Genomic DNA, 55,201 nt, shown 5'->3' on the forward strand with positions numbered 1-55,201 from the left:
GCGCAAGCAGGATGGCATTGGCGCCGGAATCGGTGATCTGCTGCGGCACCAGCTGCCGGTTGCGCACGTCGCGCTCCAGCGTCGCGCCATTGCCATGGAAGAACACCACGATCACGCCCGGCTTGCGCAGGTCGAAATGCTCGGGCACGTGCACCAGCACGCGGCTGTCGCTGTAGGTCTCGTCCTGCCAGTAGACACGCCCCGAATAGCTGCGGTGGCCGCGGCGGTCGCCCTTGGAGATGTTGAGGAACGGCGCGTCGGAGGCGGGGTTGTTGCCGAAATAGGGGAAGGCCGACGACTTCATGCTGACGAGCGTGGTCAGGTCTTCGCGCGGCGGACGCTGGTAGGGGACTTGCGGCGCGAGCGAGGCGACCTTGTAGGGCGCCTGCTCCGGCTGCTGCTGCACGGCACGCTTGGGCGAGAAGTCCGACATCTGCCGTTGCAGGAAACTCTCGCTCGCGGAGGGGAAGCGCTCCCTGAACTGCGGGGCGGGGAAGCGATCCTCGAACGTGTCGGCGCTGGCAATCTGTTGGGGATTGGTCTTGGCGACCACCTGGACGTTGGCCTGCGAGTTCGCCGCGAGCGCTGCCGGATCGGACGCCTTGCCGCATTGAACCAGCGCGAGCGACAGCGGCACCAAGGCTGAGATCAGGCCGACCCGGAGCGCACGACCGTGCCGACCGGACGAAGCCCGATCGGCACGAATGTCAGCTCTCATGCTCGGAACGGCCCCGACCATCCACCCATGACCCCAAAGTCACGTCCATCGGCAATCTCTAGACAATTGAACCGAGGGGCGTTTAGGCGACGTTAAGTGTCCGGAGAAACTTCCCCACATCCGGAATGCTCAAAAGGACCATGCAATCGTGTCGTGATTGTGGGGGCGGGGAACGGGATTTTCCGGTGTTTGAGCCGGTTTATTGCCCATGACCACGCGCAGGAGGTGCGAAAATACCGATTCGCTTTGCCTCATTTAGCCCTTGTTAACCCTGCTTGAATTGACTGGACCAAACTGCACGATGCTCCCCATGAGGCGTGACGCCTGAGGTTAAGGACCGATGACGGCATCAGATGCGGGTACCGCCCCCTGGACTGGCCGGCTGACCGGGAACGGTTCGGGGGTCTCCGTCCTGGTCGCAACCGCCATCGTCATTGCCGACATGATCGGCGTTGGCGTCTTCACCAGCCTCGGCTTCCAGGTCAAGGACATCCCGTCCGGCTTCTCGATCCTCCTGCTCTGGACCGTTGGCGGCATCGTCGCGCTGTGCGGGGTGTTCTCCTACAGCGAGCTCGGCGCGATGTTTCCGCGCTCGAGCGGCGAGTACAATTTCCTCGGCCGCGCCTATCATCCCGCCTTCGGCTTTCTCGCCGGCTGGGTCTCGGCGACGGTGGGCTTTGCAGCACCAGTCGCGCTCGCCGCGATGGCCTTCGGCGAATATGCCAAGTCGGTCATTCCCGATCTGCCGCCGATCCCGCTCGCCATCGGCGTGGTGTGGCTGGTCTCGATCGTGCAACTGACCGGCGTCAGGCATTCCTCGACCTTCCAGCTGATCTCGACCATTTTGAAGGTCGTGCTGATCGTCGCCTTCCTGGTCGCCGGCTTCATCATCGGCGCGCCGCAGCCGATCGCCTTCACGCCGCAGCCGGGCGACCTCGCGCATATCGTCAGCGCGCCCTTCGCGATCGGACTCGTCTTCGTGATGTACTCGTTCTCGGGCTGGAATGCCGCGACCTACATCATCGGCGAGATGAACATGCCGCAGCGGAACCTGCCGCGTGCGCTGCTCGCGGGCACGCTGATCGTGCTCGTGCTGTATGTCGCACTGAATGCGGTGTTCCTCTATTCCACGCCAGTCAGTGCGCTCGCCGGCCAGCTCGACGTCGCCAGTGTTGCCGGCACCGCCATCTTCGGCAGCCTCGGCGGCCGCATCGTCGGCGCCATGATCTGCGTCGGCCTGATCTCCTCGATCAGCGCGATGATGTGGATCGGCCCGCGCGTGATGATGACGATGGGGGAGGACATTCCAGCCTTGCGCGTCTTCTCGAAGCGGTCCGTAAGCGGTGCGCCGGCCTATGCCATCCTGTTCCAGCTCGCGGTCGCGACCCTGCTGCTGTTCACGCGCAGCTTCGAGGCCGTGCTCGATTTCATCCAGTTCGCGCTGTTGTTCTGCTCGTTCTTCACGGTCGCCGGCGTCATCAAGCTGCGCATCACCGATCCCGATCTGCCCAGGCCCTATCGCGCCTGGGGATACCCGTTCACGCCGCTGGTTTTCCTGCTCGTGACCGCGTTCATGATGTACTACCTCTTGACCGAGCGACCGGTGCAGTCGCTCTCGGGGATGCTCCTCATGCTCTCGGGCCTGTTGATCTATGCTGTTTTCCGCAGGCGGCCGGTCGCCGCTGGCAATTCATCACACCGCGGATAGACATGTTTCGACCCATGAGAATTGCGGCCGTCGCTCTTGCCATCCTGGCGGCGGCCTTCTCGTCCGCACGTGCCGCCGACGTCACCTTTGATGATACGGCGCGCTTCCTCGCGGGCATGCAGCCTGCGGCGGACTCGCCGCTGGTGCCGCTGACCAGAGACCCCAACTGGCAGCATCACGCAAAATTCTTCGACAACGCCTTCGCCCAGCTAGAGCAGCGGCAAATATCGAAGATCCGTGCCTGGGCCGACGTCAATCTGGCCGCGCCGCGGCCGGCCATGTTCTACATGTTCAGCGGCCCGGACTTCCTCTACGCCAATGCCTTCTATTCCAAGGCCAGCACCTACGTGCTCGGCGCGCTTGAGCCGGTCGGCGCCGTGCCCGACCTGACGCGGCTGCCGCGCGGTTCGGTCGGCGCCGCACTCTACAATGTCGAGCGCTCGCTCGGCTCGATCCTGAGCTTCTCCTTCTTCATCACCAAGCAGATGAAGGTCGACCTGCACACCAACCAGGTCAATGGCACCTTGCCGATCCTCTATGTCTTCCTGGCCCGCTCCGGCAAGACCATCCGCAACGTCGAGATGGTCGCGCTCGACAACAAGGGCGGGATGCATGTGGGGAACGACAATCCAGGACCGAACGCGACGCGCGGTGTTCGCATCACTTTCGTCGGCGGCGACGGCGAAGTGCGCACGCTGTATTATTTCTCGACCGATCTTTCGAATGCCGGCGCTCGCGCGACCGGTTTCCTGAAGTTCTGCGAGACGCTCGGCCCCGGCAACAGTCTGCTCAAGAGCGCGTCCTATCTCATGCACTCCGGTAACTTCACGGTCGTCCGCGACTGGCTGCTTGCCAACAGCGCCACCGTCGTCCAGGACGATTCAGGCATTCCGCTTGCCAACTACAATGCGAGGCAATGGCGCTTCTTCCCGTTTGGCCGTTACCTCGGACCGATCAGCGAATTCCCCGGACGCTACCAGGAGCGCTACGCCGAACTGTTTACGCGCGCCCAGCCGATCGACTTCGGCGTCGGCTATCGCTGGCGCATGCATGAGTCGAATTTGCTGTTGTCTGTGAAGGTACCGGGGACCGAGACTGCGCCGGCGGCGGAGACAACCTCGTCCGCCGAGCCGACGCCAAGGCCGCAGCGACCGAAGCGGCCGCGTCCGCCCGAGCCGATTCCGCCGCCGCCGGGGCGCTTCTTCTGGTTCCGCTGATTACCAGTGCACGCTCTGGCTCGGCACGATGAAAGCCGTTGTGCTGGGCGGCGTCGCAAGACTCGTGGCCAGATACCATCCTGAGCCGGCCGCGAGCACCAGCAGGGCGATGATGGCGAGCATGTCGAGGGTTCTGGGATCATGGCCGCGCGAGCCGACCCTGAGATTTGCCCCAGCCCTGAAGTGGAAAAGATGGCTGATTTTCCAGCGCATTGTTGTTTCCTCCCGTGGGAGCATCACAACAACGCGAAGGGAAAGTTCAGGTTCCCTCAGGCCGCGTTGACGCCGCGCCAGCGGGCATACCGCCAGGGGAGATACCAGCGCGCATTTTGCGGCGCGGCGAGCGGCACAGTGTCGATGCCCGACGTGCCGTACGGATTGCAGCGGAGCAGGCGCGCGAGCGTCATCCAGCCGCCGGCCCAGAGCCCGAAGCGCTCGATCGCCTCATCGCCATAGACGGAGCAGGTCGGCAGGTGCCGGCAATTGTATCCGACCAGCGGCGAGAGCGTGTGGCGATAGAGCCAGATCAGCGCACGACCAAATCTCCGTGGAAGGCGAAGGATGCCTTCGACGGGAGTGGAACAATGCTCGCAGGCTGAATGCTTCATGTGCGTGTGCTGCGACGTTAAGCGAAGGGTTGCTCGGTTCCGGAGCAGGGAACTGTAAGGTGTTGTTTGCGCGCCATATTTTGCCTGCTTTCTGGGAGCAGTGCAGCAAGTATCTGTGGACGATCTGTATTCGCCCGGATACCATTTTTATGACGCCGGTGTGTAGAAACATACGCCTGTATGATGGACTCAGAGGGCGCTACCGGGGATTGTTTGGCGACCTTGGGGCTTTGGGGAAGGAACCAGATTGAAACTTCTGAACTCCCTTGATCTTCGCAGCTGGTTGTTGGTGGGAACCGCCGTCTGTGGACTCGCGCTGGCCGGTGCCGTCGCGACATTCGGATCGTCGGCCCGAGCGGGTAGCGCTCTCGAAGAGCGCAAGCTGCCGATGAAATTCAGCTGGATCGCTTGCGAGCCGAACTGCCGCGGCTGGGTCAGCGCGGTCGGCATCATCACCGCCGATACGCCCAAGGAGTTCGAAGAGTTTGCGCGCGGACGCCAGCTCGGCGGTGCCACCGTGGTGCTCGATTCCAGCGGCGGTTCCGTCAACGACGCGATCACGCTCGGCCGGCGCTTCCGCAATCTCGGACTTTTGACAACCGTCGGCATCAGTATTCAGAACCGTGGCGGGCAATCGGCCCGTCCGGCGGTCGCGCCCGAGGCCTATTGCGAGTCCATGTGCGCGTTCCTGTTGCTGGCCGGCAAGAAGCGCTACGTGCCGGACGCGGCACATGTCCGCGTCCATCAGATCTGGATGGGCGACCGCGCCGACGATGCCAAGGCCGCGAGCTACAGTGCACAGGACCTGATGATCGTGGAACGCGACATCGGCCGCCTCGCCAAATACACCTTCGACATGGGCGGGGCCGGGGACCTGCTGTCGCTCGCGCTCAGCGTGCCGCCCTGGGAAGATCTGCATGAGCTCGATGCAGGCGAGCTGAAGCTCACCAATCTGGTGACGACGGATCTCGTCGCCGACGTGCTGCCGCATGTGGACGTCACAGCGCCGGCCATGGCGGAACTCGCACCAAAGACGCAGGCGAGGTTCGGTGCGGAACCGGAGCAGTCGACCAAGTCGACCAAAACGGCGGAAGCCGTGGTGCCCACGGGCAGCGCGGCGGCGCCGGCTACGGCGGCGCAGAAGTAAGATCATAAATCTTGGCAGTCATTCCGGGGCGCGCGTCAGCGCGAACCCGGAATCTCGATCGGCAATCTCTGGATTCCGGCTTCGATGCTACGCATCGCCCCGGAATGACGGGGGAGAGCTAGCCCTGTGCCGCGGCGGGCTGCTTGGCCCTGGCTTCGATCTGGCCGATCGCATCGACCACCGCATCGAAGGTCAGCAGCGTCGAGGCGTGGCGCGCCTTGTAATCGCGGACCGGCTCGAGGAACTTGATCTCCTCCCATTTGCCTTGAGGAGGGGCGCCATTCTCCTTGAGCATCTTGCGAACGGTTTCGCGTAACTCACGGAGTTCGCTTGCAGTCGAGCCGACCACGTGACTTGCCATGATGGATGAAGAGGCCTGTCCCAGTGCACAGGCCTTCACGTCATGGGCGAAGTCGGTGACGGTGTCGCCGCTCATCTTGAGATCGACCTTCACGGTCGAGCCGCACAGCTTGGAGTGGGCGGTCGCGCTGGCGTCGGGGGCCGACAGGCGCCCGAGGCGCGGAATATTCCCGGCCAGCTCGATGATCCGCTTGTTATAAATGTCGTTCAGCATGTGATGGGGTCCAACACGTCCACACCCACTTCCGGGCCGGATCGGCCTTGGCGGGCGCCGTCCAGGGTCCTATATAGGGGCGGAACTGGTGGAAAAACAGTCCAGCGGTGCGGCGGCGGTGATCCCGATCTGCGCTATCGACGTTGTGACCGAAGGGCCTTTTCGCCAAAACTGTTCTCTTCAGGCGTCCGGCGGCTTGCCGCCCCGTCTGCCGGTGACACTCCGGCCACAAGGCCGTCGAACGGAGTAGACATGGACGCTACAATCAAGCCGATCCGCCCCAACAAGCAGCTCGAGAGCCGCCCGGCCGAGCTTGACCCTGCCGAATTCCTCGCGGCCGCCGTCCGCGCCGACCAGCCGCGCCCCGCGCGCGCCGAGGCGGAAGCGGCGGTGAAGACACTGCTCGCCTATATCGGCGAGAACCCCCATCGCGAGGGCCTGCTCGACACGCCGCGCCGCGTGGTCGAGGCCTTCGACGAGCTCTATCAGGGCTACCACCAGTGCCCGGCCGAGGTGCTCGACCGCACCTTCGGCGAGACCGCGGGCTATGACGATTTCGTGCTGGTGCGCGACATCGAGTTCACCTCGCAGTGCGAGCATCACATGATGCCGTTCTACGGCAAGGCGCATATCGCCTACACGCCGGTGGAACGCGTCGTCGGCCTGTCCAAGCTTGCCCGCCTGACCGACATCTTCGCCCGGAGACTCCAGACCCAGGAACATCTGACGGCGCAGATCGCGGCGGCCATCGACGAGGTCCTGAAACCCCGCGGCGTTGCGGTGCTGATCGAGGCCGAGCATACCTGCATGTCGGTGCGCGGCGTCGCCAAGCATGGCGCCTCCACCTTCACCAGCCGCTTCACCGGCATGTTCCGCGACAATCCGGCAGAGCAGGCCCGTTTCCTGTCCTTGGTGCGAGGCCTGCAGCGCTGACCTCGCGAATAGATCGGCGAGGTCGTCGTGTCCGCTCACTCCCATGAGATCGAGGAAGGGCTTTCTTTCCAGCCGCGGTTCGACGCCAGCGGCCTCGTGACCTGCGTCGCGACCGACGTCGCCACCGGCGATGTGCTGATGGTCGCGCACATGAACGACGAGGCGCTGCGCAAGACCATCGCGACCGGCGAAGCCTGGTACTTCAGCCGCTCGCGCAATGCCTTGTGGCGAAAAGGTGAGACCTCAGGTCAGACCCAGCGCGTGGTCGAGATGCGCACAGATTGCGATCAGGACGCGGTCTGGATCCGCGTCGAGCAGATCGGCGCGGCCTGCCACACCGGGCGGCGGTCGTGCTTCTACCGCAAGGTCGAGGCCGAGGGCGGGGGAGCCAAGCTGGTCTTCACCGAGGCCGAGCGCCTGTTCGATCCGGACAAGGTCTATAAGAAGTAACCTGCTGTCATTCCGGGGCGCGCGCAGCGCGAGCCCGGAATCCATCGCAAGGCATCACACGCGGCCCAATGGATTCCGGGCTCGCACCTTCGGTGCGCCCCGGAATGACGCGGGGCGGCGGGTAGAGCCAAATTAACCCCGCATTAACCATACCTGTCCCACGGTGAGACGACAGGGCGCCGAATTGCCGGTGTCGCTCAACGCCGCGCGGGGCGGGCACTTCATCATGTCGGTCGACAATTCCAGTGCCTCACAGACGGCGGTTCTCGATCCGTCGCGGGCGCGCGTCGCCGGCGCGATCAAGCAGGCTTCCAACATCTCGGGCGTCAGCTTCCAGTACATGCTGACCACCGCCAAGATGGAATCGGATTTCGATCCGACCGCGGGTGCCACCACATCGTCCGCGCACGGCCTCTACCAGTTCATCGATCAGACCTGGCTCGGCACCGTGAAAGAGGCGGGGAGCCAGCTCGGCTATGGCAACTACGCCGACGCCATCACCAGGACGTCGTCGGGCACCTACACCGTCGACGACCCGTTCATGAAGCGGTCGATCATGAAGCTGCGCGACGATCCCGAGGCCGCATCCGCCATGGCGGCGGCGCTGACGCAGTCGAACAGCTTCAAGCTCACCGGTCTGCTCGGCCGCAGGCCGTCCGACAGCGAGCTCTATATGGCGCATTTCATGGGCATCGGCGGGGCCGCAAAACTGATCGCCAATGCCGAGGACAATCCGCAGGCCGTCGGCGCGCGGTTGTTTCCCAACGCGGCCGCCGCCAACCGCTCGATCTTCTACGCCAGGGACGGCCGCGCCCGCAGCGTCTCCGAGGTCTATTCGGTGCTGGATGCCCGCTATGCCAGTGCGGCCAATTCGAAACTCACGCGCAGTGCGATGGCGATGTATGCGGGCGCGCCCTCGACCACTGAGGTCGCCAGCGCCAACGGCGTGCAGCCCGCAGTCCCTGTGGTCGACAACGCCGCCTATCTCCAGACCTTCCCGAATTCACGCGCGGTGACGCCGGTCGGCGCGACCTCGTCAACGACGGTCGCGGATAACGCGCCGATCACGCCCGCATTCCGCTCGATCTATCAGCCCGGCGACACCACGCAGCCGGTCTCGGCGACGGTGCAGAAATTGTGGGGCAACAACGCCTCGCTCACGTCAGTCGCCTCGGCGACGCCGGACGTGCGGCCGCCACAGCCGCTCGATCTCTTCAGCGATCGCAGCGGCACGTTCAGCAGCTGATACTCGGCCTGACATTCTCGCTCCTGTCCCGGCGCGCGCAGCAGCGTGCAACGCTGCTGCGCAGGGCCGGGGGCGCGAGAGCAAAGCGGTTTTGTTCCCTTAACAAAACGTCAATAAAACCAGTCAGTTATGGTGAACGCTTTGTTAAGCGTCGTGGTTTATTTTGTGTTGCAGGTGACGAGCCGTCGCCATTTTCGTTTGTTGTGTAAGCCGGAAGCAGCATGATTGTTCGGCAGTTTATCAATTGGATCAGGACGGCGCCCGCCGGCGAGCGGGCCGAGGCAACGCGGGCGTTGGCCCGGGCCTGGCTGATCTCAGACCTCTCCCATGACGACCGCGTCGCCGCCGAAGGCGCGCTTCTGATGCTGCTCGACGATCCCTCGCCATTGGTGCGGCAGGCGATGGCCGAGGCGTTTGCGCGCAGCCCTGATGCGCCGCCGTCCATCGTGCGGGCGCTGTCGGCGGACCAGCCGACCGTCGCGCTGCCCGTGCTCGAACATTCTCCGCTGCTGATCGACGCCGATCTCGTCGACATCGTCGCCACCGGCAATGACGAGGTGCAGTGCGCGGTCGCCCGCCGCATCGCGCTGCCGGTGTCGGTCTGCGCCGCCATCGCCGAGGTCGGCTGCGCGGCGTCGGCGCTCGAGCTGATCGAAAATCCCCATGCCGAGCTCGCGCCGTTCTCCTGGAATCGAATCGTCGAGCGCCACGGCCATCTCGCCGCGATACGCGAGGCGATGCTGGTGCTGGACGATCTGCCTGCCGCAACGCGTGCCGCGCTGGTGGCAAAGCTTTCCGAGACCCTGGCGCAATTCGTCGTGGCGCGGAACTGGCTGAGCGCCGACCGCGCCGAGCGCGTGACGATCGAGGCGCGCGACCGCTCCACCATCAACATCGCGGCGCGCTCGCGCGGCGAGGACATGCAGGGCCTGGTGCATCACCTCCGTGTCACCGGCCAGCTGACCGCCGGCCTCATTCTGCGCGCGCTGCTATCGAGCAATCTCGACCTGTTCGACGCGGCCTTGGCCGAGCTCGCCGATGTGCCGCTGGCGCGCGTCACCGCGCTGCTGCACGACCGCGGCGGCAACGGCCTGCACGCGCTGCTGCGCCGCGCCGGCCTTCCCGAGGCGACATTTGCGGCGTTCCAGGTGGCGCTCGATGCCTGTCACGAGCAGGGCTTCGTCGATAGCGACGACGGTGCGGCGCGACTGCGCCGGCGCATGGTCGAGCGGGTGCTGACCCATTGCGAGACCGACCGTGGCGCCACCGAGCCGCTGATGGTCCTGCTCCGCCGCTTCGCCACCGAGTCCGCGCGCGAAGAGGCGCGGCTGTTCTGCGACGAGCTGGTCGCGGATGATGTGGTCGATCCCGTCTACGATGATCTGATCGCTGCCTAGCGAGATGCCGTAGGGTGGGCAAAGGCGCTCTTGCGCCGTGCCCACCATCCATCAACGATAGCGACAGATGGTGGGCACGCTCCGCTTGCCCACCCTACGATACTGATCGTGATGATAGAGAGAAGACCCCTCACTCCGCCGGCACAATGCTCGGCGCGAGGATTGCCTCGAGATGCTCGGGGCGGTCGCGGTTGACCTGGGTGAGATAGTCGTCGGCGACCTTGCGCAGGCGGCGGCTGAGCTCGGCGGAGACGCTGATGCGGTCGAGCCTCGTGTTCTCATGCACGATGGCCAGAATGGCATTGATGTGGTGCGTGAACAGCTCGGCCGGCACCTTTTCCAGATCAGGGGCGTGCTCGATGACGCGGCACAGGCTCTCGGCTACCCCCGCCGCCGCCGGGAAGCCGAATGTCGCGGCATCGCCCTTGATGTCGTGCGCGGCGCGGAACAGCTCGTCGCGCCGCTCCTTGGTGAAGCCGTCGTTGCGGATGGCGACGTAGGCGGCCGACAGGCGGTTGACCTCGGTTGCCATCCAGTCCTTGAACTCGCCGGAGAGACCCGCGAGCGCCTGCTCGGCACGGCTGACCGGATCGTCCAGGTCCTTCTCTTCGACGCGGCGCAGAACCTTGCGCAGCGGATTGGGCTGCGTGATGACCTGATGCGTGGCGAAGGCTTTGACCTCGATGTCCTTTGCGCTGTTCTTCGCCATGATGCCTGCCTCGTCTGAAGACGTTGCGCTAGATGGAAGAGCGGGCCTTGTCGAGCAGCGAGGGCTGCTGCAGCACCTCGTGCTTTTCGCCGACGCGGCGCTCGGGGCCCATATAGGCGGAGTTGGTGTTGCGGCGCCGGTCCGGGCCGAAATAGGTCTTGGTCTTGATGAAGGGCCGGGGATTGGCGACGACGTTGAGGATGCGCTGGTACAGCCCCTTGGCCGAGATCGGCTTGGCCAGAAATTCGGTGACGCCGGCATCGCGCGCCACCGTGACGCGGCGCTTCTCGGAATGGCCGGTCAGCATGATGATCGGTGCGTAAGGATTGCCCTTGGATTCCGGCTGCCGGATCATCTGCGCGAGCTCGAGCCCGTCGAAGATCGGCATCGCCCAGTCGGTGATGACGATGTCGGGGACGTAATGGCTGTACATTTCCAGCGCGGTGGCGCCGTCTTCGGCTTCATAGACTTCACGTGCGCCGAACGAATGCAGCAGCGTCCGCAGGATGCGGCGCATATGCGGATTGTCGTCGCAGACGAGGAAGCGCAGCTTGTTGAAATCGATGCGGAACATGACGCCCGGGCCAAAGCGGTCAACCTTCGTTAACCATATCGTGGCGGGGGTTAACGAAGGGTTGCCGCAGGCGGGGGTCAGTAGCCGAACTGCTCGCGCAAAATGCGCTCTTCCAGGCTGTGGCCGGGGTCGAACAGCATCCGCATCGAGATGCTCTTGTCCGAGAGCACCTCGACGCGCCGGACCCTGCGCACCTCCTCGTGGTCTGCGACCGCGGCGACGGGGCGCTTGTCGTCTTCCAGCACCTCGATCACGACATAGGCGGTGTTGGGCAGCAGGGCGCCGCGCCAACGCCGCGGCCGGAAGGCGCTGATCGGTGTCAGGGCCAGCAAGGCGGCGTTGATCGGCAGGATCGGGCCTTGGGCGGAGAGGTTGTAGGCTGTCGAGCCAGCCGGCGTCGCCACGATGATGCCGTCGGCGATCAGCTCGGGCATACGCTCGCGCTCGTCGATCAGGATCCGCAAGCGCGCCGCCTGCGAGGTCTGGCGGAACAGGTAGACCTCGTTGATGGCATGGTGCAGGTGGACGCGCTCGTTGACGTCGGTCGCGCGCATCAAGAGGGGATTGATCTCGGATTCCTGCGCCGTCTCGAGCCGTGCGCGGAGATCGTGTGTCGAGTACTCGTTCATCAGGAAGCCGACCGTGCCCCGGTGCATGCCGTAGATCGGCTTTCCCGTGCGCATGTGGTGATGCAGCGTCTGGAGCATCAACCCGTCGCCGCCGAGCGCGACCACCACATCGGCGTCCTTTGGGTCGCAATTGCCATATTGCGCGGCGAGCTGGCCGAAGGCGACCTGGGCCTCGCTGCTCGGGCTGGCGACGAAGGCGATCCGTTCGTATCGCGAGGGCTTGGTCATGGCTTTTCGGGCAGGCTCGCTGGCTCGAGAAAGTTCCGCCGGGCTCGTCTATACGAGGTGGGGCTCCATTGTCGAGGATGACCACCCTTCAAGGCAAACGGCCGACTGCCGGATCCGGGGCAAACCGGGTCGTTTCGAGCCCGATCGGCCTCTCAAAGGGGGCGCAGCGTCAATGATTCCCCAAACCGTCGCAATTTCGCGCTAGCCTTGGAGCCTCACCGGCTGTCACAGCCGGTCAGGGAGAACGACCATGGTCACGGGCTTGCGGGCGCTGCGTTGCACGGCCTTGGTGCTGGCGGTGTCGGCTTTCGCACTCGCAGGATTTGCGCGCGCTGATGATCCGCCGCAGCCGCGCTCGGAGACGGCGGCGCCAGCCGGACAGAAGGGCGGGCGCGGTGGTGGCGCGCAAAGCGCGTCGCAGAATTCACCGTCCGCCGAGCCGCACCGTCTCCCGCCGGACTCGACCACGAAGCAAACGCTCGATCTGCCCGGCCGTACCCTCAACTTCGCCGCGACGGCGGGCTCGATCCGCGTGTTCGACGGCAAGGGCGAGCCGTTGGCCGACATCGCCTATACATCCTACGAGCTCGACGGTGCCGACCGCGCGACGCGCCCGGTGACCTTCCTGTTCAACGGCGGACCCGGCGCGTCCTCGGCCTGGCTCCAGTTCGGCGCTGCGGGTCCGTGGCGGCTGCCGCTCGACGGCGAAGCGCTGTCGCCGTCGGCCTCGCCCGAGGTGAAGCCGAATGCGGAGACCTGGCTCGACTTCACCGATCTCGTCTTCATCGACCCCGTCAGCACCGGTTACAGCCGCCTCGTTGCGAGCGGCGAGGACGCTCGCAAGTCGTTCTACTCGGTTGACGGCGACGTCAATTCGATCGCGCTCGTGATCCGCCGCTGGCTCGAGAAACACGACCGGCTGATCTCGCCGAAATACGTCGGGGGTGAAAGCTATGGCGGCATTCGCGGGCCGAAGGTGGTGCGCCAGTTGCAGATCCAGCACGGCGTCGGCGTCAGGGGATTGATCCTGGTGTCGCCGCTGCTCGACTTCCGCGAGTTCACAGGCACGAGCCTTCTGCAATATGTCGCGACGCTGCCGAGCTATGTGGCGGTGGCGCGCGAAGCCAAAGGTCCCGTCAAGCGCGCCGATCTCGCCGACGTCGAGGCTTACGCGCGCGGCGAATTCCTGGCTGACCTCGTCAAGGGCGAGGCCGACAGGGAGGCAACCACCCGCCTGGCCGACAAGGTCGCCGAGCTCACCGGCATCGACCAGGCGGTGAGCCGCAGGCTTGCCGGCCGCTTCGACGTCGGCGAATTCCGCCGCGAGTTCGACCGCAAGAACGGCAGGGTGACGGGACGTTACGACGGCTCGGTGCGCGGCTACGATCCCTATCCGGATTCGGGCAGCTCCCGTTTCGGCGACCCTTCCGGCGATGCGCTCCAGGCGCCGCTGACGAGCGCGGCGGTCGATGTCCTCACGCGCAAGCTCAACTGGCGGCCCGACGGCTCCTACGAGGTCCTGAACGGCAGCGTCGAGGGCAACTGGGATTTCGGCCGCGGCATCAATCCGCCGCAATCGGTGTCGGACCTGCGTCAGATCCTCGCAACCGACGCGAAGCTGAATGTGCTGGTCGCGCACGGACTGTTCGATCTCGCCACACCCTATTTCGGGACGAAGCGGGTGCTCGACCAATTGCCGGCCTTCGCGACCCGGCGCATGAAATTCGCCGTCTATCCCGGCGGTCACATGTTCTATTCGCGCGACGGCTCGCGGCAGGCGCTTCGCGGCGAGGTCGAGGCGCTCATTCGGGAATAGAGCATGATCCGGAAAAGTGCGCAGCGGTTTTCCGACGAGATCATGCTTAACTAGACGGGCCGCCGCTTGCGCGGCGGATAACGGCGCGCGATCTCGCGTGCCACGACTTTTTCCGGCTTCACATTGGCGCCCGCAATCCAGATGTCGCTGATCCTCCCGCGCTTGTCGCGGACGCGGCGCACCGGCTCGCCGTGACTTGAATAGCCGGCGGCCCAGGCGAGCTTGCCGCTGTCGCGGCCGGTCACCTCGATCTCGCCGGCGTCCATGAACGGATTGTTGAACTGTGGGTTGGCGAGCAGCACGCGGTTGCCCATCGGGACAAAGTCTGTCGCGCCCCAGATCGTCCACCAGCGGCCGGTCCAGTCACGTACGCGGCGGTCGGGGGCGCCGCGGGTCTTGAAGGCGCGCAGGATCTGCATCGCGCCGTCCATCCAGAACGGCGCCGCGCCGTCGAGGGAGTTGCTGAGGATGCTGATCGCGAGCTCGCAGGCGGGAATCGAACAGGTGCGCGAGATGTAGCCCTGAAAACCGCCGCTATGGCCGAACCAGTCCCAGCCGTCGGTCTTGCCGGCGTTGACGCCGAGACCGTAATAGGCCTCGAAGCTCTGCGGGATGCGCCAATGATGCCGCGTCATTTCACGGCGGCTCGCGACCGAGAGCACGCTCCTTTTCGTGTTGGGTGCAAGCTGCGCGAAGAAGCGGGCGGTGTCGGCGGCGGTGGCGACGAAGCCGGCGGCCGAGGCCATCGCATATGCGGGATTGTCGCCGGGGATCACGCAGCGCTCGCCGAACGGCAGTTTGCGCGTATGGCCGCGTGCGAACAGCGCGCCCCGGGGCAGCGGCGCATTCGGCTCGGTCTCGCGCAGCCCCGCGGGCTCGATGATCTCGCGCTTGATCCAGACGGAGTAGGGCTCCTTCGTCACCGCTTCGATGACGAGACCGATCAGGGCAAAACCGTGATTGGAATATTTGAAGCGCGTGCCGGGCTCGATCGCCGTCGGCAGCTTCAGCTCCGCGAGCAGCTCTTTGGCGTCGAGATAGGAGCGGCTGTCGATGAACTGGCCGGAATCGGCGCCGTCGCGCGTCAGCCCGGCACTGTGCGAGAGCACCTGCGCAATCGTCGTTTCGGCGACGCGCTGGTGCAGGCCGCCGACATACTGGCCGACCGTGTCATCGAGCCGGAGCTTGCGCTGCTCGCGCAGCTTCATGATGCCGGCGGAGGTGAAGCTCTTGGAGTGCGAGGCGATGCGGAAGCGGTGACGCGGGGTGAGCTTCTCGCCGGTGTCGAGATTGGCGAGGCCGAATGCATGCTCGGCGACGATCTCCCCGCGATGGGCGAAGGCGACGATGACGCCGGGCTGCTGGATTGTCGTCTGCTGGAATTCAATCCAGGAGCCGATGTAGTCGATCGCGGATCGCAGCCACGTATCCATTGCGCACCAATCGTAAGGGAGGATTCGTGCGCGAAGGCTAGCCGAGAAAGCGGAACGGGCACAACCGGAAGGTTGTGCCCGTTCGCTTCGTTCGAAGATGCGGTATCTTCAGTAGACGAGCGTCGCGCCGGTCGGCTTGTCGAGCGCTGCGGCAAGCGAGCGATATTCGGAGCTCTCGGTGCCGGCGAGCGATGCGATCTTGTTGAGGTGATACTGCGCCTGCTCGCGGTTGCCCTGCTCGAGCTGCCAGAGGCCGTAATACTGCCAGGTGCGGACGTGGTTCGGATCGTCCTTCAGCGCCAGCTCGTAATAGACCTTCGACGACTGGTAGTCGCCGAGCTTGCGATAGGAGTAGCCGATCAGGTTGGCGACGTCGGCGACGTCGTCGCGCTTGAGCGACTTCAGCTGGCCGATCGCGCTGGTGTAGTCACGATTGTCGTAGATCGCGGTATAGGCGGTGCGATAGGCCGCAAGGAATTTCGGATCGCTGACGGAGGAGCTCTTCTTCTTGCCCTTCTTGGACGAGGAGTCCGATTTCGGCGGCGAGGACGGCTCGTCGCTGCCAGCGGCGTAGGCGCTGGACAGCACCGGCGCGGCCGCCAGCGTCATGGCGACGAGGCCCGGCAAAACAAGCATTGAGAGTTTGCGCATCTAAGTTCTCCCGTATGGAACGTGGCGATCCTACACGATTGCCCGAAGACCGGAACACCCGGGAGGGGAAAACATTCCCGCTTCGCACGATCTATTCGCCCCGGCGCAGATGACAAACTTGTCATCCAGATGAACGGAAGCCTGCGATCGGCTTCAGAATGGGTTCAGCGCACGGTGCCTAGGCTCCCACCTACGATCGAAGGGTCGGCGAGAGGGCGCCGCCTCAAGATCCTTCCAAGAGGAGACCACCATGTTGAAGACCATTTCCGCAGCCTTGCTTGCAGCCTCCGTGATCGCAGCTCCGGCCTTTGCCACTGAGCCCGCCAAGACCTCCACGACCGCGCCGGTGATCAAGGCGGACCAGAGCCAGACCAAGGCGTCGACCACCGCCGTGAAACCGGACGCCGGCATCAAGGCCGATGCCAAGACGTCGGACGTCAAGCCTTCGGGTACCAAGGCTTCCGACGCGAAGGCTCTCGATGCCAAGGCTCCCGATGCGAAGGCCGACGTCAAGGCGGACGCCAAGGTCGACAGCAAGTCGAAGGCGATGAATGCGAACGCCGCGGTCACGCCCGACGAGCACAAGACGGTGCGGAAGCATCGCCATCACCACAAGCATCTGTCGGCGAAGAAGTCGCTGAAGACGCAGCCGGACGTCACCAAGCCGGTGACGACCGAGAAGCGCAGCTAAGTCTGACCCTGCGCGGCGGCATCCCTGGCATTGCCCCGCTGCCGCGCGGACTTCAGGCCCGTCCTGCCGTCCGGCGCCTTGCGCGAAAGCGCGAGGTACCGGCGGCGGGCCGGTGCGCTTTGCAAGCGAATTCCCTTCGCGCGGCCTTGGGGCTAGAACGTCTTTCCGAGTCTGGGTGAGCGGAGAGCGTGACCTGTGGGGCGATTGGCGAAACGTGCGGTGCGCGCGGCATTGGTCCTGGCATTGCCGCTGGTGCTTGCGGCGTGTTTCGGCAGCGACGGCGACCGTCCATCCTTGATGGACGGGACCCAGGCCGGAGGACCGCAGCCCTTTCCCGACAATTTCCGCAGCGACACGCTGGCCTTGATGCGCACCTATCTCAACAATCCGGTCGGCGTGCGTGAAGCCAGCATGGCCGATCCGGTGCAACGGCCGGTCGGTGGCCGGCAGTTCTATGTCAGCTGCCTGCGCTTCAACCCGCGCGAGACTGACGGCAGCTACAAGGGCGCCCGCGAGCGCGCCGTGATTTTCGTCAACGGACGGGCCGATCGCGTCGTCGACAAAGCCAGCGAGCTCTGCGCCGGATCGGTTTACGCACCCTTTCCGGAACTGGAAAAGATGACGCGGTAGCGCAAAGCCCGCCTTCATCGCCTGGTGCTACAACGAGGGCGGCCGGAGCCGCTGGATCACATTTCGGCGAGCTTTGAACGGGGCGGATTTGCCATGCGACTAATCGTTACGGCAGGCCTTGCGCAAACGACAAAATCGGTCGGTGCAAGGCGGCGTGACGGAACAAAATCGCGATGTTGCCACCCCGTCACAGTTGCGAACGATCAACGTTCCGGCATCGCCGCGAAGCAACCAAATTCACGCCACGTTGTTTCCTGAGGGTCGATTTTGAAAGAACGGGGATGGATATGAAAACGATTTTGCTGGGAGCAGTCGCCTTGCTTGCGCTGGCCGCGCCGGCCGCAGCAGCCGACATCCAGCCGCGCCCCTACACCAAGGCGCCGGCCCCCACGCCGCCGCAGGTGATCTACAACTGGACCGGTTTCTACATCGGCGGCCATGTCGGCGGCGCGTTTGCCGGCGACAGCAGCTTCCAGTCGAGCGACGCCCGCTTCCTGGGCGGCGTGCAGGGCGGCTTCGATTACCAGTTCGCGCCCAACTGGGTCGTGGGTATCGAGGCCCAGTACTCCTGGCTGCCGACCAACAACAACGGTGTCACGTTCCCGGCGGGCACGCAGGTGACCTCCAACACCGACCAGCTCGGGTCGGTGACCGGCCGGATCGGCTACACCTGGGGCCCGACGCTGCTCTACGCCAAGGGCGGTTACGCTTGGCGCAATGGCGGCCTTGGCGTCAACGTCGCCGGCGTGCCGCAGACCTTCACCGCGACCGGCAACAGCAAGGACGGCTATACCGTCGGCGCCGGCCTCGAATACATGTTCGCGCCGAACTGGTCGGCCAAGGCCGAGTACCAGTACTACAACTTTGGCAGTACGACCTTCACCTCCGGGCCGGCCGACATCGTCGGCGTCCGCGGCCGGGAAGACGAGCATACGGTCAAGGTCGGCGTGAACTACCGCTTCGGCTGGGGCGGTCCGGCAGCCTCGCGCTACTGACCCGCCAGAGGCGATCCCAAGGGATCAAAGATCTGACAAAGGCCGGCTTCCCGCCGGCCTTTCGTTTGCCGGCTCCTGCGTGCCGGTCCGCTGTTTGCCTTGCGTGAACCATCTGGCGCGTCATTTGCAAGCAAACATTCCGGCACGCGCTTTCTCATGCGTGTCATGGGGCTGGCGTAAAGCAAAAATAATTTTTGCCGCTTACGGAACTCGCGCTCCGGAACGCGTTATTATGGGACTTCCCGGGCTGGTGGGACGACGGTCATGCGTATCTTGGTGTCGGCAATAGTGCTCTCGTGCTTCCTCGCTCTGCCGTGCTCTGCCCAAACAATCCTCAAATCCGAGCCTCTGATGCTGGCACCCTATGAGGTGGCCTTCGTCAAGGACGCCTCCTGTCCGTCCGGCAAGGTGCTGAAGGTCACCGGCGCGATCCGCGGGCTGCACCGCCGCAAGGCCTGCGTGGTCCTGGCTGGTGAACAGGCCTCCCTCGCGACCGCGACGCCCTGAGCTATCCGCCGACTTCCGGACCGGATCTCAGGAATTCAGCTCAAGCTCCATCCTGGACTGACGCTCGGCCTCGGCCTTGTTCCTGGCAGGATCCTCTCCTTGGGCTGCCCGGCAAGGCTTGATCTCGTAGTCGTTGTCGAGCACCCGGCGCGGACCGGCACGCTCTTCATCTGCGCCGACATCCACGACCAGGCCGCTCCGCAGCGCCAATTTCCAGACGTCGGACTCATCGGGATAGGCCTTGCTGATTTGGGCATCGTTGCAGAACAGGGCGTACGGCATTCTTTCCGCTCCGGGAAAGCGCATTAACGAATTGTCCGGCGAGGGGTTCCGGCCGGCAAGACGATCACGGCGCCGTGATCAGGGCCCCGGGGCCTTGAGTCGTAAACGAGTCCTGAATCCTCAAAAAAAGAATCCCTGGGACTCTCCGGCCGGAATCAGCGGATGTTTCGGGCATGACGAGCGACCTGAAAACCTCCTGCGGGCACATGCTCCTGCCGCTGACGCTGGCGTTGTTCGGCGCCTGCGCAGCCAATCTCTGGCTGGTGTGGTCCTGGCTGTAAGTCCGTGACGGACGGGCGTTGGCCTACTTTTTGGCCGGCGGAGGGGGGCCGACGTCGCGGAGGGCGGCGCGGAGCTTGGTCAGGGTCGCCGCGCAATATTCCTCGCGTTCGCGCTCGAACCGCTCCTGGTGCTTGCGGAAATTCGCGATCCTGGCCTGCATCTCGGTACGGAAATCACCGGGGCGAGACGGCGGGATCTGGACGGGCTGAGGTTGGGGCACGGACGGAGATACGGCCGGCGGCGGGTCGGTTTCGATCGCAACAGCCTGCACGGTCACGACCTCCGCGGTGACCGCGAACGCAACAGGCGGACGCTCCGGCGGATGGAGCTCATCCTTCTTGCCGGTTACGGATTGGACGAAGGCCAGTGTCTGCGCGATCAGTGCGTCGCGCTCGCTGATCCACTTCATGGGCCACCCCCGTTGGGGCCATTCCACCAAAGGTGGAGGGGCGAATCAAGGAGGTATCCTGCAAGGGATTGCATATTTTTCCCGGTCGCCTGACAGTAAGCGGATGAATGCCGGGAAAGAAGAACAGTCGGTCGAAGTGGAGGGCTTGAGACTTGTGCGCGCTTTCCTCTCGCTGCCGCCCGAGAAGCGGGCGGAGGTGATCGCGTTCGTCGAAGAGCTGGCCCGTGCTCATGCCCAGGCCGGAGAGGCCGAAGGCACGCCGGCACGGTGAGCGCTATCGCTCGCGCGGTTTGACGTTCGGCACGAAGGGTGCGCCGACCACCCGGACCGCCGCAGGCGCAGCGACATTGACAGGTTTGCTCTCGGCGACCTGCCTCTCCGGCGCCTGCCCAAAGACAGGCTCGAGCAGCGTAAGCGTGCCGGCCACGATGGCGCAGCAAAGCGTCACCGCTCCCAAAAGAAACATGTTTCGATTTTCTTCCCGGATTCGCATCGGGGCGAAAACGATCGACGCGGGCGATTGGTTCCGGACGGCCGGGCGCCACCAGATACCGTCGAAACGCGCCAAAGCTTACGCGAAGCTTACGGGTGCGCGGCAGAAGGTTATTTTTCCGTAAGACTACCCGGGCTATTTGGCATCAAATCTTAACGTCCGCCGGGTTCCAATGCATGTTGCTGGGATTACGCCCTGAAATCATTGGAACGGCTGAGATGAGCTTTTTGAACAATCTGAAGATCGTGTGGAAGGTTGCGCTGATCGTGGCCGTGATGGGCTGCGCGATGATCGCTGTCGCGGGCTTCGGCACGCGCGAACTCTCCGCGACTGTCGACGGATTCAGCGAGCTCGCTGCCGCGCAATCCTCCGCCCTCAACCTGACGCGCGCCCAGCGCCGCGCCGAGACCTATCACGCGGCGCTCTATGCGGTCTTTACCGAGGCGACGGAGGCGGGCAACGGCGCCCGCCTGAAGACCGCGAACCAGAACCGCAACGAGATCGGCCAATATCTCGACGCGGCGGAGAAGGACGATCCGTCCCGCGCGAGCCAGATCAAGAGCATCGCGGATCAGCTCAAGGCCGCGTTCACCAGCTGCGATCCGGTGCTCCAGGCCGGCGCGCAGGCGAGCAGCATGGAGGAGAACGCCAAGGCTGCCGAACGTGCGCACAAGGAGTGCGATCCGGTGCTGGACGCAGCCCTCGCACGCATCGTCCAGTTCGTGACCGATACTTCGCAGGCGACGCGCAAGCGCAAGGAAACCATCGAGCGTGATGCCAGGTCCGCGACCTGGACCGTGATGGGCGTCAGCGGCGGTGGCCTGATCCTCGGAATTGCAATCGCGCTGTTCATCGGCCTCAATGCGATGTCCCGGCCGATCGCCCGGCTCAAGCTCGCCATGGAGGGGCTTGCCCGCAACGATCTCAAGATCGAGGTGCCCGAGAAGGAGCGCCGCGACGAGATCGGCGACATGGCCAAGACCGTCGAAATCTTCAAGACCAACGGGCTCGAGGTCGAGCGGCTCAAGGCGGCGCAGGCCGAAGCCGAGGAGCAGGCGGCCGAGCAGCGTCGCCGCGACATGATCAACCTTGCCGATGGCTTCGAGCGGGCGGTCGGCGAGATCATCGAGACGGTTGGATCGGCGTCCACCGAGCTCGAGGCATCGTCCTCGACGCTGGCCACCACCGCGCATCGCGCGCAGGAGCTGACCTCGGTCGTCGTCGCCGCTTCGGGCGAAGCCACCGGCAACGTGCAGTCGGTTGCGACCGCGACGGAAGAGCTGTCGTCCTCGGTGAACGAGATCAGCCGCCAGGTGCAGGAATCGGCGCGGATGGCGGGCGAAGCCGTCACCCAGGCGCGCACCACGACCGAGCGCGTCAGCGAGCTCTCGGTCGCCGCCACCCGCATCGGCGACGTCGTCGAGCTGATCAACACCATTGCCGGCCAGACCAATCTTCTGGCGCTGAACGCCACGATCGAGGCGGCGCGCGCCGGCGAGGCCGGCCGCGGCTTCGCGGTCGTTGCCTCCGAAGTGAAGACGCTCGCCGAGCAGACCGCGAAGGCCACCGGCGAGATCAGCCAGCAGATTTCCAGCATCCAGACCGCGACCCAGGAATCGGTGAACGCCATCCGCGACATTTCCGCGACGATCGAGCGGCTCTCGGAAGTGTCCTCGACCATCGCTGCGGCCGTCGAGGAGCAGGGCGCGGCGACCCAGGAGATCTCGCGCAACGTGCAGCAGGCCGCCCACGGCACCCAGCAGGTCTCCTCGAACATCACCGACGTGCAGCGCGGAGCCGCCGAGACCGGCTCGGCCTCCTCGCAGGTGCTCTCGACCGCGAAGATGCTGGCGAGCGACAGCACCCGGCTGAAGGACGAAGTCGGAAAATTCCTGCGCACTGTGCGCGCGGCGTGAGGGCAGTGCGGCGGCGTCCGTCCCGCCGCGCCGACCACTCTATCGCGCCAGCAGAAATGCGAGCGCAATAACCAACAGGACGGCCGTCATGATGACGGCCGTCACGGCGCCGGCGATGATCCTGGCATTTTCTCGGGTGGTGGGACGCATGCGGCCTGCATGCTACCTGATGTTGAATTCTGATCCAATCTGTGATCAGTAGCCGTCCCCGCGGCGTTCCGCGTCCGCGCTCCTTCGAAGGCAGTCCATGACCGAAGATGTCGGCGACGGCTGGGCCGCGTCTGCGGCCGCCTGGATCATCGAGCAAGGTGAAGACGGCGACTACGGTCGCCGCTTCGTGCTGGATGCGCCGATGCGCGCGCGGATCGAGGGCCGCGGTTTCCGCAATGCGCTCGACGTCGGCTGCGGGGAGGGACGCTTCTGCCGCATCATGCAGCGCGCCGGCATCCGCACCACCGGCATTGATCCGACCGAGGCGCTGCTCGCGCGCGCCAGGGAACTCGACCCTGGCGGGGATTATCGGCTCGGCCGCGCCGAGACGATGGATTTCGATGCCTCCTTCGATCTGGTCGTCAGCTATCTCAGCCTGATCGACATGCCCGATCTCGGCGCGGCGATCGCGAAGATGGTGGGGGCGCTGCGGCCTGGCGGCACGTTGCTCATCGCCAATCTGACCAGCTTCAACACTGCGGGTCAGCCCGACGGCTGGACCCGCGATCGCGAGGGCGAGATGCGCTTCGCGATCGATCATTACATGGACGAGCGCCCGATCTGGGTGAGCTGGCACGGCATCCGGATCCAGAACTGGCATCGTCCGCTCAGCACTTACATGACGCTGCTGCTCGACCACGGGCTTCAGCTGCGCCTGTTCATCGAGCCGGAGCCCGAGGGCGGCGACCCCGGCAGAAACGCCATTCATCGCCGCGTGCCTTACTTCCACATCATGGAGTGGCTGAAGCCGGCTTGAGTGGCGAGGCCGGTGAGTTCTGACGCGACTTTCATGTGTAGACTGCGCTCGCGATGGAATCTGGATTTGGAATCCTCCCATGATCCCCGATCGTCCTCCCGTGCTGGCTCACGAACGCTTCGTCGCCGATCGCGACAATTTTGTCGGCCTTGATCTCGCCGCGCGCTTCGAGCGGATCGAGCGGACGAACCTGTGGGGCGCAGCCACCTCGGTCTCGGGCCTCGGCTCGGAGGACCCAGCGACTGCTGCAATCCGGGAGGCGCTTCCTCCACTGCTGCAACGGCTCGGCGTGCGCTCGCTGCTGGATGCGCCGTGCGGCGATGCGGGCTGGATCGGCCGCATGAAGCTCGGTCTCGACTACACCGGCATCGATATCGTGCCGTCGCTGATCGCGGCCAACAACGAGCGCGCCGCGCGCGGCGAGCTTTCCGGTCGCTTCTGCGTTCGGGATATCACGCGCGATGTGCTGCCGCCGGCCGACCTGATCCTGTGCCGCGACTGCCTGGTGCATTTGAGTTTCGACAACATCTCGCGGGCATTACGGAATTTTCGTGCGAGCGGCGCGCGCTTCCTGCTGGTCACGACGTTTCCCGAATGGGACGACAATCGCGATTGCGAGGACGGCGACTGGCGCGCGCTGAACATGATGAGGGCGCCGTTCAACTGGCCGTCGCCGCGCGAGCTGATCAACGAGCGCTGCGAGGAGGGAGGCGGCGGCTGGCGCGACAAGAGCCTCGGCCTCTGGCAGCTCGACCGACTGCCTGATCGTGTCCGCATTGCCACGGATGTGTGACAGGCGCGGGTCGATCGTCCATTGCGCCGGTGATCATCCCGGCGATAGACTTTCGGTTGTGCAGCGATCTCGTATCGCGATGACCCTGCCGGAGCTCACCCATGAGAGCAAGCGCCGTCCTCGCCGCGTTGTTGACCTGGTGCTGCGCTCCGGCCCTGGCGCAGCAGCAGGACGGCGGCGCGCTCTATGCCACGCATTGCGCGCAGTGCCACGATGGCGATGCGCAGAGCCGTGTGCCGGGCCGTACCGCCATGCAGGCGATGTCGTTCGATCATGTGCTGGGGGCTTTGACCTCCGGCAGCATGGCGGCGATGGCCAAGGATCGCAGCGACGCGGAACGCCGCGCGATTGCCGCCTTCGTCACCGGCAAGACCGCAGGTAGCGGCGTTGCAGCCGACGCGGAGGGCCGCTGCACGCAGCAGCTCAGCGGCTTTCCGCAGCCCCTCGATGGTCCGCGCTGGAACGGGTGGGGCGTGGACCTCAACAACAGCCGCTTCCAGCCCGCCGACATGGCGGGGCTGACGGCGGAGCAGGTGCCGCATCTGCGGCTGAAATGGGCTTATGCGTTTCCCGGCGCCTCGGTGTCCTTTGCGCCGCCGACCATCATGGGCGGAGTGCTGTTCATCGGCGGCACCGATCGCAAGGTGCATGCGCTCGACGCGCGAAGCGGCTGCACGTTGTGGACGTTCGCGACAGACGGGGCCGTGCGCGCTGCGATCAGCTTTGGACAGCTTCCAGGCTCCGATCAGTTCGCGGTCTTCTTCGGCGATTTGCGCGCCAACGCCTATGCCGTGAACGCGCTGACCGGCGCGCTGATCTGGAAGACGAAGGTCGAGGAGCATGCCGCCGCGCGCATCACCGGCGCGCCGACGTTGCATTCCGGCGTGCTCTACGTCCCGGTGTCCTCGCTCGAGGAAGCCGCCGGCTCGCAACCCAGTTACGAATGCTGCACCTTCCGCGGCAGTGTGGTGGCGCTGCAGGCCGCGACCGGCAAGCTGGTGTGGCAGGCCTATACGATTCCCGAGGTGCCGCATCCGACGAGCAAGAATGCGAGGGGCACGCAGCTGTTCGGTCCGTCCGGCGCCGCCATCTGGTCGGCGCCGACGATCGATCCGAAGCGCAACGCCGTCTATGTCGCTACCAGCAATTCCTATTCGAACCCGCCGGCCGCAACCGCAGATGCGATCCTGGCTTTCGAGCTCGGGACCGGGAAACTGCTCTGGAAGCAGCAGGCGACGCCCAAGGACGCCTATGTCGTGGCATGCTACGGCGCGGACAAGACCAATTGTCCCGACGATCACGGACCCGATCACGATTTCGGCCAGTCGCCGATCCTGGCGACCTTAGGCGACGGCAGCCGCGTGCTCGCCATCGCGCAGAAATCCGGGGTCGTGCACGCGCTCGATCCCGATGACGGTGGCAAGATCCTGTGGCAGACGCGGATCGGGAAGGGCGGAGCGCTCGGTGGCAGCGAGTGGGGCTCGGCCGCGGATGGTGAGCGCATCTATGTCGCCAACTCCGACGTACGCTTTACCCGTGACGGAACGCGGCAACTCGATTCCACGCAAGGAGGAGGCTTGTTCGGCCTCGACCTCGCTAGTGGGAAGATCGCAATGGAAGTGCCCCCGGTCCCCTGCGGCGACCGTCGTCAATGCAGTCCCGCGCTCTCGGCGGCGGTGAGCCTGATCCCGGGCGTGGTGTTCTCCGGTAGCGTCAGCGGCTTCCTGCGGGCCTACGCCACCGACGGCAAGCTGCTTTGGGAGTTCGACACCGCGCAGGATTTCAAGGCCGTGAACGGCGTCCCCGCCCACGGTGGCGCGATCGACGGTCCCGGGCCGGTCATCGCCGGCGGCATGCTCTACACCAATGCCGGCTACGGCCAGTGGAGCGGCGTCGCCGGCAACGTGCTGCTGGCGTTCGAGGTGGGGACGGAGTGAGGGCGTCACGGAGTCTTTCCCTGCACTGCGTCCGGGACCCGGCTTGAGGTTGCCTCATCGACGACGGAGGGTGAGTGGCGCTGCTCTTTCAATTTGCATGCGGCAATGGGAGGCAAATTCGATGATCGATGCCAGATGCAGTTGCGGCGCTGTTTCACTTTCGCTTCCGGGACCAACCAGGCTGGTCGCGGCCTGTCATTGCATCGACTGCCAGCGGCGAACCGGGGCACCGTTCGGTGTCGGTGCGTTTTACCCGGTCGAAGCCGTAACGATCTTCGGCGCGCCGAAGGAGTACGTTCGCGCCGCCGCAAGCGGGGGCGAGGTCCGCTTCTATTTTTGCTCCGACTGCGGCTCGACGGTCTGTTGGAAGGCCGACAATCTGCCTGACATGATCGGCGTTGCCGTCGGCGCCATCGCGGACCCGGATTTCCCGGCGCCCGCCAGATCGGTGTTCGAGCAATCGAAACATGCGTGGGTCGAGATCGGCGGCTCGGGTGTCGCGCACTTCGAAGGGAGCAGCGCGCGGAAGAGTTCAGGCTGAGGCACAGGCATCGAGCGCTGGTGCCGGCGCGGCCGGTATTCGGTCAGGGATGCTGCCGTGCGTTAGACGGCGCTCCTGTCGTCTGTATCGGCTCACCGGGAGCACGGTCCAGCGGCGGGTGAGGCCTGGCGAGTCCGACCGTTCCGGGAGGTGCGTCGTTGCTGGCCGTGCGGGTATTGACGCGCTCTAACGTGACTGTCGATGCAACCACAATGGCGATGGCCAAGGCGACAGCGGATAGGGCTAAGGCTGCTCGATCATTCGGGTCCATCGCTAGACCTCCACGAGACGGCTCTATGGTGCGAGGATAACGCCGAACTGATGATTTGGTTCTTGCGTCAGGCCACGACGCGGTGTCGGCTAAACCAATGGTGCCGGCTGAGGGGATTGAACCCCCGACCTTCGGTTTACAAAACCGCTGCTCTACCGCTGAGCTAAGCCGGCGACGCTGGGAAGCGGGGCCGGGTCGGCATGCGCCGGGGCTGTCCGCCTGTGCGCGCCGCAATACCAGACTTGATTGGAAAGTGCCAGAACCCGAAGGTGGCGTCTCGCCGGCATGAAACAGGCGGCCCGCTGGGCCGCCTGAAACCGTTCAACCCGATGGAAGCTTACTGGCAGAGGTGCCGCCGGCCGTCTTCGCCCTTGGTCCAGGTGCCGGGCCTACAGACGATGCCGTTGCGGGTCGCATAGGCGTCCCAGTTGCCGTACCAGCCCGGGCCGCCGCGGTCGTAGCTCGCGTAGGCATTGCCCCAGCCCTGGAACGGCGCAGCGGCGACCGCTGCTGCGGTTCCGACGGCCGCGCCAGCCACTGCGCCCGCCGTATCGAGCGGCCAGAAGCCCGATTGCCGTCCATCATTCGGATTCACCTGGTTGCGGGCCATGTGGCGGCGGCGATAGGCGCGGTCGGTGGTGGAATTGGCGGGACCGAGATTCTGGCAATTGGGATCCTGGAAGAGCCCCGTGCAGCGGCCCGAATTGTCGACCGTGGCTTGTGCGAAGGCCGGTGTTGCCAGCGTGGACGCGACGATCGCGGCCAAGCCAAGAAGCTTCAGGCTCGTCATGGCATTTTCTCCATGTTGTTGAGACCTGTGCTAAATGCCACCTCCGGCAGTCGTTCCGCGGATTCTCGCCTGCGGGGTCACATCGACGTGAGCCCGTCCAGGATGTGAAATTTGTGCCACGCAACCTTGCTCGCTCCGGCACCTGCCGTGAGTTCGCGCCGCGTTAACGCTTTGCTAGCGCGCCTTTCGGCATTTGAGCGGCTCGCGATCCTTACGCGTTAGGCTTACCGGAATTTGGTGAGCAGGCCTTAACCCTCTCCATGTTGCGATCGGATAGGTTGTGTTCCGGATAACCGGGGCCTTCTCATGCGCGCTGTGGCGCTCGCTGCCTTTCTGATCGGACTGCCCGCGACGGCGTTGGCCGGCGGCGGCTTCGACATCGTCGTGCCCGGCCGTCCCGGCGTGCCGATCATCATCAACAACATCGATGCGTCCTATAGCGTCGTCGAAGGTGTCTGGGGCCTGGGCAAGAACGTCCAGGTGCAGCCGACGATCTATGGCGGGCGCTATGTCGCCGAGCGGCAGCCCTCCGACGTCGGTCATTATTATCCGACGCTCGGCTTGCGGCCGGGCTACGGCCGGCTCGAGGTCGAGCCGCCCGCGAACCGCAAATTGCCCAAGCCCGCCGAGGGCTATCACCAGAGCTGGGGCGCGTCGTCGGCGCCGCTGCCGGCGCAGATGGACGTGCCCGTCGACCCTCCGCCGGTGATCTACGCGCCGGAGATCAACGAACGTCCGCGGCGCCCCCGGCCACGGCCGCATGTCGAAATCCCCGGCAAGCCGCCGGGTTAAGAAGCGTCAAGAATCCAAGACAAATTCCAACAAACGAAAATCAACAGGAGAGAGTAATGCGTCAAATGATTTCGGGACTGGTCGCGGCGGCTGCCGTGATGTTTGTCGGGGCTGCGCCTGCCGCGGCCTGCGGCTTCACCACGTGCGCACCCGTTGCGCCGGTCTATACCGGCTGCAACACCGGCTGCGGCGGCTATGGTTATGGATACGGCTATGGCGCCTATGAGCGTCTCGCTGAGCCGACCACGCAGTATTATTACGTCAACCAGGGCCCGACCTACACCGGCCCGGGTGCCTTCGCGCCGTATCCGACCTATCGTGAGGACGCGGTCGTCGCTCCCGCCAATTACGGCTACGGCTATGGCTATCGCGCCGCTCCCTATCACCGCCCGTACTACCGTCCGTATCGCTACGGCTACGGTCCGCGCTACGGCTATCTGCCGCGCGTGCACTATGGCTACGGCCCGCGCTATGGCTACGCCCACCGTCACGCGCCGTACTACGGCGGTCACCGCGTGCTGCGCCGCTACTACTGATCCCTGATCGGTTGAATCAACGAAGCGCCCGATCGCGTGATGCGGACGGGCGTTTTGCTTTTCTGATGTGCGCGTGGTCGCGATCGGAATCGGTTTTGGCCGTCAGCCCGCCTACGCCTACCGGCTACCGCGTGGCAGCCTTCGCTCGCTTCGCTTAATGATGTTCTGAACTGGCTTGCCTAGCCGTAGCTCGCGAAGCGAGCGAAGGCTGGTGGGGGAGGCAGGACTCGAACCTGCGAAGCCATGAGGCGGCTGATTTACAGTCAGCTCCCTTTGCCACTCGGGACACTCCCCCGCTCGACGGCAGCACAATCGGGCCGGACCTTGCCGGCGGACCGAAGACGGCCATGGAACGTGAAGGCCGCGACAGCCCGGATGGGGGCGCGACCGGGCGCGTTTATGGGCGAAGCGGTGGGGCAAAGTCAACCGAGGCGAACAGCTAAAATCGCCCCTGAAGGCACCGAAATTGCCATATTCCGGCACCCGTGACACAAGCGAGCCCATGAAGGACAAAAAATTCGCCCCGAGGGGCTCCCGCGGCGGGGCTAAGCCCTTCAACAGGCCCGGAAAATCGGCCGGCCGCCCGGCCTGGCGCGACCGCGATTCGCATGCCGACGGGCCCGTCATCCTCTATGGCTGGCACACCGTCACCATGGCGCTCGCCAATCCAAAGCGCCGGATCCGCAAGCTGACGCTGACCGAGAACGCCGCAAGGCGGCTCGCAGAGGAAAACATCGAGACCCGCGTCGCGCCCGAGATCGTGCGGCCCCAGGAGATCGACCGCCTGCTATCGCCCGACGCCGTGCATCAGGGCCTGCTCGCCGAAGCCGATCCCCTGCCTTCGCCTGACATCGAGACCCTGAAGCAGGAAGGCATGGTGCTGGTGCTCGACCAGATCACCGATCCGCACAATGTGGGCGCCATCCTGCGCTCGGCCGCGGCCTTTGCGGTGAAGGCGATCGTCACCACCGCACGCCACAGTCCGGAAGCCACCGGCGTGCTCGCAAAAGCCGCCTCCGGCGCGCTCGAACTTGTGCCAATGGTTACCGTGCAGAACCTCGCCCGCGCGCTGACCGCGCTCAACGAGCGCGGGTTCCAGACCGTCGGCCTCGACAGCGAGGGCACCGAGAACCTTTCGGACGTCGCGTTGCGCGAGCCGCTTGCGTTGGTTCTCGGCGCCGAGGGCAAGGGCCTCAGGCAATTGACCCGCGAGACCTGCAGCGTGGTGGCGCGGCTCGACATGCCCGGCGAGATCAAGAGCCTCAACGTCTCCAACGCCGCCGTACTCTCGCTCTATGTCGGCGCAAGCCGGCTTGGACTGATGAAGTAGCGCTGCCGAGCTGCTACCCCATCATCTCCCGCACCAGCGGCACCACCTTCCGTCCGTAGAGCTCGATGCTCTTCATCAGCTTCTCGTGCGGCAGGGGACCCGCCGAATATTTCAACTGGAACCGCGAAATCCCGAGCGCCTTCGCGGTTTTGGCGATCTTGCGCGCCACAGTTTCGGGCGAGCCGACATAGAGCGAGCCGTGCTCGGCCTCGCTCACGAACTCGTCGCGGCCCATCGGCGGCCAGCCGCGCTCCTTGCCGATGCGGTCGCGCATGGCCTTGTAATCGGGCCACAGCTCCTCGCGCGCCTGCGCATCGCTCTCGGCGACGTAGCCGGGCGAGTGCACGCCGATCGGCTGCGTCGGGCGGCCGAACTCCCTAGAGGCGCGGTGATAGAGATCGACGTAGGGCGCAAAGCGCGCGGGATCGCCGCCGATAATCGCGAGCATCAAAGGCAAATCGTAATGCGCCGCGCGCACCACCGATTGCGGGCTGCCGCCAACGCCGATCCAGGTCTTGAGCCGGCCGTTCTCGACCGGGGGATAGACGAGCTGGTCCCTCAGCGGCGGACGCAGCTTGCCTTCCCAGCTCACCGGCTGCTGCGACAGCAGGGCTGTGAACAAGTCGAGCTTCTCCTCGAACAGCTCTTCGTATTTGCGCAGGTCGAAGCCGAACAGAGGGAATGACTCTGTGAAGGAGCCGCGGCCGAGGATCACCTCGGCGCGTCCGTTGGAAAGCGCATCGAGCGTCGCAAAGCGCTGGAACACGCGGATCGGATCGTCCGAGCTCAGCACCGTCACGGCCGAGCCGAGATGGATGCGCCGGGTGCGCGCCGCGACCGCCGCGAGCACGGTCTCGGGCGAGGAGATCGCGAAGTCGGCGCGGTGATGCTCGCCGAGGCCGATGAAATCGAGCCCGAGCTCGTCGGCCAGCATGGCTTCGTCGACGACGTTGCGGATCACCTGCGCATGCGGAAGCATGGTGCCGGAGGCGGCCCTGGTGACATCGCCAAAGGTGTCCAGTCCGAATTCGAGCGGTGCGGTCATTGATGAGATCTCTGCGGGGCGCGACAGGCCCCTCACGGGAGGGAAATAGTTGCCGTGGAGCTAGGGCGGGGAGGCTGCTCCGACAATGCTGATCCGGGAAAGGCATCGTTTCCGATTTTACATCGAACCAGCGGGCTCAATCGGATCTGGCGAACATCTCCACCAGCGTTTCGCGCAGCCAGCGCTGCGCCGGCACGGTGTCGTTGCGCTGGTGCCAGAACAGGCTGACGATGCGCGGCGGCGCTTTGAGGGGAAGCGGCATCGCATGCAGGAACGGCGCATGCCTCGATTGCGAGCGCAGGTCGCTCGGCAGCACGGCGATCAAGTCGGACTGGCGTACGACCTCATAGGCCGCGCTGTAATGATTGACGGTGGCGACCAGATTGCGCGACAGGCCGCGCGAGGCGAGGAAGAGGTCGTAGGACGGCATGGTCTTGCCCGCGAGGCTCACGTCGACATGGCCCGCGTTGAGGAAAGTGCGCGTGCTCAGCCGTTTCTGGGCGGCGAGCGGATGGCCGCGCCGCATGAAGCAGGCATAGTCGACCGTCCACAGCGAGCGCGAGCGAATGGCGGCCGGCTGCTGCGCCTCGTTGACATAGACGCTGAGCACGCAGTCCACCCTGTTGTCCTCGAGCTGGTCGGCGATCTCGACGACGGTATTGGGCACGGTGTGCACGCGCGACTTCGGTGCAACCCTGCCGAGATGGTCGAGCAGGTTCGGCATCACCAGCGAGGAAACGTAATCAGACATCGACAGGCTGAATTCGGTCTGTGCACGTGAGGGATCGAACACCTGCTCGTCGAGCGCGCCGCGGACGCTTTCCAGCGCCTCGCCGATCGGCTCCCACAGCACCACGGCGCGCTGGGTCGGGCGGATGCCGGTGCCGGCGCGCACGAACAGGGGATCGCCGAGCGCATCGCGCAGCCGCGCGAGCGCGTTGCTGACCGCGGGCTGGGTCATCCGCAACGCATTCGCGGCGCGCGTGACGCTGCCCTCGGTCATCAGCGCCTCGAAGACTTTCAGGAGATTGAGGTCGAGCGCGCGGAACGACACGAACATTCACCATAGTGATATATCAGATCATGATTATAAATTATGACGATAATGTCACTTTGTCTATGGTTCCCTCCCGAGCGGCGCGCCGGGCCCGTGACATCAGAGGGGGACTTTCATGTCGATGATATCGGCGCGCATCGAGCGCCTTCCGTTCGCACGCTTCCACACGCATCTGCTGCTGATGGGCGGGCTCGGCTACATGTTCGACGCGATGGACGCGGCGGTGTTGGCCTTCATCCTGCCGGTGCTGCGAACGGCGTGGAATCTGACGAACGTGCAGATCGGTGTGCTCGGCAGCAGCACCTATATCGGCTTCCTGTTCGGCGCGTTGCTGGCGGGCACGCTGGGCGACCTGATCGGTCGCCGCGCGGTGATGATGTCGGCGTTGGCGCTGTATTGCGCGGCATCGATCGTCAGCGCCATGGTCGACACCTGGTCGTCCTTCTTCGCCGCGCGCGTCGTCGCCGGCATGGGCACCGGCGCGGAGAGCGCGATCATCGCGCCCTATCTCGCGGAGTTCGTGGCGCGGCGTTACCGCGGCAGCTTCACCGGCGCGCTGGCCGGCTTCTTCTCCTTCGGCTTCGTCGCTGCGGCCTTGCTCGGCTATTTCATCGTTCCCGCCTACGACAATGGCTGGCGCATCGTGCTGGTGATCACCGCGGTGCCCGTCGTCATGCTGCTGTGGTGGCGCAAGTCGCTGCCGGAATCGCCGCGCTGGCTCGAAAGCCGGGGCAGGGGCAAGGATGCCGAAGCTGTCCTCGACAAGATCGAAGCGAGCTTTGCGCGCGCGGGCCATGCCCTGCCGCAGCCGGTCGCCGAAGCCGCAGCGCCCGCGGGGACTGGCGGAACGCTGCTGGCCAATTTCGCGGCGCTTCTTGCGGCTCGCCAGGCGCGCATCACCATCATGACCTGGATCATGTGGCTGGCGATCACCTTCAGCTATTATTCCTTCTTCGTCTGGATCCCGGGCCTCTTGGTCCAGAACGGCATGAGCATCACCAAGAGCTTCGCCTATTCGATCGCGATCTATTGCGCGCAAATTCCCGGCTATTTCAGCGCCGCGTATTTCAACGAACGCATCGGCCGGCAGGCGACGATCGCGACCTACATGGTGCTCGGCGGCATCAGCGCGCTTGGGCTCGCCTTCGCGCAGAGCGACCAGCAGATCATGGCGGCGGGAATCTTCCTGTCCCTGTTCATGAACGGCACCTATGCGGGCGTCTATGCCTACACCGCTGAGGTGTTCCCGACGCCGGTCAGGACCACGGGCGCAGGCCTTGCGTCGGCGATCGGCCGTATCGGCGCGATCGTCTCGCCGATTCTGGTCGGCTATCTCTATCCGAACTTCGGCTTTGCCGGCGTGTTCGGCGTCACCACCACCGTGCTGCTGCTAGGGGCCGTAACCGTCGTGCTGATGGGTGTGCCGACGCGCGGCCGCTCGCTGGAGGAGATCGCGGCGGGTGAGGTGGCATGACGCGGACGAAACCGAAGGCCGATCCGCTCCTCTGCGCCGTCGCGACGGCGCAGGGCAGGGCCGATCAGCCGGATGCGCTATTCACGGCGCTGGACCAGGCCGTGAAGTCGGCGATCGGGCACAAGCTGTTCACGATCCTGACCTATGACGAGGCGACCAGCGAACTGGCGCGGCTCTATTCCAGTCTGCCCGGTCCGTACCCGGCCGGCGGACGCAAGCGCCTTGCACCGGGCCCATGGACCGAGACCGTGCTCGACCGCGGCGAGGCCTATATCGGCTATACGCGGGATGATCTGCGCACCGTGTTCTCCGATCACGAGCTGATCGCCTCGCTCGGCTGTGAGAGCGTGCTGAACATGCCCGTGCGCTGGCGCGGACGCACGCTCGGCTCGCTCAATCTGCTTCACGAGGCGGGCTGGTACGGCGAAGATGATGTCGCTGCGTGCCTTCCCTTTGCCCAGCTCACCTTGCCGGCGCTACTCGCGCCGGCCGATCTCTGACAGGACTGCCGTGATGCCAAGCATCCTCTTCAAGAATGCCGCTTTGCTCGACCCCCTCCAGCCGGACTTGCTGGAGGGCCATCACGTGCTGGTCGAGGACAATGTGATCAAGGCGGTCTCCGACCGTCCGCTCCAGGCCACCGCCGATCGCACCATCGATCTCAAGGGCAAGACGTTGATGCCTGGCCTGATCGATCTTCACGTGCATGCCATCGCCGTCGAGCTCAACCTGGCGCAGCAGGTGCACATGCCGAACGTGCTGGTGACGCTGCGCTCGACGCTGCTCTTGCGCGGCATGCTGCGCCGCGGCTTTACCACCGTTCGCGATGCCGGCGGCGCCGGCCACGCGCTGAAGCAGGCGATCGAGACCGGCCTGACCGACGGCCCGCGTCTGTTCGTCTCGGGCCGCGCGCTGAGCCAGACCGGCGGTCACGGCGACATGCGGGCGCGGTCGGATTATCTCGCCAGCGACGCACCTTGTCCGTGTTGCGTGCGTGTCGGCGCGTTGGCGCGCGTCGCCGACGGCGTCGACGGCGTGCGCAAGGCCGCGCGCGAAGAACTCCAGATGGGGGCCGACCAGATCAAGATCATGGCCTCCGGCGGCGTCGCCTCGCCGACCGATCCGGTCGGCGCGTTCGGTTACTCCGAGGACGAGATCCGCGCCATCGTCGAGGAGGCGCGCGGGCGCCAGACCTATGTGCTCGCCCACGCCTACACAGCTGCCGCGATCGAGCGCGCGGTCCGCTGCGGCGTGCGCACCATCGAGCACGGCAATCTGGTTGATGCTCCGACCGCGCGTTTCATGGCCGAGAAGGGCGCCTATGTGGTGCCGACGCTTGTCACTTACGAGGCGCTGGCCAACGAGGGCGCCCAATATGGCCTGCCGCCGGAGAGCGTGGCCAAGATCGCCGATGTCCGCGACGCGGGCCTGCGTTCGCTCGCGATCTATCGCGATGCCGGCGTGAAGATGGGATTCGGCAGCGACCTGCTCGGGCCGTCGCAGCGGCTGCAGAGCGACGAATTCCGCATCCGCGCCGAAGTCCTCGGCCCGCGCGCCGTCATCGCCAGCGCGACATTGATCGGCGCCGAGGTGCTCGGCATGGAGGGCAAGCTCGGCCGCATCGCGCCCGACGCCATCGCGGACCTGCTGGTGGTCGACGGCAATCCGCTGCGCGATGTCGCCTGCCTGCTCGGTCAGGGCGAGCACATCCCACTGGTGATGAAGGCGGGGAAGGTCCAGTTCGACAGGCTGAGCGCCTAAGCCGCGCTACCGCCCGCTCATCGAAGCGTAGACGTGACGGTCGCCTTTGGCAGGCTAGCCGTGGGTGAAAGGATAGCACCGCTTCATTTGGGCTATTTCCCTGTGAGCTAAGCGCGAAATATGATTGAGAACAAAATAAGAACATGCTAGGAGGCTACACAGGTAGTGTTCCGAATCGTTGGGGTTGGAAGTGAAAGTCGCAGGCTTATTCGCTGGCATCGGCGGACTGGAGCGAGGATTGGCTGCGGCTGGACATGAGCCGAGCCTGCTTTGTGAGATCTGGGAGCCGGCTCGCGCGGTTCTTGCTACGAGAATGCCAGACGTTCCATGTAAGCGCGATGTTCGGGAGCTCAAATCCTTGCCACGAGAAGTTGAGCTGCTAGCGGGTGGTTTCCCTTGCCAAGACCTAAGCCAAGCGGGCCGAACCGCAGGTATTGGTGGCGCCCGTTCGGGACTAGTCGGTGAGATATTTCGATTGCTCGATCGACGGCGAGTGCCTTGGGTTGTTCTGGAGAACGTGTCATTCATGCTGCAACTCGACAAGGGAAGTGGCATGCGCACCCTTGTCGAGGCGTTTGAAGAGCTCGGCTATCGTTGGGCCTATCGGGTGGTGAATAGTCTCTCGTTCTTGCCCCAACGGCGAGAGCGTGTGCTTTTCGTTGCAACCACCACCGACGTTGATCCTGCGTCGGTGGTGCTTACAGATGAAGCAGAACCAGCATTGGCATCGACCGATCTCGGCGCTCATGCGCACGGATTTTATTGGACCGAGGGGGTTCGTGGGCTTGGCTGGGCGCCAGATTCCATTCCAACGTTGAAGAACGGTTCTACCGTAGGAATCGCGTCGCCACCTGCCATCTTACTGCCCTCGGGTGACGTGATCACGCCAGATGTCCGAGACGCTGAGCGCCTCCAGGGCTTTCCGGAAAACTGGACCAGTCCAGCCGAGGAGGTCTCGCGGGCGTCGATTCGTTGGTCTCTCGTGGGAAACGCAGTTACGGTGCCTGTTGCTAAATGGCTGGGTTCGCGCTTGGCTCATCCAGGCGTGTACGACTTCGGCCGTGACTGCGAATTGCCGGCAAATGGCCGATGGCCTAAGGCCGCACGCTTTGACGGCAGACGACGATATGCCGTTCACATCAATGCTTATCCGAAGTGGGAACAGCGTTCGTCTCTGACGACGTTTCTTCGATATGACGGAAAGCCTCTTTCGGTGCGGGCCACGCGTGGCTTCCTTTTGAGGACCGAACGGGCAAAGCTGCGATTTGCAGATGGGTTTCAAGATCGGCTTCGCGAACATCTTGCTCGAATGGAACGCCACGTTAGTTCGGGTAGTTCGAATTTCGCCGTCGCTGCGGAATGAGGATCGTTCGCCCTGACGCAGAAACATCCGCGCGGATGGCGCGGATTAGACAGAAGGGTACGAAGATTGAAGCGGCGGTCGCGTCGGCGCTGCGTGATCTAGGACTTCACTATCGCAAGAACGTTAGAAAGCTTCCTGGTAGTCCAGACTTTGCTAATAGGTCGAAGCGATGGGCCGTGTTCGTGCATGGTTGTTTTTGGCATCATCACACGGGCTGCTACAGGGCGACGGTGCCAAAGTCCAACCGTAGATTTTGGCTAGACAAGTTCCGCGATAACAAGCGTAGAGACGCTCGGAGCGTGCGGCTTCTTCGAAGAGAAGGGTATCGAGTTGTCGTAATCTGGGAATGTCAGGAGCGTCGCATCCGAGACAAGCTAGCCAAGATCCTTGAAGCGGGTGGCGTAAATTCCTGAGAGTCGTGCGATCATGCTTTCGTAATTGTAGATATCGCCCTTTGGAGGCGCAGGCGGAGTCTCGACAAGTCGAACTGGACTGCCGTCGTTTGCCATGTCGATCACGACAATTGAAATCGCATCATAGCCGACATCGCCCACTCGCGAGCGGCGCGGTAATTGTTTTATCTTGTCGATTGCAAGTTGGGCATCTCTCGGTTGCTTGTGCCGACTCCATTCTGGGTCGGACGGTCTATTTTTCTTGTTCAGATCCGGGCTGAGATAGGTCTCCGCGACGTTCACCATCGTGAAGGCGACCGCTATGGCCTCATCGCTTGCTCCGTGCACGGTGAGGTGGGACGAATTTAACTCGTCGTACAGACGGGGGAGAGCTCGTTGATGAGCTGTCATGCAGGCCTTGGCTTCTAGAGCCATTAACACGGAGCCGACTGGAGCGCGCACAAGCGGCGGAAGTTTCTCGAATGTCGCTCGCTCCTCGGGCTTCAGGTCGATGCCGTATCCTGCTGCGATGCTGGCCAAGGTCTCTGAGGTAGCATGTCCCCCCGGTGTGCAGAGCACCAGATCGAGATTCTTCTTTCGATCATGGACGAAGTCGCGCATTTCGTGGTTGATGCCGAAGCATACTGTTCCGGCCTCCACGTGTCGCTTGAGAAGTGGGGTCGACGCCAATAGATCGAAAACCACTCCCCAGCAGGCAATTTTTGAATGACGGTCGCTTCTCGAATGGTATTGCCACGAGTTCTGATAGCGATCGCTAATGTCTGTTTTCGACAAAGTTCGTACGAGGATGGTGGGCCCGTGCATTCGCGCCTCGAAATGTCCTGATTGTTTCCTGTTTACATGCCGGACGATGGGGACCACAAGGCCAACAGGGGCCAGAAATGCTCGGCTTCCGCCCGTTCGACCTACCGCCACATCCCGCGCATCTTGGCCCCGATGTCGATCTTCGGCCCTTGCGCGGCAGTGCGCGCTGCACCTGCCGCGGCCTTCGGCCAGGCGGCGCGCTCGAACAGATAGACCAGCGATTCCGGGATGAAGCGGGTGCGCGAGGCGTAAAGGTGGCGGTCGCCCTTGGCGGCCTGGCCGTGGACGAAGAAGCGCTGCGGCACCACGAGGTGGAGATCGTCCTTGGCGCGCGTCATCGCGACATAGAGCAGGCGGCGCTCCTCCTCGAGCTCGGCAGAAGTGCCGGCGCCGAGATCCGACGGCATGCAGCCGTCGACGACGTTGAGCACGAACACCGACTTCCACTCCTGGCCCTTGGCGGAATGGATGGTGGAGAGGATCAGATAATCCTCGTCGCGCAAGGGTGGACCTGATTTATCGCTGGTCGCATCCGGCGGATCGAGCGTGAGCTCGGTCAGGAATTTCTCGCGCGAGGAATAGCCGCTGGCAATCTGCTCGAGCTGCATCAGATCGGCGCGGCGCGTCTCGGAATCCTCGTGGATGCGATCCAGATGCGGCTCGTACCAGAGCCGGACGCGTTCGAGATCCACGGGCCATTCCGAATAGCGCAGGTTTTCGACTGTGCGGACGAAATCTATCCAGTCGGCACCGGTGCGCGCCGGCACTGGGAGCTGGCCGAGTGCGTGCAGCGGATCGGTGCTTTCAGCCATCTGGTCGAGCACGCGCTGAGCCGTCGCGGGGCCGATGCCGGGCAACAGATGCAGGATGCGGAAACCGGCGACGCGGTCGCGCGGGTTCTCGGCAAAGCGCAGCAGCGCCAGCACGTCCTTGACGTGGGCGGCGTCGAGGAATTTCAGTCCGCCGAATTTGACGAACGGAATATTGCGGCGGGTCAGCTCGATCTCGAGCGGGCCGGAATGCGAGGACGTCCGGAACAGCACGGCCTGGTGCTTGAGCAGCGCGCCTTGCTCGCGGTTGGCCAGCACCGCTTCGACGATGTAGCGGGCCTGGTCGGCCTCGTCATGCACCGTGACGAGCTGCGGCTTCTGTCCGGAGGTGCGGTCGGTCCAGAGGTTCTTGGTAAAGCGCTCACGCGCGAGGCCAATGACGCCGTTGGCTGCCGCCAGCACGGCTTGCGTTGAGCGGTAATTGCGGTCGAGCGTGATCATTTCCGCGCGGGGCGAGAAGCTTTGCGGAAAGTCCAGGATGTTGCGCACGGTGGCGGTGCGGAACGAATAGATCGACTGCGCGTCGTCGCCGACCACGGTGAGGCCGCGGCCGTCGGGCTTCAGCGCCAAGAGGATCGAGGATTGCAGGCGGTTGGTGTCCTGGTATTCGTCGACCAGCACGTGATCGAAGCGGCCGCCGATCTCTTCGGCGATCAGCGCATCGCTCATCATCTGCGACCAGTACAGCAGCAAATCGTCGTAATCGAGCACGTGCTGGGCCTGCTTGGCTTCGACGTAAGCCGCGAACAGGCCCTTCAGTTCGGCGGCCCAGCCCGCGCACCAGGGATAGTGCACCCCTAGCACCTTCTCGATCTCCATCTCGGCGTTGACGCAGCGTGAATAGATCGACAGGCAGGTGCCCTTGGCCGGAAAGCGGCTCTCGGTCTTGGACAGGCCGCGCTCGTGCCGGACCAGGTTCATCAGGTCGGCGGAATCCTCGCGGTCGTGGATGGTGAAGGCGGGATCGACGCCGATCCGCTCGGCATATTCGCGCAGGAGCCGCGCGCCGATGCCGTGGAAGGTGCCGGCCCAGGTGAGCGCGTCGCGCATGATCGCGGCATTGTTCTCGCCCAAGACCTTGCGGGCGATACGCTCGACCCGGCCGGCCATCTCGGCCGCGGCGCGGCGCGAAAACGTCATGAGCAGGATGCGGCGCGGATCGGCGCCGGCGACGATCAAATGCGCGACGCGGTGCGCCAGCGTGTTGGTCTTGCCGGAGCCGGCGCCGGCAATGACGAGCAGGGGGCTTCCCACGGTCGCGCCATCGGCCACGCCATGCTCGACGGCGCGGCGCTGCTCCGCATTGAGCGTGTCCAGATATGTTGCCACGAATCGCCCCGGTGAAAGGCCGAGAGTCGGCCATCCCGGCGCGAATCGCAATGCGGCTGGACGGAACCGGAATTAGGATTTAGGGGGAAAGACGGCCCAAGGTTCCAGCCCGAGAAGAGCATGCCCGGCATGACCGAGCTCAAGCCCGACCAGTTCGAGATGCGGCGGCTGGAATCGCTCAGCAACACCATTTTCGGCGTCGCCATGACGCTTCTGGCCTATGACCTGCCCAAGGCGGCTGTGTTCAGCAGCACACCCGGCTGGAGCGATCTCGCCCATGTCTATTCCGGCAAGCTCGCCGGCCTTGCGCTCAGCTTCATCATCGCCGGTGTGTTCTGGATCAGCCATCACCGGCGGCTGGCGCGCCAACCGGTCGGCGGCCGCGGCGTGGTGATCCTCAACCTGTTCTTCCTGCTTTCGATCGTGCTGCTGCCGGTGACCAACGGCCTCTACACCAATTTCGCCATGAGCCGCGCCGTCGCCGTGCTCTATGGCCTGCATCTGACCGCGATCGCCGGCCTCAACGCCTGGCTGTGGTGGACGATCCTGGGCGGCTGGCGCCACGAGATCATGGCGTCGCTGTTTCCGCTGCTCGTGTTCATCCCGGGCACGGTCGTGGCGGCATTCGCGCCGCACGTCGCGCCCTTCGTGTGGTTCGTCGCTTTCGGAGGGCTGCTGATCCAGCGCTTCTATGCCGCACCGGCCAGGACGGACGCGTAAGACGCCGGCTCACCCCTTTGTCGCGCCGAACCCATCGGCCGGCACGTAAAGCTTGACCGGCCGGATTTCGTACACCGCGGTCGGGTTGACCTCGCGCAGCTTCCGCGCTGCCGCGATCGCCTCCTCATCCGTGTCGTATTCGACGAGGTGGAAGCCGAGAAGCTGCTCCTTGGTCTCGGCAAACGGGCCGTCCAGCACCATGCCCGCGCCGGGGCCGCGCAAGGTGCGAGCCTTTCTTGTGTCATCCAGGCGGGCGGCGGGCCCAAGATGTCCGCTAGCCCGCAGGGGCGCCTGAACCTCGATGACTTTGGCCACCACCGCGGCATCCTGCTCCGGCGTCCAGGACAAAAGCTCGTCTTCAACATGATAGGCCAGGATCGCGTAAAACATCGTCACCTCGTTGATTTTGCTGCGCGCGTCCAAAGGACGTATCATCACGCCCGCAACCGACAATCCCCCTCAACAAAATATTGCGTCGTGCAGGCCTCGACGAAACCATCCTGAAACCCGATTGCGGCCGGCCAATGTGAACGCCGTCTGAAGCCGATGCGACTGATGACCACCAAGAAGGCTGAGGAATTTGGAGGCGGCAATGTCGGGTCAGTCCATCAAGATCATCTGCGACGCGCGGCGGGCGGCTCAATCGGGGCCGGCCGATCTGCACGACCAGAGCGGTCACCACCGCTATTACGGCAGCTCGGCCGAGAATGGTGGCGAGCGCATTGTCGAGAGTCGCCGCGGCAAGCGCCCGCGTAATGTCTGCGGCTTCTGAAGTCTCTGGCGAGACAGGCTTCGCGAATGAGCGTCCTGCAAATATCGATTGCGGCGATGCCGTTCCTGCTCGCGCTGGCGAGCCGGAACGGTAGCGCGATCGCGCCATGCCTGGTCACGAGCGTATTCACCGTGCTGCTCGGCGAACAGCCTCAGCGGGCTGTCGTGGCCTGGTGCGTCGGCATGCTGATCGCCGCCGTCGCCTTTCGCGAACGGCTTCGCGCGACCTGAGCCGGCACCGTTATGGTGCGCTCAGGATCTGCTTGACGAGCCTCTCACGCAGCATCGCCAGTTCGCCGTTCGCCTCCATCTGCGCGATCACCTTGCCGACCTCAGGCACCAGAGCGCGATGCCGTTCGTGCAAATAGTGATAGATATGGATGCGCTCGAGCGGTGGCGAGAGCGGGTAGATCCTGGCCTGCAGGTTGAGCTTCCTCACGGCGACGAGCCCGCTGAAGAGGTCGGTGACCATCACGTCGAAACGATCGGCGTCGAGCATCTTGACCATGCTCTCCAGGCTGGTCGTCGCCGTGACGCGGGCCATGCCGCGCGTACCGGCCTCCGATGAGCCGACGCCGCGGACGATGCCGATGCTGTAGTCTCGAATTGAATCCCAACCGGCGACATCGAAATGGAGCTTCGTCGTGAACACCGCGGGCTCGATGTAGTTGATCGCCGGCGTAACCTGGACCAGCGTCGGATAGTCGCGGGAAAGCGTCCCGATCCGCTGGATCTCGCCGTCCACCTCACCGGCGCTCGACAGCGCGAGCGCCCGCTTGCCGGGAACGTCCTCGAATTCGAGCTTGACGTTCAGCTTGGCGTAGACAACCCGCAGCATCTCTCCGCCGACATATTGATCGGGGATGTCGGCTATGCGCGCCAATCGGATCACTTCCTGCGCCTGCAATGGAGCGGCTGCGAGCAAAGACAGCCAGGCGACGGCGATCCGCCACATCACGCTTCTCCTTCGTCTAACCTTGCTACCGCTGGATTCGGAGGCCAGCCCGATCTACCGGGGGTGGCGCCCGCGCGCCGGCCGTGACGATCAACGCTCGCCCGCGACGTGAGGCGACTCCGGACTTTCACCGGTGTCATTCTAGCACGCGAGGTGCTAGCTTGCGCGAGAATCCTGCTCGCTGGGCGCAAGCTATGACCCCGCCAACCCTCAACCGCCCAAGGGCGACAGGATCGCCACGCACCTCGCGTGAAGAGAATCTCAACTGTCGAATTGCTCGCGGCCGCGACTGGTCGGCCGGAGCAGGTGCCGCCATTCCGGGACATGGTGCATGGGCAACTCAGGCGATGAGGATTCCAAGCGCAGCCGCGCCGTTGCCCCCGCGGCGGCGAAGCAGGATTTGAGCGGGATCGGCGCTGCACTTGCGCCGGCGATGATCGGAACAATGCTGTCGCGGATCTTCAACTGGTTACGCAGCGGCGTCGGGCCGCGCCTGCTGGCCGCCGTGCTGCTGTTCTCCTCGATCGTCACGCTGGTGCTGACAGCGCTTCAGCTCTATCTCGACTACAACCGCGAGGTCGGCGTCATCGAGACGCGGCTCGACGAGATCGGCCGCAGCACCACCGGCAGCCTCGGCGAGAGCCTGTGGAATCTCGACCAGAACCAGCTCAAGCTCCTGCTCGACGGTATCCTGCGGCTGCCCGACATCCGCGCCGCCGAGGTGCGTGAGATCGCCGATCGTCCCAATCCGATCCGTATCGCGGTCGGCGCGCCCAACTCCCGTTCCATCGTAACGCGCGACTATCCGCTGAACTACACCGTGCAGGGAGCCGTGCGCACGATCGGCGTGCTCCACGTCGAGGCGACGCTGAGCGAGGTCTATCGGCAATTGATGAACCGCGCCCTGATCATTCTGGCGAGCCAGGCGGCGAAGACGTTTCTCGTCTCGCTCTTCATCATCTACATGTTCCATCTGCTGGTGACGCGACATCTCGTCGCCATCGCCGACTTCGTCAGCAAATACAGTTTGACGCGGCCGCCGCCGCCTTTGCACCTGGAACGCCGGCCGCCCGACGATCCCGACGAGCTGGACAAGGTGATCGTCGCCTTCAACGCCATGTGCGCCAATCTCGGGCGCGCATACGGCGAGCTGCGCGAGGCCAATGCCAATCTCGAGCGTGACCTGAAGGTCCGCCGCAGCGCCGAGGAAGATGCGCGCGCGAGCGAGCAGCGCTTCCGCGACTATGCCGAGACCGCGTCCGACTGGTTCTGGGAAACCGGGCCGGATCATCGGTTCACCTATATATCGGAGCGGGCCGGTGCCTTCGGCATGGACCACAAGGCGCTGATCGGCAAGCGCCGCACCGATGCCGCTTTCGACCACGACGTTGAGCCGGAGAAATGGCGTGCGCACGTGGCGACGCTGGACCGTCACGAGCCGTTCCGGAAGTTCGAGTATCGCGGTCGCGATGCGAACGGGCGCATGCATCATTTCAGCGTCAACGGCCAGCCGGTGTTCGCGTCGGACGGACGCTTCATGGGCTATCGGGGCTCCGCCACCGATCTCACCGAGCAGCACGAGACCGAGGAGCGGCTGCGCCAATCCCAGAAGATGGACGCCATCGGCCAGCTCACCGGCGGCGTCGCGCATGACTTCAACAACGTGCTCACCGTCATCACCGGCACGATCGAGATCATCCAGGAGGGGCTTGCGGACAAGCCCCAGCTGGCCGCCATCGCGCAGCTCATCGACGATGCGGCCGCGCGCGGCGCCGAGATCACCTCGCAGCTCCTGACCTTCGCGCGCCGCCAGCCGATGGAGCCGCGCGAGATCGACGTCAATGTCCTCGTGCTGGAGACAGCGAAGCTGCTGAAGCCGATTCTGGGCGAGCAGGTCGAGATCGTGACCCGGCTCGCGGACGACGCCTGGTCGGCGATGGCGGATCCGTCGCAGCTTTCATCCGCGATCGTCAATCTCGCGGTCAATGCGCGTGACGCGATGCCCGGCGGCGGCAGGCTGACGCTCGAGACCGCGAACCGGGAGCTCGACGGCACGGAAGGTGCCGGCGAGGGCGGTGTCGTGCGCGGCGCCTTCGTGATGGTCGCAGTCGGCGACACCGGCCACGGCATTCCTGCCGACATCCGTGAGCGCGTGTTCGAGCCGTTCTTCACCACCAAGGGCGTCGGCCGCGGCACCGGGCTCGGGCTCAGCATGGTCTACGGCTTCGCCCGCCAGACCGGCGGCACCGTCGCCATCGAGAGCGAGGAGGGGCGTGGCACCGTGGTGCGCTTGTTTCTGCCGCGGTCGAAGGGCGAGGCGCCGGGAAAGACGGCGCCGGTTCAGGCGCCCGCCACAGCGCGCGGGCGTGAGACGATACTCGTGGTCGAGGACGATCCGCTGGTGCAGGGCTATGTCATCGCCCAGCTCGGCAGTCTCGGCTATCGCACGCTCGCTGCCGGCGACGGCGCATCCGCGCTCGCGCTGGTCGACCAGGGCGCCAAATTCGATCTCCTGTTCACGGACATCATCATGCCCGGCGGCATGAATGGCCGGGAATTGGCCGAGGCCGTCCGGCTCCGCCGGCCGGGGGTGAGGGTGCTCTACACTTCCGGCTATACCGACGACACCATCGTCCACGAAGGGCATCTCGATCCCGGCGTGGCGCTGCTTCAGAAGCCGTACCGCAAATCGGAGCTGTCGCAGAAGATTCGCGAAGTCCTTGCGGGCGAGCCGTCTGCCTGAGCTGCGCCGACAGACGAAAAAGGCGCGGCGGGGAGGCCCCGTCGCGCCCGATTTCTTGCTCGCTGGTCCAGGGCTGAGAACGCCCCGATGCCAAGCCCTATTCAAAGCCTAGCGGGCGATCCCAGCGAGGTGACAGCGCTTGAGATAAGACACTGGATCACCTCCTTTCGTTGGTTTCGGGAGATTTTAATATAGGGCGGGATTGCCCGGCCGTTAAGGGGCGGGGGCGAAATGCCGGGAACAGCGGGGCTTGACGCGGGAAAGACCGTCCAGAGGCAGTTGAGACCGCCGCCCGGCCGTGTTAGGGGATCGCCAACGCGGGTGTAGCTCAATGGTAGAGCAGCAGCCTTCCAAGCTGAATACGAGGGTTCGATTCCCTTCACCCGCTCCAAAAAAATTTCCCCCGGTGAAAGCAGGCTGTTGCGTTGGCTTTGTGGGCGGTTTTGCCGCTTGCTTTCGATTTTCATACAACCACCGTACAACAAAGCCCGAATTGGCCGATCAGTGTATCGAGTCCTTGACGCGTCGATGGCGATCCGAGGCGTTCGAGGCCTTGGAGCAGCCGGTATAAGGCGGCGCGACTCGCTGCTCCGCGCACCAATCCTGGCCTGGTTTGCTCCTGACTGCACCGAGCCGAGACGTGGCAGACGCAGATCCGGTGAGAACCGGCTCCCAGTCCGCGCCGTTATGATGCAAGGCTTCGGACCTGTACGGTCGATCCACGCCGAAGGCGTCGGCTGCGTCAGCACGCCGAGCGTGTGGCGTACTACGGAATGGATATCGGGATCTGCCTCCGGAAGCGCGTAGACCGTCGCCCGATCGGCGGATAGGAGTCGCGCAGTGCTTGCCCGCAAACGGCTCCGTGCGCAGGTTCAAGGATATGTCGGCTTCAAAATGTGCTGCGCGTCGATCTAAACCGAACTCAACAGGATGCTGGTCTCGCTATTGAGGACGCCGTCGATGGTGCGCACTTCGCGCAGCACACGATCGAAGTCGGAGAGGCTGTCGGCGCGAATCTCGGCGATGAGATCCCAGGTGCCGTTGGTCGTATGCAGGGAGTGCAACTCGGGCAGGCCGCGCAGTTGCCGGATCACCGCGGTGGTGGATTTGCCGGTAACCTCGATCATCATGATCGCTCGGATGGCATTGACGTCATAGTCTTGCCGGAAGCGAACGGTGAAGCCGAGCACGGCCCCGCTCTCGATGAGCCGGTCGAGCCGGTTCTGAACCGTCGCGCGCGAGATACCGAGAATTGTCCCGAGCTTCGAGATGGGCGCGCGTCCGTCCTCGCGTAAGACGGAAATCAGCCGGTGATCCAGTTCGTCGAAAACAAGCATTGAGCAATCTGCTTACTTTAGTTGAGCGAATTGTACATATTTTGGCCGAAAATCAAACTTGTTAGAAGTGTATAGCACAAATTGCTCCGGCCTACGATTCCTAAACGAGGAGAATCGTGCAGGAGGCCTCACAAATGGTTCGGTATGTCGGTGTTGAGAATATGCTTCGCCTGATCGGCGCAGTCGGAATCGAGCCCTACCTCATTGGTCTCGCCGGCTATATCGAGGAGGATTTTCGGCGCTGGAGCACCTTCGAGAAGGCCGCGCGCGTCGCCAGCCACTTCCGCGACGGCGTGATCGAATTGATGCCGACCAGCGATGGCGAGTTCTATGGCTTCAAATATGTCAACGGCCATCCGAAGAACACGCGCAGCGGACTGCAGACAGTGACCGGCTTCGGTGTGTTGTCCGACGTCGAAACCGGCTATCCGCGCCTGCTTTCGGAGATGACGATCACGACCGCATTGCGCACCGCCGCAACTTCGACTGTTGCTGCGAAATATCTCGCCCGCAACGATGCGCAAGTGATGGCGATCATCGGGCTCGGCTCGCAGTCGGAGTTTCAGGCGCTCGCTTTCAAGGCGGTCAACGGCATCCGGCGGCTGCGGGTTTTCGACATCGACCCAACTGCGACCGCGAAGTTCAGGGCCAATCTGGCGCCGTATGGATTCGAGATCGTGGCTGCCATGAGCGCGGAGTCGGCCGTTCTCGGTGCCGATATCGTCACGACCCTGACCGCCGACAAGCGGAAGGCAACGGTCGTCTCGGACAACATGATCGGAGCCGGCGTCCATATCAACGCGGTCGGCGGTGACTGCCCCGGCAAGACCGAATTGCAGCGGGATATCCTTCTGCGTGGCGACGTCTTCGTCGAACTGCAGGCGCAGACCCGGATCGAGGGCGAGATTCAACAGATGCCCCACGATTTTCCGGTCACCGAGCTGTGGCAGGTCATTGCTGGCCAAGCCTCGGGGCGTCGATCGCAGGACCAGATCACGATCTTCGATTCCGTGGGTTTCGCCATCGAAGACTTCTCGGCGCTACGCCATCTGCGCGATCTGATCGCAGGCACGGACTATTACGATGAGATTGATCTGCTGACCGAGCCGGAGGATCCGCGGAACCTGTTTGGCCTGCTCACCCGGTCGACGCAACAGCCGCGCCCGGTGCTCGAGGCGTGCTGACCATGCAGAAGATTTCCGTCCAGGCGCCGCGCGGGGTCGTGATGATCCGCCCGCACCATTTCAGCCCGAATACGGCGACGGCCGAGGACAATTTGTTCCAGGCAACGGACGCGTGCCGCAGCGCCGCAGCGATCGCAATTGCCGCCCATGACGAGGTGACGCGAGCGGCCGATGCGCTGGAGGCGGCCGGTGTCGAGGTACATCTGTTCGATGATGAGGGCCGTTCGACGCCTGATTCCGTCTTCCCCAACAACTGGTTCTCCACTCATTCGGGCGGTCATGTCGCGCTCTATCCGATGTTCTCGCCGAGTCGGCGCCGGGAGCGTCGGCAGGATGTGATCGAGATGCTGAAGCAGCGCTATCGCGTGCAGGACGTGATCGACTATTCCGGGCTTGAGCAGGACGGTGTCTATCTCGAAGGCACCGGTGCGATGGTGCTCGATCATATCGAGCGCGTCGCCTATGCCGCCCGCTCGAACCGTACCAATGAGGTCGCGCTTGAGCGGTTCTGCACGCACTTCAATTTCGAGCCGGTGGTCTTCGATGCGGTCGACCCCGAGGGACGACGAATTTACCACACCAACGTGCTGATGTGCATCGGCACCGATTTTTGCCTGATCGGGCTCGACACGATCCGCGATTTGATGCGGCGCGCTGAAATCGCGGAGCGGCTGGCAGGAACGGGGCGCGTCGTGATCGACCTCAGCCAAGAGCAGATCGGCGAATTTGCCGGCAACGCGATCGAGCTGCAGGGCCGCAGCGGGCGGATCGTGGCGATGTCAGCGCGCGCCCTCAGGGCCCTGCGGCCGCAACAGGTCGCGACACTGGAAGGCCTGGCGACGATCTTGCCGATCGAGGTGGCGACCATCGAGCTCGCGGGAGGTTCGGTGCGTTGCATGCTCGCCGGAATCCACCTGGCCTCGCGCAATCTCGCGTTGAATTCTGGCGTAGAGCCGGCGTCTTGACGCAGCCTCGAAATGGCGGTGGCGCCGCATCCGCGTTCTGGACAGGGGCTATTCGGGCAGGCGAGAATATCGCCTCCCAGCCAGCCTGAATCGAGACGATAGTGTTCCGGAATCTACCCCTTGCCACGTTGCGCACGTTCGAGGCAGCCGCGCGCCATCAAAGCCTGGCGAAGGCTTCGCAGGAGCTGAACCTGACCGATAGCGCGGTCAGCCATCAGCTCAGACGACTGGAAGAGGCGCTCGGCGTCGATCTCTTCGAGAAGGCCGGACGGGGCGTGGCGCTGACGGATGCCGGGCGCGTCTTTGCTCGCTCCGTCGCGGCGGCGCTGCACGACATTGCCCGCACCGCTCACAGCCTGGCGGACGCGGCTCAGGTCGGTGGGCGGCTCACCATCGCTTGCCCGCCGATGTTCGCAAGCAAATGGCTGGCGAAGAACATCGCAGCGTTCTGCTCCGATCACCCGGCGATCGAATGTCAGATCAAGCTCGCCGACAATGATCACGTCGTGGATGTGCCCGACGCCGACCTTGGCATTCAGTTCGGCAGTGGGTCCTGGCCTGCCAAATGGTCGACGCTGCTGGAAACGGTCGCCATTGCGCCGGCCTGCAGTCCCCTGCTGTTCCGCGGTGCTGGTCGCGCCTTTACCAAGCCGTCGGATCTGCGCGACGTCATCCTGCTGCATCAGGACGACGGTGCTGAATGGCGTCGCTGGCTGGCGGCCGAAGGGGATCACGCCTTCGAAGCCTATCGGCGCCACCTCTATTGCAGCGATCTCAGCATCGCGATCGACCTGGCGGCCGAAGGGGCGGGTGTGGTTCTGGTGAGCGATACCCTGTCGGCTTCGCTGGTCGCGGACGGGCTGTTGCTTCGTCCATTCGCCGGGACCATTCTGGCGACCGGCGGCTGGTATGTGCTCTGCGACGACTACAAGCTCGAGCGTTCGAACACCCGGCTTTTCCTGCACTGGCTGCTGGCGCGCTTCGGCAAGTCGTTGACGCTGCCCTCCGCCGGAGAGGCGGACGAAAGCGGGCAGGCGTGATCTTTCAGCTCCTGGCCTGGGACAGGCCGTAGAGCAGACTTAGGATCAACGAGGCGCCGGTCGAGCCCGTAATGTTGCGTGGATCGAAGGGAGGCGAGATTTCCACGAGATCGGCGCCAATGAGCTTCCCGCTCGCTCCGATCTTGCGCATGGCGTATTGCACGTCATGCGCGTTGAGGCCGAACGGGTTCGGCGCGGCGGTGCCGGGGGCCTGCGAATGGTCGAGCACGTCGATGTCGATCGAGAGATAGATCGCATCGTTGCCGTCGCCGGCGATGCGAAGCGCCTGATCGACCACCGCCGCGATGCCGCGCTCGCGTACTTCGAGGCCTGAGATCACCGTCACGCCCATCTCTTTCGCATAGTCGTCGAGCTGGGGAGAGTTGGTGAACTCGGCCATGCCGATCTGCACGAGATTGCGGCCGCTGAGCAGCGTGCCCGGCAATTCGAGCGTCTTGCGAAACGGCACGCCGCTGGATTCTGCACCGAGATGCGCCTTGCGCAGATCGTGATGAGCGTCGAAATGGATCACGCCCAGCTTCTTGCCTGGCCCCATCGCCTCGATCACGCCGCGGAGATTCGGAAAGGCGATCGAGTGATCGCCACCGAGCATCACCGGCACGATGCCCTTCGAGACAAGCGTCCGCACCGTCTGAGTGATGCGCTTGAAGGTGCCGTCCATGTCGGTGAGCACGACCTGCACGTCGCCGATATCGGCGGCGCGGAATGCGGTCATGGCGCGGCGGTCGCGGCTCGAATAGGTGGTGAAATACATCAGGCCCTGGCGCACCGCGTCGGGCCCGTGGCGCGAGCCGCTCCGCACGACCGAGGCGCCGTCATAGGGCACGCCGACGATGGCGCAATCGAGATCGAGCGTGCCGTCCCAGGTCAGCCAGGCTCCGGCCCGATGCTCGGCGACATCGCCCTTCATCGTGTTGACGACGAGGCCGGGGGGGAGAAGGTCGAGTGTGGTCAAGGCGCGCTCCTTCATGTCGGCTGCCGGGCCGATTAAAGGCACGCCCCCCGTGCAAGGTGAAGTGATGGATACTCACGCGTTGCCTGAGCCAAATTCATCGATTGGGCTTATGCCCAGGCATTAGGCTCAACGATACTGTTTTATACATGAATCTAGATCATGCTTTTGCTGATAAATCATCAATTGCCCCCAGCTGCGACCTCTTGCTTGATGGGCTCTGGCAGGCAGCCGGAGCCTCGCTGAGATCGAGCGTTTCCGGATTGCTTCAGACAGGGGATGCGAATGCTCCGTGGGCAGCACGGATCGGCTCGGGACGAGGACGCGCGGGACGCCCCATTGCGTCTCTTGCGTAGCTCGCACGTGTTCGCGCCGGCCGAGCTTGGTGCGCAGGATATCCTGATCGGTGGCGGTCGCATCCTGGCGGTCGGTGCGGATCTGTCGGCCGCTTCGGCGCTTGACGGCCTCATCAGCGTGGAGACGTTACCGCCGGGACGACTGATCCCGGGCCTGATCGACCAGCATGTCCATTTCATCGGCGGTGGCGAAGGCGACGGGCCCGAGGCGCGCATGCCCGAGCTCGCATTCGAGGCCTTTGCCTCGGCGGGTATCACGACGGCAGTCGGCCTGCTGGGCAGCGAAATCGAGGCCAAGACGCTGCCGTCGCTGCTGCGTAAGGCGCATGAGCTGGACCGCGCCGGCCTCACCACCTTCATCTACACCGGCGCCATGGCGTTGCCGGCGCCGTTCCTGACGCAAAGCGTGCCGTCCGATATCGCGCTGCTCGACAAGGTGATTGGCGCCAAGAGCGCGATCTCCGAACGCGCCTTTCCCAATCTCGACTTCGCAGCTTTCGCAGCGCTCGCCGGCAGTCTCGTGCAGGCGAAGGCGGTCAGTGGCAAGGCTGCCGTGCTGCATCTGCATGTCGGCCGGCTGAGGGGCGGCCTCGCGGCGCTGTTCGACCTGATCGAGAAGATCGATTTCCCGCCGTCGCAGGCGGTCCCGACGCATATCAACCGCGCGTCTGACGTCTCGCCTGTCTTCGAGCATGGCATACGTTTCGCCAAAGCCGGCGGCACGATCGACTTCACCTGCTGTCTTGGCCCGCGCGACGGACTGCCTGCCGGCCTTGATCCGGTCGAGGCCGTCCTGCGGGCGCTCGATGCCGGCGTTCCGGCCGAACGGATCACGCTGTCATCCGATGCAGGGGTGGCAGTCCCGGATCACCGGGGCGGCTTTCGCGCGGTTCCGCCGGCAATTCTCTTGTGCGATTTGCTGCGCCTGACCACCGAGGGCGGTCTCGACTGGCCGCAGGCTCTGGCCTTTGTCACCGGCAACGTCGCGCGCGTTCTCGGCCTTTCCAGTCGCAAGGGCGCGATCGCGCCAGGCATGGACGCTGATCTCGTACTCGTCGGGGAGGACGGACGTGTCGTCTGGACCATGGCCGCCGGCCGCGTCGTCTTCGGCCCCGGAATGATCACTCGCGAAATGACGGTACATTGAGAGCAAAGGGGATGAACATGATGACGCTATCCAAGCTGTCCTGGCGCGGTCTTGCCGCCGTCGCCGTGACGCTCGCCGCCTGTGGCGCTGCGAACGCACAGCAGAAGCAGGTCAAGGTCATGACCTTCGGCTCCACCTGGGAGCGTGTGCTCAAGCCGTTGGCGCCCGCCTTCAAGGAGGAAACCGGCATCGAGATCGTGCCCGTCATCCAGAACAGCTCGGCCGAGGGGCTGGCGAAGTTGCAGGCCTCGCGCCAGAATCCCGGCGTCGACGTCTGGTTCACCGGAGAGGCGATCGCGATGCGCGCGGCGACCGACAAGGGGCTCTTCTTGCCGTTGCCGGTCGACAAGCTGCCCAATCTGGCCAAGCTCATCCCGGGTTCGCACAACGAGATGTTCGTCGCCTACTGGTATTTCCCAACGGCGATCGTCTATCGGCCCGATCTGGTGCCGGGTGGCAAGGTGACCGCCTGGAGCGATATCTTCCAAACCGGCTTCAAGAACGCCATCGCGCTGCCGGCGCCGACCGTCTACCCCGGTCGCACCATCCTGATCGCCTCGCTGCTGAACGGGGGCTCGATCGACAATGTGAAGCCGGGCATCGAGTTTCTCGGCAAGATGCGTGACCACGTTGCGATGTTCAATTCCTCCGATACCAATGCGCGCCGGGCGCTGGCGCGAGGCGAGATCATGGCGATGATCGGATCGCCTTCCGCGGTCAAGGAGCTTGCCGATCAGAACATCCCGGTCGCCATGGTCAGCCCCAAGCCGACGCCACTGATCTTTGAGGGTATGATGATGGTCAACAACGGTAACGCTGACGCCGCCGCTATCTTCATCAACCGTTCGCTGGCCGCGGACTGGCAGAAGCACATGACCGATGTCTACAATCTCGGTCCGGTCAACAAGGACGTCACGCCGGCCGAGGCCTTGGTCAAGGTCTTGCCGACACCCGAGAACGCGGTCACCTTCGACGAGGCCAAGATCAATGAGCGTCTCGGTGAATGGACCGAGGAGTTCAACAAGGCCGTTGCCAAGTAGCGAGCGTCTTGTGTGATGAACAGGGGATCATCCTGCCGGCTGGACGTCGACCGCATCGCCAAGGCGTATGGCGACGTCAAGGCCGTCGAGAATGTCTCGCTTTCGGTCGAGCCGGGCGAGGTTCTTGCTCTGCTCGGGCCTTCCGGCTGCGGCAAGACAACCCTGTTACAGTCAATTGCCGGCTTTGTGGCTCCGGATAGCGGTGACATCAGGCTCGATGGGGGCTCGATACTCTCGACGCCTCCGGAGAAGCGCCGCACAGCGATGCTGTTCCAGCAATACGCGCTGTTCCCGCATATGAGCGTGCGCGACAACGTCGGCTTCGGCCTGCGCATGGCGCGCGTGCCGAAAGCCGAGGCTTCCAGATGCATCGAGCAGGCACTGGAGCTGGTGCGTATTGCACAACTCGCGGAGCGGCGGCCGGCGCAGCTCTCCGGCGGCCAACGCCAGCGCGTCGCATTGGCGCGCGCCGTCGTCACCGAGCCGCGCCTGCTGCTGCTCGACGAGCCGCTCGGCGCGCTCGATCAGAATCTGCGTGAGGAGATGCAGGTCGAGTTGCGCAAGCTGCAGCGCAATCTCGGCCTGACCACGGTCATGGTGACGCACGATCAACGCGAGGCCATCGTATTGTCGGATCGCATCGCGGTCATGAAGGACGGGCGCATCGAGCAGATCGGCACGCCGCTCGAGATCCACGATCATCCGCAAACGCGCTATGTCGCGAGCTTCACCGGTGTCGAGAATCTGCTGCCGGGGCGCTTTCTCGGCGAGGATACGATCGAGCTGGGGGGCAGCAGAATATCCGGCGTCAAGGCGACGACTGCGGCCGGTGCCGCCACGCTGGCAATTCGTTCGGCGGCCATCAGCGTTCTCCTTCCGGGGCAGGGCGATATCGACGGCGTGATCGGTTTCGTCCAGATGCTCGGCGCTTCGGTGCGCTATGAAGTGGCGATTGCGGGTGACACCTCGGTGACCGTGACGGAGGTACGCCGAGACGCGCCTCCTTTCGAGCCCGGGGCCGCCGTCTCACTCAGGTTCGCCGCAAGCCGCTGCACGGTGCTGGCATCATGAGACGCGGCACCTTCCTGCTCGCGCTGCCGGCGATGTCGGTGCTGGCGCTCTTCCTGGTCGTCCTGTTGTCCTTTGCAAGCGTCAGCCTGATGGTGGTCGATCGCGGGGGCGCGGTCTTCCACGGCCCGCCGACGCTGACGAACTATGGCAAGCTTCTGGCATCGGAAGGCGCCTGGCGCGCTGTGCTGACCACCTTGCGGCTGTCGAGCGAGATCACCCTGTTGGCGGTCCTGTTCGGATATCCCCTGGCGCGCGTGCTGGCGCGCTCGCATTCGCGGACGCTGCGTCGCGTCATCCTGTTCTGCCTCGTTGCGACCTTCCTCTCCGGCGGCGTGACGCGCGCCTATGCCTGGCTGATCATCCTCGGCAATCAGGGGCTGATCAATCAAGCGCTACGGGCCGTCGGGCTGCCGCGCGCTGCGCTGATCAACAACGAGTTCGCTGTCATCGTCTCGGTGCTGAATTTCGTGCTGCCCTTCTTCGTGCTGACGCTCTTCGGCGCGTTGCGTACGATCCCAGAGTCGCTGGAACACGCCGCACGCAATCTCGGTGCGACGCGTTGGCGCAGCTTCGTCACCGTCACCCTGCCGCTGTCTCTGCCGGGCTTGGCAGCGGCTACCTCA

General features: G+C 64.5%; 58 protein-coding genes and 3 tRNA genes (2 of these 61 only partly in view). 38 read left to right on the forward strand and 23 right to left on the reverse strand.

Annotated features, from left to right (window positions below; genetic code table 11):
* A protein-coding gene (locus tag JQ603_RS18150; protein ID WP_212341394.1) for an alpha/beta hydrolase crosses the window boundary here: on the reverse strand, positions 1-739 show its 5' portion. 566 nt of this gene lie to the left of the window's left edge; the window shows 739 of its 1,305 coding nt (coding positions 1-739); the start codon lies at positions 737-739; the stop codon falls past the left edge of the window.
* Between the two features lie 319 nt (positions 740-1,058).
* Here JQ603_RS18150 and JQ603_RS18155 point away from each other — a divergent pair, with 319 nt between their 5' ends.
* Together JQ603_RS18155 and JQ603_RS18160 are read left to right on the forward strand one after the other, a co-directional pair.
* Entirely contained in the window at positions 1,059-2,426 is a 1,368-nt protein-coding gene (locus JQ603_RS18155; protein WP_212341396.1) for an APC family permease, read from the forward strand.
* A gap of 2 nt (positions 2,427-2,428) precedes the next feature.
* Positions 2,429-3,643, forward strand: a complete 1,215-nt coding sequence (locus JQ603_RS18160; protein ID WP_212341398.1) for a hypothetical protein — start codon at positions 2,429-2,431, stop codon at positions 3,641-3,643.
* Here the strand turns inward: JQ603_RS18160 and JQ603_RS18165 are convergent, their stop codons facing one another.
* Together JQ603_RS18165 and yidD are read right to left on the reverse strand one after the other, a co-directional pair.
* A complete protein-coding gene (locus JQ603_RS18165; RefSeq protein WP_212341399.1) occupies positions 3,644-3,856 on the reverse strand; it encodes a hypothetical protein in 213 nt (70 codons plus the stop codon).
* A gap of 56 nt (positions 3,857-3,912) precedes the next feature.
* Positions 3,913-4,251, reverse strand: a complete 339-nt coding sequence (gene yidD, locus JQ603_RS18170; protein WP_212341400.1) for a membrane protein insertion efficiency factor YidD — start codon at positions 4,249-4,251, stop codon at positions 3,913-3,915.
* Between the two features lie 247 nt (positions 4,252-4,498).
* On the opposite strand from yidD, the gene JQ603_RS18175 reads away from it, so the two are divergent.
* Positions 4,499-5,398, forward strand: coding sequence for a hypothetical protein (locus tag JQ603_RS18175; protein ID WP_212341401.1), 900 nt, complete (start codon positions 4,499-4,501; stop codon positions 5,396-5,398).
* A gap of 118 nt (positions 5,399-5,516) precedes the next feature.
* Here JQ603_RS18175 and JQ603_RS18180 read toward each other — a convergent pair whose 3' ends face one another.
* Positions 5,517-5,972 carry an iron-sulfur cluster assembly scaffold protein gene (locus JQ603_RS18180; RefSeq protein ID WP_212341402.1) on the reverse strand — a complete coding sequence of 152 codons (456 nt, stop codon included), beginning with the start codon at positions 5,970-5,972 and terminating at the stop codon, positions 5,517-5,519.
* 252 nt (positions 5,973-6,224) lie between these two features.
* Here JQ603_RS18180 and folE point away from each other — a divergent pair, with 252 nt between their 5' ends.
* The 4 genes from folE to JQ603_RS18200 all read left to right on the forward strand — a co-directional run bounded on the left by folE (position 6,225) and on the right by JQ603_RS18200 (position 9,998).
* Complete coding sequence (folE, locus tag JQ603_RS18185; protein WP_212341403.1) at positions 6,225-6,905, forward strand: GTP cyclohydrolase I FolE; 681 nt, start codon at positions 6,225-6,227, stop codon at positions 6,903-6,905.
* A gap of 27 nt (positions 6,906-6,932) precedes the next feature.
* The gene (hisI, locus tag JQ603_RS18190) at positions 6,933-7,355 is read left to right on the forward strand and encodes a phosphoribosyl-AMP cyclohydrolase (RefSeq protein WP_212341404.1); all 423 of its coding nucleotides are present in this window, start codon (positions 6,933-6,935) and stop codon (positions 7,353-7,355) included.
* Between the two features lie 184 nt (positions 7,356-7,539).
* Positions 7,540-8,601, forward strand: a complete 1,062-nt coding sequence (locus JQ603_RS18195) for a lytic transglycosylase domain-containing protein (RefSeq protein WP_212341558.1) — start codon at positions 7,540-7,542, stop codon at positions 8,599-8,601.
* A 221-nt stretch (positions 8,602-8,822) separates the two neighbouring features.
* Positions 8,823-9,998, forward strand: coding sequence for a DUF2336 domain-containing protein (locus JQ603_RS18200; protein ID WP_212341406.1), 1,176 nt, complete (start codon positions 8,823-8,825; stop codon positions 9,996-9,998).
* Positions 9,999-10,128: 130 nt separating this feature from the next.
* On the opposite strand, the gene JQ603_RS18205 is transcribed toward JQ603_RS18200, so the two are convergent.
* From JQ603_RS18205 to JQ603_RS18215, 3 genes are all read right to left on the reverse strand, one after another.
* Entirely contained in the window at positions 10,129-10,707 is a 579-nt protein-coding gene (locus tag JQ603_RS18205; protein WP_212341407.1) for an Hpt domain-containing protein, read from the reverse strand.
* A 28-nt stretch (positions 10,708-10,735) separates the two neighbouring features.
* Entirely contained in the window at positions 10,736-11,281 is a 546-nt protein-coding gene (locus JQ603_RS18210) for a response regulator (protein ID WP_008549760.1), read from the reverse strand.
* 77 nt (positions 11,282-11,358) lie between these two features.
* The gene (locus JQ603_RS18215) at positions 11,359-12,138 is read right to left on the reverse strand and encodes an NAD kinase (protein WP_212341408.1); all 780 of its coding nucleotides are present in this window, start codon (positions 12,136-12,138) and stop codon (positions 11,359-11,361) included.
* Positions 12,139-12,388: 250 nt separating this feature from the next.
* On the opposite strand from JQ603_RS18215, the gene JQ603_RS18220 reads away from it, so the two are divergent.
* Positions 12,389-13,954, forward strand: a complete 1,566-nt coding sequence (locus JQ603_RS18220; protein ID WP_212341409.1) for a S10 family peptidase — start codon at positions 12,389-12,391, stop codon at positions 13,952-13,954.
* 50 nt (positions 13,955-14,004) lie between these two features.
* On the opposite strand, the gene JQ603_RS18225 is transcribed toward JQ603_RS18220, so the two are convergent.
* The gene (locus JQ603_RS18225) at positions 14,005-15,387 is read right to left on the reverse strand and encodes a serine hydrolase domain-containing protein (protein ID WP_212341410.1); all 1,383 of its coding nucleotides are present in this window, start codon (positions 15,385-15,387) and stop codon (positions 14,005-14,007) included.
* Between the two features lie 108 nt (positions 15,388-15,495).
* A complete protein-coding gene (locus JQ603_RS18230) occupies positions 15,496-16,038 on the reverse strand; it encodes a tetratricopeptide repeat protein (protein ID WP_212341411.1) in 543 nt (180 codons plus the stop codon).
* Positions 16,039-16,288: 250 nt separating this feature from the next.
* On the opposite strand from JQ603_RS18230, the gene JQ603_RS18235 reads away from it, so the two are divergent.
* The 4 genes from JQ603_RS18235 (at position 16,289) to JQ603_RS38440 (ending at position 18,861) form a co-directional block, all read left to right on the forward strand.
* Positions 16,289-16,729, forward strand: a complete 441-nt coding sequence (locus JQ603_RS18235) for a His-rich protein BRANT (protein WP_212341412.1) — start codon at positions 16,289-16,291, stop codon at positions 16,727-16,729.
* A 195-nt stretch (positions 16,730-16,924) separates the two neighbouring features.
* A complete protein-coding gene (locus JQ603_RS18240; protein ID WP_212341413.1) occupies positions 16,925-17,359 on the forward strand; it encodes a hypothetical protein in 435 nt (144 codons plus the stop codon).
* A gap of 287 nt (positions 17,360-17,646) precedes the next feature.
* A complete protein-coding gene (locus tag JQ603_RS18245; protein WP_212341415.1) occupies positions 17,647-18,354 on the forward strand; it encodes an outer membrane protein in 708 nt (235 codons plus the stop codon).
* A 264-nt stretch (positions 18,355-18,618) separates the two neighbouring features.
* Positions 18,619-18,861: a DUF6719 family protein gene (locus JQ603_RS38440; protein WP_212341417.1), complete on the forward strand. Its 243-nt coding sequence runs from the start codon at positions 18,619-18,621 to the stop codon at positions 18,859-18,861.
* Positions 18,862-18,888: 27 nt separating this feature from the next.
* Here the strand turns inward: JQ603_RS38440 and JQ603_RS18255 are convergent, their stop codons facing one another.
* Together JQ603_RS18255 and JQ603_RS18260 are read right to left on the reverse strand one after the other, a co-directional pair.
* Complete coding sequence (locus JQ603_RS18255) at positions 18,889-19,143, reverse strand: hypothetical protein (protein ID WP_212341419.1); 255 nt, start codon at positions 19,141-19,143, stop codon at positions 18,889-18,891.
* Positions 19,144-19,447: 304 nt separating this feature from the next.
* Positions 19,448-19,834 carry a hypothetical protein gene (locus tag JQ603_RS18260; RefSeq protein ID WP_212341421.1) on the reverse strand — a complete coding sequence of 129 codons (387 nt, stop codon included), beginning with the start codon at positions 19,832-19,834 and terminating at the stop codon, positions 19,448-19,450.
* A gap of 103 nt (positions 19,835-19,937) precedes the next feature.
* Between JQ603_RS18260 and JQ603_RS18265 the strand changes: the two genes are divergently transcribed.
* On the forward strand, positions 19,938-20,105 hold the full coding sequence (locus JQ603_RS18265; RefSeq protein ID WP_212341424.1) for a hypothetical protein: 168 nt from the start codon (positions 19,938-19,940) through the stop codon (positions 20,103-20,105).
* 3 nt (positions 20,106-20,108) lie between these two features.
* Here the strand turns inward: JQ603_RS18265 and JQ603_RS18270 are convergent, their stop codons facing one another.
* Positions 20,109-20,402: a hypothetical protein gene (locus JQ603_RS18270; RefSeq protein WP_333938922.1), complete on the reverse strand. Its 294-nt coding sequence runs from the start codon at positions 20,400-20,402 to the stop codon at positions 20,109-20,111.
* Positions 20,403-20,545: 143 nt separating this feature from the next.
* Between JQ603_RS18270 and JQ603_RS18275 the strand changes: the two genes are divergently transcribed.
* The 5 genes from JQ603_RS18275 to JQ603_RS18295 all read left to right on the forward strand — a co-directional run bounded on the left by JQ603_RS18275 (position 20,546) and on the right by JQ603_RS18295 (position 26,481).
* On the forward strand, positions 20,546-22,243 hold the full coding sequence (locus JQ603_RS18275) for a methyl-accepting chemotaxis protein (RefSeq protein WP_212341426.1): 1,698 nt from the start codon (positions 20,546-20,548) through the stop codon (positions 22,241-22,243).
* A 247-nt stretch (positions 22,244-22,490) separates the two neighbouring features.
* On the forward strand, positions 22,491-23,210 hold the full coding sequence (locus tag JQ603_RS18280) for a class I SAM-dependent methyltransferase (protein ID WP_212341428.1): 720 nt from the start codon (positions 22,491-22,493) through the stop codon (positions 23,208-23,210).
* A 79-nt stretch (positions 23,211-23,289) separates the two neighbouring features.
* On the forward strand, positions 23,290-24,003 hold the full coding sequence (locus tag JQ603_RS18285) for a class I SAM-dependent methyltransferase (RefSeq protein ID WP_212341430.1): 714 nt from the start codon (positions 23,290-23,292) through the stop codon (positions 24,001-24,003).
* Between the two features lie 101 nt (positions 24,004-24,104).
* The gene (locus JQ603_RS18290) at positions 24,105-25,940 is read left to right on the forward strand and encodes a PQQ-binding-like beta-propeller repeat protein (protein WP_212341432.1); all 1,836 of its coding nucleotides are present in this window, start codon (positions 24,105-24,107) and stop codon (positions 25,938-25,940) included.
* 121 nt (positions 25,941-26,061) lie between these two features.
* Positions 26,062-26,481, forward strand: a complete 420-nt coding sequence (locus tag JQ603_RS18295; RefSeq protein ID WP_212341434.1) for a GFA family protein — start codon at positions 26,062-26,064, stop codon at positions 26,479-26,481.
* Positions 26,482-26,850: 369 nt separating this feature from the next.
* Here the strand turns inward: JQ603_RS18295 and JQ603_RS18300 are convergent.
* Positions 26,851-26,925 (reverse strand) — tRNA-Thr (locus tag JQ603_RS18300).
* A 164-nt stretch (positions 26,926-27,089) separates the two neighbouring features.
* Complete coding sequence (locus JQ603_RS18305; RefSeq protein ID WP_212341437.1) at positions 27,090-27,542, reverse strand: hypothetical protein; 453 nt, start codon at positions 27,540-27,542, stop codon at positions 27,090-27,092.
* Between the two features lie 306 nt (positions 27,543-27,848).
* Here JQ603_RS18305 and JQ603_RS18310 point away from each other — a divergent pair, with 306 nt between their 5' ends.
* Positions 27,849-28,334, forward strand: coding sequence for a hypothetical protein (locus tag JQ603_RS18310; RefSeq protein WP_212341438.1), 486 nt, complete (start codon positions 27,849-27,851; stop codon positions 28,332-28,334).
* A 56-nt stretch (positions 28,335-28,390) separates the two neighbouring features.
* Positions 28,391-28,870 (forward strand): hypothetical protein, encoded by a 480-nt coding sequence (locus JQ603_RS18315; protein ID WP_212341440.1) that lies wholly within the window; start codon positions 28,391-28,393, stop codon positions 28,868-28,870.
* Positions 28,871-29,079: 209 nt separating this feature from the next.
* Here JQ603_RS18315 and JQ603_RS18320 read toward each other — a convergent pair.
* A tRNA-Tyr gene (locus tag JQ603_RS18320) sits at positions 29,080-29,165 on the reverse strand.
* A gap of 207 nt (positions 29,166-29,372) precedes the next feature.
* Here JQ603_RS18320 and rlmB point away from each other — a divergent pair.
* On the forward strand, positions 29,373-30,200 hold the full coding sequence (gene rlmB / locus JQ603_RS18325; RefSeq protein WP_212341442.1) for a 23S rRNA (guanosine(2251)-2'-O)-methyltransferase RlmB: 828 nt from the start codon (positions 29,373-29,375) through the stop codon (positions 30,198-30,200).
* Positions 30,201-30,213: 13 nt separating this feature from the next.
* Here rlmB and JQ603_RS18330 read toward each other — a convergent pair whose 3' ends face one another.
* Positions 30,214-31,245: an LLM class flavin-dependent oxidoreductase gene (locus tag JQ603_RS18330; RefSeq protein WP_212341444.1), complete on the reverse strand. Its 1,032-nt coding sequence runs from the start codon at positions 31,243-31,245 to the stop codon at positions 30,214-30,216.
* 136 nt (positions 31,246-31,381) lie between these two features.
* Positions 31,382-32,305: a LysR family transcriptional regulator gene (locus JQ603_RS18335; RefSeq protein WP_212341445.1), complete on the reverse strand. Its 924-nt coding sequence runs from the start codon at positions 32,303-32,305 to the stop codon at positions 31,382-31,384.
* Positions 32,306-32,417: 112 nt separating this feature from the next.
* On the opposite strand from JQ603_RS18335, the gene JQ603_RS18340 reads away from it, so the two are divergent.
* The 5 genes from JQ603_RS18340 to JQ603_RS18360 all read left to right on the forward strand — a co-directional run bounded on the left by JQ603_RS18340 (position 32,418) and on the right by JQ603_RS18360 (position 37,313).
* Positions 32,418-33,776, forward strand: coding sequence for an MFS transporter (locus JQ603_RS18340; RefSeq protein WP_212341446.1), 1,359 nt, complete (start codon positions 32,418-32,420; stop codon positions 33,774-33,776).
* Positions 33,773-34,276 (forward strand): GAF domain-containing protein, encoded by a 504-nt coding sequence (locus JQ603_RS18345; RefSeq protein ID WP_212341447.1) that lies wholly within the window; start codon positions 33,773-33,775, stop codon positions 34,274-34,276. The genes JQ603_RS18340 and JQ603_RS18345 overlap by 4 nt, the downstream gene beginning before the upstream one ends.
* A 13-nt stretch (positions 34,277-34,289) precedes the next feature.
* On the forward strand, positions 34,290-35,537 hold the full coding sequence (locus JQ603_RS18350; RefSeq protein WP_212341448.1) for a metal-dependent hydrolase family protein: 1,248 nt from the start codon (positions 34,290-34,292) through the stop codon (positions 35,535-35,537).
* Between the two features lie 190 nt (positions 35,538-35,727).
* Positions 35,728-36,900, forward strand: coding sequence for a DNA cytosine methyltransferase (locus tag JQ603_RS18355; RefSeq protein ID WP_212341562.1), 1,173 nt, complete (start codon positions 35,728-35,730; stop codon positions 36,898-36,900).
* Complete coding sequence (locus JQ603_RS18360) at positions 36,897-37,313, forward strand: very short patch repair endonuclease (RefSeq protein WP_212341449.1); 417 nt, start codon at positions 36,897-36,899, stop codon at positions 37,311-37,313. Before JQ603_RS18355 ends, JQ603_RS18360 begins: the two co-directional genes overlap by 4 nt.
* Here JQ603_RS18360 and JQ603_RS18365 read toward each other — a convergent pair.
* Positions 37,275-38,117, reverse strand: coding sequence for a hypothetical protein (locus JQ603_RS18365; RefSeq protein WP_212341450.1), 843 nt, complete (start codon positions 38,115-38,117; stop codon positions 37,275-37,277). The genes JQ603_RS18360 and JQ603_RS18365 overlap by 39 nt on opposite strands.
* A gap of 101 nt (positions 38,118-38,218) precedes the next feature.
* A complete protein-coding gene (locus JQ603_RS18370; RefSeq protein ID WP_212341451.1) occupies positions 38,219-40,276 on the reverse strand; it encodes an ATP-dependent helicase in 2,058 nt (685 codons plus the stop codon).
* Positions 40,277-40,405: 129 nt separating this feature from the next.
* Here JQ603_RS18370 and JQ603_RS18375 point away from each other — a divergent pair, with 129 nt between their 5' ends.
* The gene (locus tag JQ603_RS18375) at positions 40,406-40,996 is read left to right on the forward strand and encodes a TMEM175 family protein (protein ID WP_212341564.1); all 591 of its coding nucleotides are present in this window, start codon (positions 40,406-40,408) and stop codon (positions 40,994-40,996) included.
* Positions 40,997-41,005: 9 nt separating this feature from the next.
* Here the strand turns inward: JQ603_RS18375 and JQ603_RS18380 are convergent, their stop codons facing one another.
* On the reverse strand, positions 41,006-41,386 hold the full coding sequence (locus JQ603_RS18380) for a YciI family protein (protein ID WP_212341565.1): 381 nt from the start codon (positions 41,384-41,386) through the stop codon (positions 41,006-41,008).
* Between the two features lie 202 nt (positions 41,387-41,588).
* Here JQ603_RS18380 and JQ603_RS18385 point away from each other — a divergent pair, with 202 nt between their 5' ends.
* Both JQ603_RS18385 and JQ603_RS18390 read left to right on the forward strand, forming a co-directional pair.
* Positions 41,589-41,768 carry a hypothetical protein gene (locus tag JQ603_RS18385; RefSeq protein WP_212341453.1) on the forward strand — a complete coding sequence of 60 codons (180 nt, stop codon included), beginning with the start codon at positions 41,589-41,591 and terminating at the stop codon, positions 41,766-41,768.
* A 26-nt stretch (positions 41,769-41,794) separates the two neighbouring features.
* Positions 41,795-41,998, forward strand: coding sequence for a hypothetical protein (locus JQ603_RS18390; protein WP_212341454.1), 204 nt, complete (start codon positions 41,795-41,797; stop codon positions 41,996-41,998).
* 10 nt (positions 41,999-42,008) lie between these two features.
* Here the strand turns inward: JQ603_RS18390 and JQ603_RS18395 are convergent, their stop codons facing one another.
* Positions 42,009-42,722, reverse strand: a complete 714-nt coding sequence (locus JQ603_RS18395) for a substrate-binding periplasmic protein (RefSeq protein ID WP_212341456.1) — start codon at positions 42,720-42,722, stop codon at positions 42,009-42,011.
* Positions 42,723-43,053: 331 nt separating this feature from the next.
* Between JQ603_RS18395 and JQ603_RS18400 the strand changes: the two genes are divergently transcribed.
* Positions 43,054-45,465: an ATP-binding protein gene (locus JQ603_RS18400; protein ID WP_212341458.1), complete on the forward strand. Its 2,412-nt coding sequence runs from the start codon at positions 43,054-43,056 to the stop codon at positions 45,463-45,465.
* A gap of 317 nt (positions 45,466-45,782) precedes the next feature.
* Positions 45,783-45,856 (forward strand) — tRNA-Gly (locus tag JQ603_RS18405).
* 520 nt (positions 45,857-46,376) lie between these two features.
* On the opposite strand, the gene JQ603_RS18410 is transcribed toward JQ603_RS18405, so the two are convergent.
* A complete protein-coding gene (locus JQ603_RS18410; RefSeq protein ID WP_212341460.1) occupies positions 46,377-46,802 on the reverse strand; it encodes an Lrp/AsnC family transcriptional regulator in 426 nt (141 codons plus the stop codon).
* Between the two features lie 113 nt (positions 46,803-46,915).
* Between JQ603_RS18410 and JQ603_RS18415 the strand changes: the two genes are divergently transcribed.
* The 3 genes from JQ603_RS18415 to JQ603_RS18425 all read left to right on the forward strand — a co-directional run bounded on the left by JQ603_RS18415 (position 46,916) and on the right by JQ603_RS18425 (position 49,991).
* Entirely contained in the window at positions 46,916-47,986 is a 1,071-nt protein-coding gene (locus JQ603_RS18415) for an ornithine cyclodeaminase (protein WP_433996646.1), read from the forward strand.
* 2 nt (positions 47,987-47,988) lie between these two features.
* On the forward strand, positions 47,989-48,951 hold the full coding sequence (ctlX, locus tag JQ603_RS18420; RefSeq protein ID WP_212341464.1) for a citrulline utilization hydrolase CtlX: 963 nt from the start codon (positions 47,989-47,991) through the stop codon (positions 48,949-48,951).
* Between the two features lie 101 nt (positions 48,952-49,052).
* Positions 49,053-49,991: a LysR substrate-binding domain-containing protein gene (locus JQ603_RS18425; protein WP_212341465.1), complete on the forward strand. Its 939-nt coding sequence runs from the start codon at positions 49,053-49,055 to the stop codon at positions 49,989-49,991.
* A gap of 4 nt (positions 49,992-49,995) precedes the next feature.
* On the opposite strand, the gene JQ603_RS18430 is transcribed toward JQ603_RS18425, so the two are convergent.
* A complete protein-coding gene (locus JQ603_RS18430; protein WP_212341466.1) occupies positions 49,996-50,967 on the reverse strand; it encodes an agmatinase family protein in 972 nt (323 codons plus the stop codon).
* Positions 50,968-51,303: 336 nt separating this feature from the next.
* Between JQ603_RS18430 and JQ603_RS18435 the strand changes: the two genes are divergently transcribed.
* The 4 genes in view from JQ603_RS18435 to JQ603_RS18450 are tightly spaced (at most 17 nt apart) and all read left to right on the forward strand, a layout consistent with a single transcriptional unit that may run on beyond the window.
* Positions 51,304-52,467: an amidohydrolase family protein gene (locus tag JQ603_RS18435; RefSeq protein WP_212341467.1), complete on the forward strand. Its 1,164-nt coding sequence runs from the start codon at positions 51,304-51,306 to the stop codon at positions 52,465-52,467.
* 17 nt (positions 52,468-52,484) lie between these two features.
* Positions 52,485-53,507 (forward strand): ABC transporter substrate-binding protein, encoded by a 1,023-nt coding sequence (locus tag JQ603_RS18440; RefSeq protein WP_212341468.1) that lies wholly within the window; start codon positions 52,485-52,487, stop codon positions 53,505-53,507.
* A gap of 15 nt (positions 53,508-53,522) precedes the next feature.
* Positions 53,523-54,578: an ABC transporter ATP-binding protein gene (locus tag JQ603_RS18445; RefSeq protein ID WP_212341469.1), complete on the forward strand. Its 1,056-nt coding sequence runs from the start codon at positions 53,523-53,525 to the stop codon at positions 54,576-54,578.
* A protein-coding gene (locus tag JQ603_RS18450) for an ABC transporter permease (RefSeq protein WP_212341470.1) crosses the window boundary here: on the forward strand, positions 54,575-55,201 show its 5' portion. It continues 228 nt past the right edge of the window; the window shows 627 of its 855 coding nt (coding positions 1-627); it begins with the start codon at positions 54,575-54,577; the stop codon falls past the right edge of the window. The genes JQ603_RS18445 and JQ603_RS18450 overlap by 4 nt, the downstream gene beginning before the upstream one ends.

The organism is Bradyrhizobium liaoningense, assembly GCF_018130825.1.
GTDB lineage: Bacteria > Pseudomonadota > Alphaproteobacteria > Rhizobiales > Xanthobacteraceae > Bradyrhizobium > Bradyrhizobium liaoningense_B.

Bases quoted from the DNA above. Each gene is read 5' to 3' on its own strand.
- ctlX (WP_212341464.1), top strand. From the start codon at position 47,989: ATGCAGAAGATTTCCGTCCAGGCGCCGCGCGGGGTCGTGATGATCCGC.
- JQ603_RS18260 (WP_212341421.1), bottom strand. From the start codon at position 19,834: ATGAAGTGGATCAGCGAGCGCGACGCACTGATCGCGCAGACACTGGCC.
- JQ603_RS18295 (WP_212341434.1), top strand. From the start codon at position 26,062: ATGATCGATGCCAGATGCAGTTGCGGCGCTGTTTCACTTTCGCTTCCG.
- JQ603_RS18340 (WP_212341446.1), top strand. From the start codon at position 32,418: ATGTCGATGATATCGGCGCGCATCGAGCGCCTTCCGTTCGCACGCTTC.
- JQ603_RS18310 (WP_212341438.1), top strand. From the start codon at position 27,849: ATGCGCGCTGTGGCGCTCGCTGCCTTTCTGATCGGACTGCCCGCGACG.
- JQ603_RS18205 (WP_212341407.1), bottom strand. From the start codon at position 10,707: ATGGCGAAGAACAGCGCAAAGGACATCGAGGTCAAAGCCTTCGCCACG.
- JQ603_RS18280 (WP_212341428.1), top strand. From the start codon at position 22,491: ATGACCGAAGATGTCGGCGACGGCTGGGCCGCGTCTGCGGCCGCCTGG.
- rlmB (WP_212341442.1), top strand. From the start codon at position 29,373: ATGAAGGACAAAAAATTCGCCCCGAGGGGCTCCCGCGGCGGGGCTAAG.
- JQ603_RS18230 (WP_212341411.1), bottom strand. From the start codon at position 16,038: ATGCGCAAACTCTCAATGCTTGTTTTGCCGGGCCTCGTCGCCATGACG.
- JQ603_RS18265 (WP_212341424.1), top strand. From the start codon at position 19,938: ATGAATGCCGGGAAAGAAGAACAGTCGGTCGAAGTGGAGGGCTTGAGA.
- yidD (WP_212341400.1), bottom strand. From the start codon at position 4,251: ATGAAGCATTCAGCCTGCGAGCATTGTTCCACTCCCGTCGAAGGCATC.
- JQ603_RS18315 (WP_212341440.1), top strand. From the start codon at position 28,391: ATGCGTCAAATGATTTCGGGACTGGTCGCGGCGGCTGCCGTGATGTTT.
- JQ603_RS18445 (WP_212341469.1), top strand. From the start codon at position 53,523: ATGAACAGGGGATCATCCTGCCGGCTGGACGTCGACCGCATCGCCAAG.
- folE (WP_212341403.1), top strand. From the start codon at position 6,225: ATGGACGCTACAATCAAGCCGATCCGCCCCAACAAGCAGCTCGAGAGC.
- JQ603_RS18365 (WP_212341450.1), bottom strand. From the start codon at position 38,117: ATGCACGGGCCCACCATCCTCGTACGAACTTTGTCGAAAACAGACATT.
- JQ603_RS18375 (WP_212341564.1), top strand. From the start codon at position 40,406: ATGACCGAGCTCAAGCCCGACCAGTTCGAGATGCGGCGGCTGGAATCG.
- JQ603_RS18180 (WP_212341402.1), bottom strand. From the start codon at position 5,972: ATGCTGAACGACATTTATAACAAGCGGATCATCGAGCTGGCCGGGAAT.
- JQ603_RS18275 (WP_212341426.1), top strand. From the start codon at position 20,546: ATGAGCTTTTTGAACAATCTGAAGATCGTGTGGAAGGTTGCGCTGATC.
- JQ603_RS18160 (WP_212341398.1), top strand. From the start codon at position 2,429: ATGTTTCGACCCATGAGAATTGCGGCCGTCGCTCTTGCCATCCTGGCG.
- JQ603_RS18155 (WP_212341396.1), top strand. From the start codon at position 1,059: ATGACGGCATCAGATGCGGGTACCGCCCCCTGGACTGGCCGGCTGACC.
- JQ603_RS18330 (WP_212341444.1), bottom strand. From the start codon at position 31,245: ATGACCGCACCGCTCGAATTCGGACTGGACACCTTTGGCGATGTCACC.
- JQ603_RS18345 (WP_212341447.1), top strand. From the start codon at position 33,773: ATGACGCGGACGAAACCGAAGGCCGATCCGCTCCTCTGCGCCGTCGCG.
- JQ603_RS18225 (WP_212341410.1), bottom strand. From the start codon at position 15,387: ATGGATACGTGGCTGCGATCCGCGATCGACTACATCGGCTCCTGGATT.
- JQ603_RS18350 (WP_212341448.1), top strand. From the start codon at position 34,290: ATGCCAAGCATCCTCTTCAAGAATGCCGCTTTGCTCGACCCCCTCCAG.
- JQ603_RS18200 (WP_212341406.1), top strand. From the start codon at position 8,823: ATGATTGTTCGGCAGTTTATCAATTGGATCAGGACGGCGCCCGCCGGC.
- JQ603_RS18165 (WP_212341399.1), bottom strand. From the start codon at position 3,856: ATGCGCTGGAAAATCAGCCATCTTTTCCACTTCAGGGCTGGGGCAAAT.
- JQ603_RS18390 (WP_212341454.1), top strand. From the start codon at position 41,795: ATGAGCGTCCTGCAAATATCGATTGCGGCGATGCCGTTCCTGCTCGCG.
- JQ603_RS18440 (WP_212341468.1), top strand. From the start codon at position 52,485: ATGATGACGCTATCCAAGCTGTCCTGGCGCGGTCTTGCCGCCGTCGCC.
- JQ603_RS18255 (WP_212341419.1), bottom strand. From the start codon at position 19,143: ATGCCGTACGCCCTGTTCTGCAACGATGCCCAAATCAGCAAGGCCTAT.
- JQ603_RS18335 (WP_212341445.1), bottom strand. From the start codon at position 32,305: ATGTTCGTGTCGTTCCGCGCGCTCGACCTCAATCTCCTGAAAGTCTTC.
- JQ603_RS38440 (WP_212341417.1), top strand. From the start codon at position 18,619: ATGCGTATCTTGGTGTCGGCAATAGTGCTCTCGTGCTTCCTCGCTCTG.
- JQ603_RS18210 (WP_008549760.1), bottom strand. From the start codon at position 11,281: ATGTTCCGCATCGATTTCAACAAGCTGCGCTTCCTCGTCTGCGACGAC.
- JQ603_RS18380 (WP_212341565.1), bottom strand. From the start codon at position 41,386: ATGTTTTACGCGATCCTGGCCTATCATGTTGAAGACGAGCTTTTGTCC.
- JQ603_RS18285 (WP_212341430.1), top strand. From the start codon at position 23,290: ATGATCCCCGATCGTCCTCCCGTGCTGGCTCACGAACGCTTCGTCGCC.
- JQ603_RS18245 (WP_212341415.1), top strand. From the start codon at position 17,647: ATGAAAACGATTTTGCTGGGAGCAGTCGCCTTGCTTGCGCTGGCCGCG.
- JQ603_RS18400 (WP_212341458.1), top strand. From the start codon at position 43,054: ATGGGCAACTCAGGCGATGAGGATTCCAAGCGCAGCCGCGCCGTTGCC.
- JQ603_RS18215 (WP_212341408.1), bottom strand. From the start codon at position 12,138: ATGACCAAGCCCTCGCGATACGAACGGATCGCCTTCGTCGCCAGCCCG.
- JQ603_RS18360 (WP_212341449.1), top strand. From the start codon at position 36,897: ATGAGGATCGTTCGCCCTGACGCAGAAACATCCGCGCGGATGGCGCGG.
- JQ603_RS18290 (WP_212341432.1), top strand. From the start codon at position 24,105: ATGAGAGCAAGCGCCGTCCTCGCCGCGTTGTTGACCTGGTGCTGCGCT.
- JQ603_RS18395 (WP_212341456.1), bottom strand. From the start codon at position 42,722: ATGTGGCGGATCGCCGTCGCCTGGCTGTCTTTGCTCGCAGCCGCTCCA.
- JQ603_RS18305 (WP_212341437.1), bottom strand. From the start codon at position 27,542: ATGACGAGCCTGAAGCTTCTTGGCTTGGCCGCGATCGTCGCGTCCACG.
- JQ603_RS18235 (WP_212341412.1), top strand. From the start codon at position 16,289: ATGTTGAAGACCATTTCCGCAGCCTTGCTTGCAGCCTCCGTGATCGCA.
- JQ603_RS18385 (WP_212341453.1), top strand. From the start codon at position 41,589: ATGTCGGGTCAGTCCATCAAGATCATCTGCGACGCGCGGCGGGCGGCT.
- JQ603_RS18410 (WP_212341460.1), bottom strand. From the start codon at position 46,802: ATGCTTGTTTTCGACGAACTGGATCACCGGCTGATTTCCGTCTTACGC.
- JQ603_RS18220 (WP_212341409.1), top strand. From the start codon at position 12,389: ATGGTCACGGGCTTGCGGGCGCTGCGTTGCACGGCCTTGGTGCTGGCG.